Annotated in this window: 47 protein-coding genes and 5 pseudogenes; 27 read left to right on the top strand and 25 right to left on the bottom strand. The window is 69.4% G+C overall.

Annotation, left to right across the window (positions count from 1 at the left end; all coding sequences use genetic code 11):
• A pseudogene (locus ACFVUT_RS29385) lies at positions 1-815 on the bottom strand (hypothetical protein); the annotation flags it as partial.
• 570 nt (positions 816-1,385) lie between these two features.
• On the opposite strand from ACFVUT_RS29385, the gene ACFVUT_RS29390 reads away from it, so the two are divergent.
• From ACFVUT_RS29390 to ACFVUT_RS29450, 13 genes are all read left to right on the top strand, one after another.
• Positions 1,386-2,936, top strand: coding sequence for a phage tail sheath family protein (locus ACFVUT_RS29390; protein WP_389657472.1), 1,551 nt, complete (start codon positions 1,386-1,388; stop codon positions 2,934-2,936).
• 182 nt (positions 2,937-3,118) lie between these two features.
• Positions 3,119-3,562 (top strand): phage tail protein, encoded by a 444-nt coding sequence (locus ACFVUT_RS29395; RefSeq protein WP_389657470.1) that lies wholly within the window; start codon positions 3,119-3,121, stop codon positions 3,560-3,562.
• Positions 3,562-4,032, top strand: coding sequence for a hypothetical protein (locus ACFVUT_RS29400; RefSeq protein WP_389657466.1), 471 nt, complete (start codon positions 3,562-3,564; stop codon positions 4,030-4,032). The genes ACFVUT_RS29395 and ACFVUT_RS29400 overlap by 1 nt, the downstream gene beginning before the upstream one ends.
• Positions 4,029-4,172: a DUF6760 family protein gene (locus tag ACFVUT_RS29405; protein WP_093896703.1), complete on the top strand. Its 144-nt coding sequence runs from the start codon at positions 4,029-4,031 to the stop codon at positions 4,170-4,172. Before ACFVUT_RS29400 ends, ACFVUT_RS29405 begins: the two co-directional genes overlap by 4 nt.
• Positions 4,173-4,201: 29 nt before the next feature.
• The gene (locus ACFVUT_RS29410; protein ID WP_389657463.1) at positions 4,202-6,001 is read left to right on the top strand and encodes a hypothetical protein; all 1,800 of its coding nucleotides are present in this window, start codon (positions 4,202-4,204) and stop codon (positions 5,999-6,001) included.
• A gap of 211 nt (positions 6,002-6,212) precedes the next feature.
• Positions 6,213-6,650, top strand: coding sequence for a phage tail protein (locus ACFVUT_RS29415; protein WP_093549687.1), 438 nt, complete (start codon positions 6,213-6,215; stop codon positions 6,648-6,650).
• Positions 6,651-6,655: 5 nt separating this feature from the next.
• Positions 6,656-7,459, top strand: coding sequence for a peptidase M23 (locus tag ACFVUT_RS29420; RefSeq protein WP_389657459.1), 804 nt, complete (start codon positions 6,656-6,658; stop codon positions 7,457-7,459).
• Positions 7,459-9,528: a VgrG-related protein gene (locus tag ACFVUT_RS29425; RefSeq protein ID WP_389657457.1), complete on the top strand. Its 2,070-nt coding sequence runs from the start codon at positions 7,459-7,461 to the stop codon at positions 9,526-9,528. Before ACFVUT_RS29420 ends, ACFVUT_RS29425 begins: the two co-directional genes overlap by 1 nt.
• Before the next feature lie 36 nt (positions 9,529-9,564).
• Positions 9,565-9,858, top strand: a complete 294-nt coding sequence (locus ACFVUT_RS29430; RefSeq protein ID WP_389657454.1) for a PAAR domain-containing protein — start codon at positions 9,565-9,567, stop codon at positions 9,856-9,858.
• A 6-nt stretch (positions 9,859-9,864) separates the two neighbouring features.
• On the top strand, positions 9,865-10,278 hold the full coding sequence (locus ACFVUT_RS29435) for a GPW/gp25 family protein (RefSeq protein WP_389657451.1): 414 nt from the start codon (positions 9,865-9,867) through the stop codon (positions 10,276-10,278).
• Entirely contained in the window at positions 10,275-12,233 is a 1,959-nt protein-coding gene (locus tag ACFVUT_RS29440) for a putative baseplate assembly protein (protein ID WP_389657448.1), read from the top strand. The genes ACFVUT_RS29435 and ACFVUT_RS29440 overlap by 4 nt, the downstream gene beginning before the upstream one ends.
• Before the next feature lie 5 nt (positions 12,234-12,238).
• The gene (locus ACFVUT_RS29445; protein ID WP_389657445.1) at positions 12,239-12,772 is read left to right on the top strand and encodes a phage tail protein; all 534 of its coding nucleotides are present in this window, start codon (positions 12,239-12,241) and stop codon (positions 12,770-12,772) included.
• 788 nt (positions 12,773-13,560) lie between these two features.
• Positions 13,561-14,082, top strand: a complete 522-nt coding sequence (locus ACFVUT_RS29450) for a discoidin domain-containing protein (protein WP_389671073.1) — start codon at positions 13,561-13,563, stop codon at positions 14,080-14,082.
• Positions 14,083-14,204: 122 nt separating this feature from the next.
• Here the strand turns inward: ACFVUT_RS29450 and ACFVUT_RS29455 are convergent, their stop codons facing one another.
• From ACFVUT_RS29455 to ACFVUT_RS29510, 12 genes and pseudogenes are all read right to left on the bottom strand, one after another.
• Positions 14,205-15,581: a diaminopimelate decarboxylase gene (locus tag ACFVUT_RS29455; protein ID WP_389657439.1), complete on the bottom strand. Its 1,377-nt coding sequence runs from the start codon at positions 15,579-15,581 to the stop codon at positions 14,205-14,207.
• A gap of 213 nt (positions 15,582-15,794) precedes the next feature.
• The gene (locus ACFVUT_RS29460; protein WP_389657436.1) at positions 15,795-17,477 is read right to left on the bottom strand and encodes a PucR family transcriptional regulator; all 1,683 of its coding nucleotides are present in this window, start codon (positions 17,475-17,477) and stop codon (positions 15,795-15,797) included.
• Positions 17,478-17,533: 56 nt separating this feature from the next.
• Complete coding sequence (locus ACFVUT_RS29465) at positions 17,534-18,769, bottom strand: cytochrome P450 (RefSeq protein ID WP_389657433.1); 1,236 nt, start codon at positions 18,767-18,769, stop codon at positions 17,534-17,536.
• A 112-nt stretch (positions 18,770-18,881) separates the two neighbouring features.
• Positions 18,882-20,276 carry an NAD(P)/FAD-dependent oxidoreductase gene (locus tag ACFVUT_RS29470; protein WP_389657430.1) on the bottom strand — a complete coding sequence of 465 codons (1,395 nt, stop codon included), beginning with the start codon at positions 20,274-20,276 and terminating at the stop codon, positions 18,882-18,884.
• A 163-nt stretch (positions 20,277-20,439) separates the two neighbouring features.
• Positions 20,440-20,622 (bottom strand): annotated as a pseudogene (locus tag ACFVUT_RS29475) (ferredoxin); the annotation flags it as partial.
• A 114-nt stretch (positions 20,623-20,736) separates the two neighbouring features.
• Positions 20,737-21,756, bottom strand: coding sequence for an LLM class flavin-dependent oxidoreductase (locus tag ACFVUT_RS29480; protein WP_389657427.1), 1,020 nt, complete (start codon positions 21,754-21,756; stop codon positions 20,737-20,739).
• 453 nt (positions 21,757-22,209) lie between these two features.
• Positions 22,210-26,160 (bottom strand): type VII secretion system-associated protein, encoded by a 3,951-nt coding sequence (locus ACFVUT_RS29485; RefSeq protein WP_389657424.1) that lies wholly within the window; start codon positions 26,158-26,160, stop codon positions 22,210-22,212.
• Positions 26,157-26,564 carry a hypothetical protein gene (locus ACFVUT_RS29490; RefSeq protein ID WP_389657421.1) on the bottom strand — a complete coding sequence of 136 codons (408 nt, stop codon included), beginning with the start codon at positions 26,562-26,564 and terminating at the stop codon, positions 26,157-26,159. Before ACFVUT_RS29490 ends, ACFVUT_RS29485 begins: the two co-directional genes overlap by 4 nt.
• A 317-nt stretch (positions 26,565-26,881) precedes the next feature.
• Entirely contained in the window at positions 26,882-28,021 is a 1,140-nt protein-coding gene (locus tag ACFVUT_RS29495) for a hypothetical protein (protein ID WP_389657419.1), read from the bottom strand.
• Between the two features lie 343 nt (positions 28,022-28,364).
• Entirely contained in the window at positions 28,365-28,508 is a 144-nt protein-coding gene (locus tag ACFVUT_RS29500) for a hypothetical protein (RefSeq protein WP_389657416.1), read from the bottom strand.
• A 396-nt stretch (positions 28,509-28,904) separates the two neighbouring features.
• Positions 28,905-31,433, bottom strand: a complete 2,529-nt coding sequence (locus ACFVUT_RS29505) for an ABC transporter permease (RefSeq protein ID WP_389657413.1) — start codon at positions 31,431-31,433, stop codon at positions 28,905-28,907.
• A complete protein-coding gene (locus tag ACFVUT_RS29510; RefSeq protein ID WP_389657410.1) occupies positions 31,430-32,224 on the bottom strand; it encodes an ArsR/SmtB family transcription factor in 795 nt (264 codons plus the stop codon). Before ACFVUT_RS29510 ends, ACFVUT_RS29505 begins: the two co-directional genes overlap by 4 nt.
• Before the next feature lie 388 nt (positions 32,225-32,612).
• Here ACFVUT_RS29510 and ACFVUT_RS29515 point away from each other — a divergent pair, with 388 nt between their 5' ends.
• Positions 32,613-33,380 (top strand): hypothetical protein, encoded by a 768-nt coding sequence (locus tag ACFVUT_RS29515; protein WP_389657407.1) that lies wholly within the window; start codon positions 32,613-32,615, stop codon positions 33,378-33,380.
• A gap of 407 nt (positions 33,381-33,787) precedes the next feature.
• On the opposite strand, the gene ACFVUT_RS29520 is transcribed toward ACFVUT_RS29515, so the two are convergent.
• The 3 genes from ACFVUT_RS29520 to ACFVUT_RS29530 form a co-directional block, all read right to left on the bottom strand.
• Positions 33,788-34,564 (bottom strand): SDR family NAD(P)-dependent oxidoreductase, encoded by a 777-nt coding sequence (locus tag ACFVUT_RS29520; protein ID WP_389657404.1) that lies wholly within the window; start codon positions 34,562-34,564, stop codon positions 33,788-33,790.
• Positions 34,565-35,324: 760 nt separating this feature from the next.
• A complete protein-coding gene (locus tag ACFVUT_RS29525) occupies positions 35,325-35,540 on the bottom strand; it encodes a hypothetical protein (RefSeq protein ID WP_389657401.1) in 216 nt (71 codons plus the stop codon).
• A gap of 446 nt (positions 35,541-35,986) precedes the next feature.
• Positions 35,987-36,211 (bottom strand): cold shock domain-containing protein, encoded by a 225-nt coding sequence (locus ACFVUT_RS29530; protein ID WP_389657398.1) that lies wholly within the window; start codon positions 36,209-36,211, stop codon positions 35,987-35,989.
• Positions 36,212-36,389: 178 nt separating this feature from the next.
• Between ACFVUT_RS29530 and ACFVUT_RS29535 the strand changes: the two are divergent.
• The 5 genes and pseudogenes from ACFVUT_RS29535 to ACFVUT_RS29555 form a co-directional block, all read left to right on the top strand.
• Positions 36,390-37,015, top strand: a pseudogene (locus tag ACFVUT_RS29535) (site-specific integrase); the annotation flags it as partial.
• Positions 37,016-37,765 (top strand): annotated as a pseudogene (locus tag ACFVUT_RS29540) (hypothetical protein); the annotation flags it as partial. It lies immediately after the preceding pseudogene.
• A gap of 14 nt (positions 37,766-37,779) precedes the next feature.
• Positions 37,780-38,448, top strand: coding sequence for a YdcF family protein (locus ACFVUT_RS29545; protein ID WP_389657395.1), 669 nt, complete (start codon positions 37,780-37,782; stop codon positions 38,446-38,448).
• A 19-nt stretch (positions 38,449-38,467) separates the two neighbouring features.
• Positions 38,468-38,632 (top strand): annotated as a pseudogene (locus ACFVUT_RS29550) (WbqC family protein); the annotation flags it as partial.
• 531 nt (positions 38,633-39,163) lie between these two features.
• Positions 39,164-40,426, top strand: a complete 1,263-nt coding sequence (locus ACFVUT_RS29555) for a hypothetical protein (RefSeq protein WP_389657393.1) — start codon at positions 39,164-39,166, stop codon at positions 40,424-40,426.
• A 260-nt stretch (positions 40,427-40,686) separates the two neighbouring features.
• Here the strand turns inward: ACFVUT_RS29555 and ACFVUT_RS29560 are convergent, their stop codons facing one another.
• Both ACFVUT_RS29560 and ACFVUT_RS29565 read right to left on the bottom strand, forming a co-directional pair.
• The gene (locus ACFVUT_RS29560; protein WP_389657390.1) at positions 40,687-41,109 is read right to left on the bottom strand and encodes a PIN domain nuclease; all 423 of its coding nucleotides are present in this window, start codon (positions 41,107-41,109) and stop codon (positions 40,687-40,689) included.
• Positions 41,106-41,321, bottom strand: coding sequence for a type II toxin-antitoxin system VapB family antitoxin (locus ACFVUT_RS29565; protein WP_389657387.1), 216 nt, complete (start codon positions 41,319-41,321; stop codon positions 41,106-41,108). Before ACFVUT_RS29565 ends, ACFVUT_RS29560 begins: the two co-directional genes overlap by 4 nt.
• Positions 41,322-41,677: 356 nt before the next feature.
• Here ACFVUT_RS29565 and ACFVUT_RS29570 point away from each other — a divergent pair, with 356 nt between their 5' ends.
• Positions 41,678-44,101: an N-6 DNA methylase gene (locus ACFVUT_RS29570; protein ID WP_389657383.1), complete on the top strand. Its 2,424-nt coding sequence runs from the start codon at positions 41,678-41,680 to the stop codon at positions 44,099-44,101.
• On the top strand, positions 44,098-44,298 hold the full coding sequence (locus ACFVUT_RS29575) for a hypothetical protein (protein ID WP_389657380.1): 201 nt from the start codon (positions 44,098-44,100) through the stop codon (positions 44,296-44,298). Before ACFVUT_RS29570 ends, ACFVUT_RS29575 begins: the two co-directional genes overlap by 4 nt.
• A 295-nt stretch (positions 44,299-44,593) precedes the next feature.
• Here ACFVUT_RS29575 and ACFVUT_RS29580 read toward each other — a convergent pair whose 3' ends face one another.
• The 3 genes from ACFVUT_RS29580 to ACFVUT_RS29590 form a co-directional block, all read right to left on the bottom strand.
• The gene (locus ACFVUT_RS29580) at positions 44,594-46,714 is read right to left on the bottom strand and encodes a PaeR7I family type II restriction endonuclease (protein WP_389657377.1); all 2,121 of its coding nucleotides are present in this window, start codon (positions 46,712-46,714) and stop codon (positions 44,594-44,596) included.
• A gap of 354 nt (positions 46,715-47,068) precedes the next feature.
• The gene (locus ACFVUT_RS29585) at positions 47,069-48,355 is read right to left on the bottom strand and encodes a hypothetical protein (RefSeq protein ID WP_389657374.1); all 1,287 of its coding nucleotides are present in this window, start codon (positions 48,353-48,355) and stop codon (positions 47,069-47,071) included.
• The gene (locus tag ACFVUT_RS29590) at positions 48,352-49,146 is read right to left on the bottom strand and encodes a hypothetical protein (protein ID WP_389657371.1); all 795 of its coding nucleotides are present in this window, start codon (positions 49,144-49,146) and stop codon (positions 48,352-48,354) included. The genes ACFVUT_RS29585 and ACFVUT_RS29590 overlap by 4 nt, the downstream gene beginning before the upstream one ends.
• Positions 49,147-49,429: 283 nt before the next feature.
• Here ACFVUT_RS29590 and ACFVUT_RS29595 point away from each other — a divergent pair, with 283 nt between their 5' ends.
• On the top strand, positions 49,430-49,993 hold the full coding sequence (locus ACFVUT_RS29595; RefSeq protein WP_389657369.1) for an HD domain-containing protein: 564 nt from the start codon (positions 49,430-49,432) through the stop codon (positions 49,991-49,993).
• Here the strand turns inward: ACFVUT_RS29595 and ACFVUT_RS29600 are convergent.
• Both ACFVUT_RS29600 and ACFVUT_RS29605 read right to left on the bottom strand, forming a co-directional pair.
• Positions 49,981-50,448, bottom strand: a complete 468-nt coding sequence (locus ACFVUT_RS29600) for an NUDIX hydrolase (protein ID WP_389657366.1) — start codon at positions 50,446-50,448, stop codon at positions 49,981-49,983. The genes ACFVUT_RS29595 and ACFVUT_RS29600 overlap by 13 nt on opposite strands.
• Positions 50,435-51,208 carry an XRE family transcriptional regulator gene (locus tag ACFVUT_RS29605; protein WP_389657363.1) on the bottom strand — a complete coding sequence of 258 codons (774 nt, stop codon included), beginning with the start codon at positions 51,206-51,208 and terminating at the stop codon, positions 50,435-50,437. Before ACFVUT_RS29605 ends, ACFVUT_RS29600 begins: the two co-directional genes overlap by 14 nt.
• A 98-nt stretch (positions 51,209-51,306) precedes the next feature.
• Between ACFVUT_RS29605 and ACFVUT_RS29610 the strand changes: the two genes are divergently transcribed.
• The 5 genes from ACFVUT_RS29610 (at position 51,307) to ACFVUT_RS29630 (ending at position 54,822) form a co-directional block, all read left to right on the top strand.
• Positions 51,307-51,999, top strand: a complete 693-nt coding sequence (locus ACFVUT_RS29610) for an HAD family hydrolase (RefSeq protein ID WP_389657360.1) — start codon at positions 51,307-51,309, stop codon at positions 51,997-51,999.
• A gap of 107 nt (positions 52,000-52,106) precedes the next feature.
• The gene (locus ACFVUT_RS29615; RefSeq protein WP_389657357.1) at positions 52,107-53,009 is read left to right on the top strand and encodes a radical SAM protein; all 903 of its coding nucleotides are present in this window, start codon (positions 52,107-52,109) and stop codon (positions 53,007-53,009) included.
• Positions 53,010-53,070: 61 nt separating this feature from the next.
• Positions 53,071-53,643 (top strand): hypothetical protein, encoded by a 573-nt coding sequence (locus tag ACFVUT_RS29620; RefSeq protein WP_389657353.1) that lies wholly within the window; start codon positions 53,071-53,073, stop codon positions 53,641-53,643.
• A complete protein-coding gene (locus tag ACFVUT_RS29625; RefSeq protein WP_389657350.1) occupies positions 53,561-54,214 on the top strand; it encodes an SAM-dependent methyltransferase in 654 nt (217 codons plus the stop codon). The genes ACFVUT_RS29620 and ACFVUT_RS29625 overlap by 83 nt, the downstream gene beginning before the upstream one ends.
• A gap of 20 nt (positions 54,215-54,234) precedes the next feature.
• Entirely contained in the window at positions 54,235-54,822 is a 588-nt protein-coding gene (locus ACFVUT_RS29630; protein ID WP_389657347.1) for a class IV adenylate cyclase, read from the top strand.
• 549 nt (positions 54,823-55,371) lie between these two features.
• On the opposite strand, the gene ACFVUT_RS29635 is transcribed toward ACFVUT_RS29630, so the two are convergent.
• The gene (locus ACFVUT_RS29635; protein ID WP_389657344.1) at positions 55,372-57,105 is read right to left on the bottom strand and encodes a relaxase/mobilization nuclease domain-containing protein; all 1,734 of its coding nucleotides are present in this window, start codon (positions 57,103-57,105) and stop codon (positions 55,372-55,374) included.
• Entirely contained in the window at positions 57,102-57,662 is a 561-nt protein-coding gene (locus ACFVUT_RS29640; RefSeq protein WP_389657341.1) for a MobC family plasmid mobilization relaxosome protein, read from the bottom strand. Before ACFVUT_RS29640 ends, ACFVUT_RS29635 begins: the two co-directional genes overlap by 4 nt.
• Between the last annotated feature and the right edge of the window lie 9 nt (positions 57,663-57,671).

Genomic DNA, 57,671 nt, shown 5'->3' on the forward strand with positions numbered 1-57,671 from the left:
CCGTCGTAGACCTTCTGGAGCTTCGCGGTGACCTCGGCCCGCCGCTTCTCGTCCTTCGACTTCGTCTCGCCCTTCCCGCCGTCGACCTGCTTGCCGGCCGAAGCACGCGTCGCGGTCAGGGCGTTCATGGCCTGGGCTCCGGACGCCGCCGCACCCGCCTTCGCCGAGGCCAGCTGCTGACTCTCGGCCGCCCTGCCCTTGGCGGGGGCCTTCGCCGAATCGCTCTCGGCGGTCTTCTTCGCGGACAGGGCCTGGTCGAACTCCGGCTCGTTGCCCTTGGCGAGCTGTTCCTCGGTGACCTCCGCGTCCGCCATCGCCTGGTCGTTCTCGGCGGGGCCCTGGGAGAAGTCTGTTACGGAGGCGGGCTGCTTCTCCGGGATGGCGTCCGTGGCGGAAGGGGCGCCCGGGTTGGGCGGCGGCTGGTCGGGGGTCATCGGGGTGACGGGTTTGTCCTTGGCCGCCGACGTGTCCGGCGGCGCCTTGGTCGCCGTGTCGATGTCCTTGGACGAGGACTCCTTGCCGTCGGTGACCTTCCCGTCGACCTCGTCCTTGATCTTGTCGGCCTTGCCGGACTTGGAGAACTTGTCCGCCTGATCGAGGTTCTTCGGCGCCTGCGCGTCGATCGCCTTGTTCACCGCGTCGATGAACGCCTGCTTGTTGAACTCGCCCGGCTTCGCCGCGTTCATCTTCTCCGCGTTGGCCGCCTTGCCCTGCGCCTCCCTGTCATCGGGAGGTGCGACCGCCGCATCCTGCGCCGACTTCGACTCCGCGGCGGCCGGGGCATGGTGGGCCAGGCGAAGCTTCTTCGCCGCCACATCCGCCTTCACCTTCCGAAACCCCGGCGCCTGCGCCGCAGCAGGCTTCACCGGAGCCGTATACCGCTGCGCGACCAGACGCGACACCGCCGCATTCCCCGCCGCCCGCTGCAACCGCTGCAGACCCCGCCGATCAGGACCCGGACGATCACCCGCCGGACGCACATCCCCCCGCTGCTGCGACGAAGGCTCACGCGAACGAGACACATCGAGCCCGCCCGCCACGTCATCACGACGAGGTGTGTCTCCACGGCCGGGCGCGGAGGCAGCGTCCTTCTCCGGAACCGCCTTCATCCGCCCTCCCGGCCCACCACTTCTCCGGAGAGCCGGCCCGCGACACTCGACATTCGACGCGCATGGCTCTGCCGCCGTCCCAGAGTGCGGCGGCGGAGGATCGCGCACGCAGCGCGCCGGGACGCGACCGTGGGCAGCGTCCCCTGGGTCGTACGGCGTGACGGCGTTGCCTGATCGGGCAGCGGCCGGTGCACGGCAGGGCGGCCGTGCGTCCGTTCCCGGTGATCGCGGCTGTCGCGAGAATTGCGGGCGTTCCCCGGCCAAGGAGAGACTCACATGCCGTCGTATCTGTCCCCGGGCGTCTACGTCGAAGAGATCGAGTCCGGATCCCGGCCGATCGAAGGGGTGGGCACCTCGGTCGCCGCCTTCGTCGGCTTCGCCCAGAAGGGCCCGTTCGACGAGCCGACGCTGATCACGAACTGGAGCCAGTTCGTCAGCACGTTCGGCGACTTCGTCGACGGCACGTATCTCGCCTCCGCCGTCTACGGGTTCTTCTCCAACGGCGGCGGTGTCTGCTACGTGGTGCGCATCGGAGACGGCACCGAGGACCCTGCCGAGGACGGGAGCGGCGGGACCGCCGGGCAGCTGCCCGCCGGATCGGAGACGCAGCTCGGGCCGTACGCGGTGAAGCCCCGCCCCGGTGCGGCCGGCGAGATCACCGTCGAAGTGGCCGAGGTGGATGGGGACGATCCGCCTTCCGACGTCTTCCAGTTGATCGTGAAGCGGGACGGGAAGGTCGCGGAGACGTACCCGAGCGTCACGACCAAACGCAGTAAGGAGAACGTCGCCACCCGGGTCAACGCCACGTCGGAACTCATCGAGATTCGGGAATCCGGGCGCGGTGCCGCACCCGCCAGGCCCGGTCCGCAGTCCGTGACCCTGGCCCCCGCGGCACCTGCCGCACCCGGAGCCGGGGCGCTGACCTCCGAGGTGTACGTCGGCGACGCCGACCGCCGGACCGGTCTCGGCGGGCTCGAAGCCGTCGAAGAGGTCACCACGATCGCCGTGCCGGACCTGATGAGCGCGTACGAACGGGGGCTGTTGGACCTGGAGTCGGTCGTCGCCGTGCAGCAGGGGCTGATCACCCACTGCGAGCTGATGGGCGACCGCGTCGCCATCCTCGACCCGCCGCCCGGACTCAGCCCGCAGCAGATCCGCGCCTGGCGCACCGGCCGGGCCAACTTCGACTCCAAGTACGCCACGCTCTACTACCCCTGGATCCGGGTCGCCGACCCGTCGTCCGGGCGCGCGCAACTGGTCCCGCCGAGCGGCCACATCGCCGGGGTCTGGGCCCGCAACGACGAGTCGCGCGGTGTGCACAAGGCGCCCGCCAACGAGGTCGTACGAGGGGCGGTCGCCCTCCAGACCCAGCTGACCAAGGGCGAGCACGATCTGCTCAACCCGATCGGGCTGAACTGCATCCGGTCCTTCCCCGGGCGCGGCATCCGGATCTGGGGGGCGCGCACGCTGGCATCGGACCCGGCCTGGCGCTATCTGAACGTCCGGCGCCTCTTCAACTACCTGGAGGAGTCGATCCTCGCCGGTACGCAGTGGGTCGTCTTCGAACCGAACGACGACGCCCTGTGGGCCCGTATCCGGCGCACGGTCTCGGCGTTCCTGGTCAACGAGTGGCGCAAGGGGGCACTGTTCGGGCTCACTCCGGAAGAGGCGTTCTACGTCAAGTGCGACCGTGAGACCAACCCGCCGGAAAGCATCGACGCAGGTCAGGTCATCTGCGAGATCGGGGTGGCACCGGTCAAACCGGCCGAGTTCGTGGTCTTCCGCCTCTCCCAGCTGACCGGGGGCACCGGCGGCGTCGACGAATAGCCCGCCCGCGGGGGACCGGGGCCGAGCAGTTCTCCGGACGTCCCGCGGGCCTCTGACCGGCAGGGCCGGCAGGGCCGGCAGGGCCGGCAAGACCGGCAGGGCCGGTAAGGGCGGTAAGGGCGGTAAGAGCGGCAAAACCGGTAAGGGCGGCCAAAGCGGCAAGAGCAGTAAAGGAGCCTGTTGTGCCACTTCCCGATCTCGACAGCATCATCGGGGCCACCTTCGGCCTCGAATTCGACAGCGTCCTCATCAAGCAGATCACCGAGGTCAGTGGTCTGAAGATGGAGCAGGACGTCATCGAGTTGAAGCAGAACACCGCCGACGGCCGCTACGCCATCAAGAAGCTCCCGGGCCGTCCGAAGGCCGGTGAGGTGACCGTGACCCGGGGTCTCACCGAGGACAACAGCTTCGAGCGGTGGATCAAGGACTCCCGGTTCGGCCGGATGACCGCGGCGCGCCGCAACGGTGCCGTCATCGTGTACGACCACGAGGGCGTCGCCATCAAGCGCTACAAGCTCATCAACGCCTGGCCGAAGTCGCTCGAAATCGGCACGCTCAAGGCCGGTGACACCTCGGTCCTGACGGAAAAGCTCGCGATCACCTACGAGAGCATGGAAGTCGACTGATGCGACGCACGGCACAGGCCCCGGCGCCCGTCGCGGATCCCCCGCGGCCGGAGGGACGGACGGCGGCCGGTGAAGGCGGGGCAGCGGTCCAACGGGACACCCTGCGCACCGAGTTCACCTTCGATCTGCCGCGCGGGTACGTCGACGACGCGGGCGTCGTGCACCGTACGGGAGTCATGCGGCTCGCGACGGCCCGCGACGAACTCGTGCCGTTGCGGGACGACCGGGTGCGCGAGAACTCCGCGTACCTCTCGGTCGTACTCATCGCCAGGGTTGTCACCCGGATCGGCACGATCGACGACATCCACCCCGGCATCATCGAGGACCTGTTCGCTTCCGACCTCGCCTTTCTGCAGGACTTCTACCGGCGGATCAACGCCGAGGGCCACACCCGCGCCGCCGTCACCTGCCCGTCCTGCCAGGAGGAGTTCGCGGTGAACCTCGCCGGTGGCCGCCTGGGGGAATCGTGACGTACGCGGCCGACCTGCTCTACGAGGAGGTCGCGTACCTGGCCTACCACTTCCACTGGCCGCTCGATGAGCTGCTGGACCTGGAACACCCGGAACGACTGAGGTTCGTCGCACAGATCGCTCGCCTCAACGGGCAGTAGCGAAGAGCGCGGAAGGGGCGGGAGAATCCATGGGCTTGATGTCCTGGCTGCGCGGCGGCGGGCGTACGGAGACGGGCACGGGCGCGGAGACCGCCACGGCAGCCGAGGCTCCGCACGCCGCCCGGCGCGAGCGGGTCGATCCGGCGGAACTGCCGCCCATACAGCGGGTGTTGGGCAGTCAGGACCTGGTCATCGATCCCACAGGGTTCCAGGGATCGCTCTCCACCCGGCAGGACACCGCACTCGGCACACCCCTTGGGCATCTGGTCAGCCCGGACGCACCCACCGGGCTCGTGCACGGGATCACCGACCCGGCACCGGTGGATCGGACGCCTCCGGTGCAGCGGTCCGCGGAGCGAACGGTGGACATGCCGGTACGGGGCAGGGCCCTACCCCTGTCCGCGACTGCGGTGGGGTCCGTTCCCGTGCAGCGTGGGACCGGAGGCGTGCCCGTGATGACCTCGGCCGGTGAGTCGGCCGGCGTGGCGGAGTTGCCGGTACGCCATCTGGTGGGCGAGCAGACCTTCGTACCGGCCTCGGTTCCGCAGCAGGAGCAAGAGCAACAGCAACAGCCGCCGGCGGCAACGGCACCGTCCACGCCCGCGTCCTTTGACGTTCAGCGCGCGGTGACGCCTCCGGCCTCCGAGCGGGCCCGGCGGATGCCCGGTCTCGGCGCGCCCCTGCCCGCGCTGCCGCCGACGGCACAGCGGCAGGCCGCCTCCGCCGTCCCGAAGACGCTGACGGAGCCGGCGGCAGGAGGGGATCCGGCCGGTTGGGGCGCGGAGGACGGTGGGGCAGACGGAACACCCGGGGCCTCTGAGTCGACTGAGGCCCAGGAGGCGGCCGTGGCGCCGGAGCCGTTTCCCGCCGAGGACGTGCCCACAGCGCCGCTGCTCGGTGACGATCCGCTGCTCCCGCCGTCGTCGGAGCCCGCGTCCACGCACCCGTCTGCGGACTCGTCCATGTCCGCGCCCTCGTCCGCGTCTTCGTCCGGCGCCCCGGCTGTCCAGCGGACCGGGCCCGCGCCCATCCCCGCGCCGCCGGCCACGCACGCCGCTGCTCCGGTCGTGCCGCTGCTCGCCGACCGGCCGTTGACGCTCCAGTCGACGGAGAGCCACGGGACGGGCGAGGCGGCGGGCACGGCAGCCGACGTACAGCGTTCCGCCGTGGGGCATGGGCCCGAGCCCGATGCCGTTCCCGTGCGCTGGGTCTCCGCCGCGGGAGCGCCGTCCGCGACGGCGGCACCTCCCGCGCCGTGGGCGCTGCAGCGTACCGTCGCGCCCTCGGGGGAGGGGCCGGGCGGGCTTCCGGCGCCGCCTCCCGCCCTGCAACGGCAGGCAGTCGGCGGGCCGCCGGTGCCCCGTTCGCTGTCGGGTTCCGGTAGCCGTACGCCACCCTCTGTGTCTTCCGTCCCCTCCGCACCCGGTGTTCCCTCCTACGCCACGGCCGGTTCGGTCGCCGTGGCCGCGGGGGTGGCTCAGCGGATGGCGGACGGCAGTGTGGTGTTCGGCTCGCCTTCTCCGGCACACGCGTCACCCGTCGTCCAGCGGGAGGAGCAGACCGAGGAGCCGCCGCCTCCGGAGCCGCCACCCCAGGAACCCGGAGCCGAGCCGGAACCGGACCCCGGGCCCGCGGCCGAGGACCACGGACCGGCCGCCGCCGCGCCCGGTGGGCCGCCCGGCCAGGGTGGCGGTCCCGGGGGTGGCGCGGCGCCCGTCGTCACCGACGAGCTGGTACGTGCCCTCTACCCACCGCTCAGCAGGCTCTTCAAAGCGGACCTGCGGCTGGAACGCGAACGAGCGGGATTCCTCATCAACACCCGGCACTGACGAAAGCACCCGGTACTGACCAGAACCCGGTACTGACCAGAACCCGGTACTGACCAGAACCCGGTACTGACCAGAACCCGGTACGAGACACCCGGTACTGACCAGAACCCGGTACGAGACACCCGGCACTGACGAAAGCCCCCGGCACTGACCGGAGCACCCGGTACTGACGAACGGCAGCGACAACACAGGGAAGTGAGAGGTACGCGCCATGGCCACCGCCCAGGACAACGACCCCGCCGTCAGCGTCTGCTTCGTCGTCACGATCGACGACATCGAACTCGGGTCGTTCAACACATGTGACGGGCTGGGCTGCGAAGTGGTGCTCGAAACACGTGAGGAGGGCGGCAACAACGGGCATCTGTGGCAGCTGCCGACCCGCCTGAAGTACTCGAACGTGAAGCTGTCCAGGCCGCTGACCAAGGAGACCGAGAAGGTGGCCCGCTGGTTCGCCACCATGACGACCGGGTTCAGTCGCAAGACGGCGCACATCGAGGCGCGCACCGGGGACGGGCAGAAGGTGGCCCAGTGGGGGCTGCTGGAGGTCGTGCCCGTCCGCTGGACCGGCCCGTCCTTCACCCCCGAATCGCCCAAGGTCGCGATGGAGACGATCGAGATCGCCCATCACGGCTATGTGATGGAGGGCTGAGAGCCGTGAGTGGTGCGGGTCCTATCGCGTTCAGTGCGGCCGGCACCTCCGGCGCGTCCGCGGCGAAGGCGGGCCGGGGCGCTTCGGCCAGGCCCAAGCTGGAGCACGCCTATCTGGAACTGCGGACACCGCCGACCGGCGGCGGCCTCACACCCGGTGGCCCGTGCGGACGGATCGACTTCCAGTTCAATCCCAAGGAGCTGAGCCTCACCAAGGCCGCGTCCTGGAAGCGGAGTCCGGCCAAGGGCGCCAAGAGCTCGGGGCCGCCGGAGTATCAGGGCCCGCAGCCCAGCAAGCTCACGGTGGAGATGTTCTTCGACGCCAGCGACACCCAGGACACCCGGGTGGTGACCTCGGTGGAGCAGCTGTTCGCGTGCTGCGTGCCGACGAACGAGACCCGTCAGCAGCAGCGTTCGTCGCCGCCGTGGGTGGTCTTCCACTGGGGCGGGCTGACCGGATTCCCCGGCTATGTGAGCCAGGTGCAGGCGAAGTACACCCTGTTCACCACATCCGGTGTGCCGATCCGGGCCGTCTGCCAGGTCACGATGGAGGAGATCAGCGGCGACACCCCGGGGCAGAACCCCACCTCGGGCGCTCTCGCGGCCCGCCGGGTGCACCGGCTGGACGCCGGCGACTCGCTGCCGTCACTCGCCCAGCGGGAGTACGGCGATCCGGCGGCCTGGCGCGTGATCGCGGAGGCGAACGGGATCGACGACCCGATGCGGCTGGCCCCCGGGCGGCAGCTTCTGCTCCCCGCGCTCGACGAGCTGAACCGGCTCGAAGAGGAGCGGGGCGGGGGACGGTCCTGATGGCGCAGCCGGGCGTCGCGACGGCGCTGGTGGTGGAGTTCGGCGGCCGGCCGTTGCCGCCCAGGTTCGTGAACACGCTCGTCGAGGGGTACGTCGACGACAGCCGGACGCTTCCCGACCTGTTCTTTCTGCGGTTCCGCGATCCGGACAGGGTGCTGCTGGAGCAGACCGGGCTGAAGATCGGCAGCGAGGCCCGGCTACTGGCCCGCGCGGGCGGTGACACGGCGCCGAAGCCGCTGCTGAAGGGAGTGGTCACGGCCCTGGAGGTGGAGCTCGACGACACCGGCACGTTCACCGTCGTGCGCGGGCTCGACGAGTCGCACCGGCTGTTCCGGGGGCGCCGGGTGGCCAGCTACCAGAACATGACGCTCGCGGACATCTGCGCCCAGGTGGCCCAGCGCGCCGGACTGAAACCGGGGACGGTGGACGTGGCCGGCCCGGTGCTCGAACACATCGCCCAGCCCAACGTCACGGACTGGGAGTTCGTGCGCGACCTCGCGGAGGAGGCGGGCGCGCAGGCGTACGTCCTCGACGGGCAGTTGCACATCACCAGGCCCGCGGAGGCGAGCGGTGCGCCCGACGGCTCGGCGCGGGCCGAACGGGATCCCCTGGTCCTGGAGATGGGCAGCAATCTGCTCCGCTGCAGGGCCGGGGTGTCGTCCGCGGAGCAGGTCTCCGAGGTCGAGGTGCGCGGCTGGGACGTCAAGACGAAGCAGCCGATCGTGGGGCGGGCACCCGCGGGGAAGTCGGTGACGCTGGAGCTGGGGGTGAGCGCGGCCGAGGTGTCCGCACCCTTCGGCGAGGCGCGTTTCGTGGTCACGGACGCGGCGTACGGGGCGCAGGCACAGGTGGACCAGGCGGCGAAGGCCCTGGCGGAGCGGATCGCGGGATCGTTCGCGGAGCTGGAGGCGGTGATCCGGGGCAACCCGGAGGTGCGGGCAGGCAGCGCGGTGGCGCTCAACGCGGTGGGCGCGCCGTTCGAGGGGCGGTACACGGTCACGTCGTCGCGGCACGTCTTCGACCCGGTGCGCGGGTACGAGACCTGGCTCACCGTCTCCGGACAGCAGGAGCGTTCGCTGTTCGGACTGACCGGCGGAGGGCCGGGGTCCGGGGGGTCCGGAGCGGGGGCCGGCGGCGGTTCGCGCTGCGTGGGCCTGGTCAACGGGACGGTCACGGACACCCACGACCCGGAAGGCTCGGGCCGGGTCAAGGTGCGGTTCCCGTGGCTGTCGGACGAGTACGCGAGCGACTGGGCGCGCACGGCGCAGTCGGGCGGGACGAGTGGCGGCGAGGCGTTCATCCCGGAGGTCGGGGACGAGGTCCTGGTGGGATTCGAGCACGGGCACCTGGACCGGCCGTACGTCCTCGCCGGTCTGTACAACGGGAAGGACCGGCCGTCCCAGGGCAGCGGTGGCGGCGGCAGCGGTGGTGGCAGCGGTGGTGCGGGTGCGGGTGCGGGGGCCGGTGGCGCTTCCGATCCCGGAGCCGGTCCCGGTCCCGGAGTCGGAGCCGGTCCCGGAGCCGGTGCGTCCGTGGGTGCGCCGGCCGGTGGGCCCGGTGCGGCGGCGCCCGCGGCGGCGTCCGGTGCGGAACCCGCTCAGGGAGGTGAGCTGGTCGACCCGACCACCGGGGCGGTCAACCGGCGTTCGATCGCCTCCAAGAGCGGAAACCAACTGGAACTGCTGGACGGCGCCAACGGGCCGCAGGGCGTACGTCTCCTCACGGGCGACGGAAAACTGAAGATCGATCTCGACCGCAGGGGCACCGTGATCGTGATCAACAGCGACGGCAGCGTGAACATCGAGGCCAAGCAGCAGGTGTCCATCAAGGCGGCCAACGGTGTCGCGCTGGACGGCGGGCAGGGAACGCTCGAACTGAGCGGCGACAGCGTCACGTTGACGTCCCGCAGCGGAGTGCGGGTCGACGGCGGGAACGGCGAGGTCAAGCTCTCCACCGGCGGCACGGTCAACGTCCAGGGAGCCCAGGTCACGGTCGACGGAACGCAGCGGACGGACATCAAGGGCGGCAGCTCACTGGCCATCAACGCACCTCTGGTGCGCATCAACTGACGGCGCGGACGCGCCGAGCGAGAGGAACGGAGTCCCATGCCAGCAACCGCGGCGCCGGCCGCACGGGTCGGCGACCCCACCGGACACCCCGGCACGGTCGGGCCGCCCGGTGTCCCGACCGTGCTCATCGGCGGCCTCCCCGCCGCCACCGTCGGCACCCCGCACCTGTGCGCGATGCCGCCGCCCGCGGTCCACCCGCCGTCCGCGATCGTGCCGCCCGGCAGCACCACGGTGCTGATCGGCGGGCAGCCCGCCGCACGCGTCGGGGACATGGCAGCCTGCGGCGCACCCATCGTGTCCGGTTGCCCGACGGTGCTGATCGGAGGCTGAACATCCATGGCGCAGCAGTTCATCGGTGCGGGCTGGGCGTTCCCCCCGCGTACGGATGCCACCGGTTCCATCGCCCTGGTGCGCGGCGAGCACGAGCTGGAGGAGTCGATCCGGCTGATCCTGGCGACGTCGCCGGGCGAGCGGCCCATGCGACCGGAGTTCGGCTGCGCGATCAACGACTACGTGTTCGCCCCGGCGGACGCGGGCACGGCCGGGCAGCTCGCGTACGAGGTACGTCTGGCCCTGGACCGGTGGGAGCCGCGGATCGAGGTCACCGAGGTGGCGGTCCGGTTCGACGAGGTCGACAACGGGGTTCTGTACATCGACATCGGCTACACCGTCCTGGGCGCCAACGACCCCCGGAACCTGGTCTTCCCGTTCTATGTGATCCCGCAGCACGAGGAGGTGGACGGCGCGTGACGCTGCCCAGCCCGCATCTGGACGACCGCCGCTTCCAGGGCCTGGTCGACGAGGCCAAACGGCTCGTCCAGCAGCGCTGCCCCGAGTGGACCGACCACAACGTGTCGGACCCCGGCGTGACCCTCATCGAAGCCTTCGCGACCATGGTCGACCAGCTCGTCTACCGGGTGAACCGGGTTCCGGAGAAGAGCTACCTGACCTTCCTCGACCTGATCGGGGTGCGGCTCCACCCGCCCACGGCGGCCCACACCGACGTGACGTTCCGGCTGTCCGCTCCGCAGCCCGAACCGGTGCGGGTGAAGGCCGGTACGGAGGTGGCGACCGTCCGTACGGAGACCGAGGAGGCGGTGGTGTTCACGACCGGCCGCGAACTGGCCGTCGTGCCCTGCGAGTTCGCCCATCTCGCCGCCTGGCCGGCGTCCGGCGACGCCGTCGACCGTACCGAGGAACTCGCGCTCGGCCGGCCCGTCCCCTGCTTCGACACCGCGCCCGCGCCCGGCGACGCCCTCTACGTCGGGCTGTCGGCCGCGGTGCCCTCGGGCGTCGTCGTGCTGCGGCTGGACTGCGCGGTCGAGGGCGTCGGTGTCGACCCGTTGCGACCGCCGCTGCTCTGGGAGGCGTGGGACGGCAGCGCCTGGACGGCCTGCGAGGTCGAGAAGGACGACACGGGCGGCTTCAACCGGTCGGGAGAGCTGATCCTGCACCTTCCGGAGGGGCACACCCCGGCCGTCGTCGTGCGCCGGACCGGCGGCTGGCTGCGCTGCCGCCTGGTGGAGGCAGCTCCCGGGCAGCCCACCTACATGGCGTCCCCGGTGGTGCGCCGGATCACGGCGTTCACCATCGGTGCCACCGTCGGTGCCGTGCACGCCGAGACCGTGACCGACGAGGTGCTCGGCGCGGCCGAGGGCGTGCCCGGGCAGACCCTCACGGTGAGCCGTCCGCCCGTCGTGCCGGGCGACTTCGTCGTCGAGGTCGCGGATCCGGCGGGCGGCCCGCACAGCACGGAGTGGACCCGGGTCGACGACTTCGCGCACTCCGGCCCCGACGACCGGCACATCACGCTCGACCCCAACTCGGGCCGGGTCGAGTTCGGCCCGGCGGTACGGGAGCGGGACGGCTCCATCCGCTACTACGGGGCGGTTCCACCGAAGGGCGCCGCCGTGCGTGTGCGCGCGTACCGCACGGGGGGCGGGCTGCGCGGCAATGTCGCCCGCTCCACGCTCAAGGTACTGCGCAGCGCGATCCCGTACGTGGCCCGGGTGGAGAACCGGCGCCCCGCGCTCGGCGGAGTCGACGGCGAGACGGTGGACAGCGCACGCGTACGCGGACCGATGACGCTGCGGACCCTGCACCGGGCCGTCGTCCCGCACGACTACGAACTGCTGGCCCGCGAGGTCGCACCCGACGCGTCCCGGGTGCAGTGCATCCCGGCCGGCGGGGACTCGGACGTCGAGGCGGGCGGGGTGCGGCTGCTCGTCGTACCGGCGGGACGCAGCGACGAACAGGGCCGGATCCAGTTCGACGAACTCATCCCGCCGCAGCACACCCTCGCGCTGATCGCCGGCCATCTCGACGAACGGCGGCCCATCGGCGCCCGGTTGGTGGTCGAACCGCCCTACTACCAGGGTGTCACCGTGGTCGCCTCGGTGCAGGCCCGCAGGGGTGCCGTGCTGGAACGGGTGCGGGAGGAGGCCCTGGAGGCCCTTTACCGCTACTTCAACCCGCTGAGCGGCGGGCCCGGGGGCGAGGGCTGGCCGTTCGGCCGGCCGATCCAGTCGGGCGAGGCGTTCGCCGTGCTGCAGCAGGTGCCGGGGCTGGATCTGGTGGAGGACGTACGTCTCTTCCCCGCGGACCCGGTGACCGGGGAGCGCGGCGAACCCACCACCAAGATCGCACTGGACCGGCACGCACTGGTCTTCAGCTACGAGCACCAGCTCCGGGTACGGGAGGCCTGACCGCCATGCGTACAGCCGTGACCGGCCTGCCGACACCGCACCCGCTGATCGAACAGCTCCCGGCGGTCTATCTGGAGCAGGACTTCCTGCGACGGTTCCTCGCGGCGCTCGACGACGTGCTCGCACCGGTCCTGCTCTCCATCGACAATCTGCCCGCCCATCTCGACCCCCGCAGCGCGCCGGAGGACTTCCTGGCCTGGCTGGCCGAGTGGGTGGCCGTCGACACCCGCGCGGACCATCCGGTCGCGCAGCGGCGTGCGACGGTACGGGGGGCGGTCGAGCGGCACAGCAGACGTGGCACCCGGCGCGGCCTGGCGGAGGCGGTGTTCCTGGAGACGGGGATCGAGCCGGACATCGTCGAGAGCGGCGGCACGGCGTGGTCGTCGACGCCGCACACACAGTTCCCGGGCAGCCCGAGGCCGTGGGTGACGGTCCGGGTCCGGGCCTCGCAGCCGTACCAGGTGGACCGGGTGCGGCTGGAGGAGCTGATCCGTACCGAGATCCCCGCACATGTGGGCTTCGACCTGGAGGTCTCGTGACCTGTGAGACGTGCGGGCAGACCAACGCGCCGGGGACACGGTTCTGTACGTCGTGCCAGGCGTTCCTGGACTGGGAGGAGGGCGACGGCGGTTCCCCGGCGCCCCCTGCCACCACGGCCGCCCCGCCGCGGCCCCAGCCGTCCCCGCAACCCCCGCCGCCGCAGCCTCACCCGTCATCCCCGCAGCCCTCGCCGCATCCTTCGCTCCAGCCGTCTCCGCAGCCGCAGTTGTCCCCACCACCGCAACCGCAGCCGTTCCCCGCGCCGCAGCCCTACGTGTCCCCGCAACCCCAGCCGCAACCACATCTGCACCCGCAACCGAACCCTCACCCGCAACCGAACCCTCACCCGCAACCGAACCCCCAGCCGCAACCGAACCCTCAGCCGCAACCGAACCCCCACCTGCAACCCCAGCAACCACAGCCCCACCCGCAACCCCCGCCCCCCGTCGCCACGGCCGCTCCCCGTCGCCCCGGTGACGGGCCGGACGAGTCGGTGCCGGGCCCCGAGGCACTGCCCGACGTACCGCAGGCTCCCCCGCAGCCCGCTCCCGGGCCGCCGTCCGCCCCGCCCGTCCGCTGCCCCAACTGCCGGACGCAGAACGCCCCGGACCGCACCCGGTGCGTCCACTGCGCTCTGCTCCTGGATCCGGGGCCACCGCCCGAGGTGCGGCCTCCCTGGTGGCGGCGGATTCTCCGTCGGCGACCGCGGCAGGCGCCCGTCGCGGGCGCCCGGCCGAGGCGTCGGCTGTGGCGCCGGCCCGGACTGGCGCTTCCGATCGTGCTGGTCGTGGTGGCGTGCGCCGTGTGGTTCGCCCTTCCGCACGTGCCGGGCTGGTTCGGCTTCGCCAAGGACGAGACGGGGACGCCGGAGGCGGTGCCACCGACCCGGTTCCGGGCGTCGAGCGTGGCCCCCGGCCACCCGGCCGGTGCGGCGTTCGACGGTTTCAACAACCGCTACTGGTCGCCTTCGGAGGCCGGTCCCGACACCGGTGTGGGCCAGTACCTGGAGTGCGACTTCGAGCAACCGGTACGGGTGCTGAAGCTCGTCGTCTTCTCCGGTTCGTCGACCAAGAAGGACGAGTTCCTGGCCCAGGCCCGCCCGGCCAGGATCACCATCACGCTCACCGCCGCAGACGGCGGCCGGACCAGCAAGGTGATCAGGGTCAAGGACCAGCCGGGCCAGCAGACCTTCGACGTGCGCGGTGCGCAGGTCGTCCGGGCGCGCCTGACGACCGACAGCACCTACGGCGCGGGCTCCGGCCGCCGACTCGCCCTCGCCGAGGTGGAGTTCTACGGCCGTCGGGCCTGACCCGGAACGGCATGGTCAGCGGGTGGACAACACGTCCGCCCCGGGATCGTCCGTGACAGCGCTGTCCGCCGGGGAGACCGCACCGGTCGCCCCTTCCCTGTCGGCGGACATCAAGAGACGTGTCACTCCGCCGCCTCCTCCGACCGTTCGACCGGGCTGCCCGAGCGCAGCGCCACCAGGGCGTCCGCCTGGGAGAGTCCGCTCTCCTCGACCACACCGCGCACGCTCTGGGCCTCGCGTACGAGCGCGAATCGGACCTGTCCGCAGGAATCCGTTCGATAACCGTACACAGCAGGCCGTGGCAGGGAATTGTAGGAGAAGTGCGAAGAGAAGTAGTACGCCCCGGTGTCGTACAGCGCCACCACGTCGCCCGGCTCGACGGCCGGGAGTTCGCGTCCGGTCGCGGTCAGATCGCCGGCGAAGCAGCACGGGCCCGCGATGTCGACGACCTCGGTCGGGCCCTGCTTGGGGCGCCCGGCCGCGTCGAACACCCCGACGCGCAGCGGCCAGGCGTCCGGCATGAAGACCGTGCGCGTCGCCACCTGGGCTCCCGCGTGCGTGACCGCGATCCGCCGGCCGCCGGCCGCCTTGGTGTATTCGACGACCGTGCCGATGGTGCCGCTCTTGGCGAGCAGGGAACGGCCGAATTCGGTGACCAGGGCGTAGCGGCCGTCGAAGAGCCCGGGTGCGGCAGCACGGAGTTCGGCGACGTAGTCGGCGTACGTCGGCCGGTCGTCCTCGCTGTCGAAGTTGACGGGCAGGCCGCCGCCGATGTCGATCCCGGTGATCCGGGCGCGGCCCAGCTCCGAGTTGATGCGCTCGGCCAGTTCGTACGCGGCTCGCACTCCTTGGGCGATGAGCGGCAGCGGGCAGCCCTGGGAACCGACGTGGGCGTGCAGCCGGTTGAGCCACGGGCGGCGCGCGAAGGCCTCGATCACCGCGTCGACGGCCCCCGGATCGCGCAGCGCGACGCCGAACTTCGAGGTCGCGGTCGCGGTGCTCATCGCACCGATGGCCCCCGCGCCCACCTGCGGGTTCACCCGAAGCCCGATCGGCCCGGCGGCTTCCCGGCCGGCGAGCAGGCGGTCGACGCGAGCCATCTCCTGGAAGTTGTCCAGATTGATCGCGATGCCGTGGGTCAGGGCGAACTCCAGCTCCTCGACCGTCTTCGCGGGGCTGTCGAAGACCAGCCGGTCGTAGGTGAATCCGGCCGCCAGCGCCTGCTCCAGCTCCCCCGGCGAGGCCACTTCGCAGCCCATCCCCGCGTCCGCGAGCAGCCGCAGCACGGGCACCAGGCCGCACGCCTTCGCCGCGAACGTGTGGTGCACGGCGGCCGGTCCCTCGAACGCCTCGTTCAGCGCGTCGACCGCGGCGAGCACACCGTCGACGTCGAGGAGACCGATGAGGGGTGCCTGCGGACCCAGCAGCCCGTTCTCGACGGCACGTGCCAGCGCGGCCTCACGGGCGCCGGCGCGCCGAGGGGAAGAACCGGAAGCCACATCAACCACACTCCAGACGCGTCGGTCGTGCACGGCGCTCGTCGAGCGGCCGGCCGTTGTGCACAGCTTCGGTGCGCGGCACCCGTTACGTCTTCATCCCGCACCACCATGGATGTGTGAGCACGCTGTGTGGCGCGACAGGAAAATGATCAAGCCTTCCAGGTCCCGCGGGTCCGCGGCCGACGGTCTCGCCGTGTCCCGCGCCGACGGCCCTCACCGCGTGCGCCGCGCCAGCCGCAGTCCGATGTCCGCCAGGAGCCGTACGGTGGGATCGGCCAGGTCGACGCCGAACAGCTCCCGGGCCCGCCGCAGCCGGTACCGCAAGGTGTTCGGATGCACGTTCAGGCGCTGAGCGGCCGTGGTCGTGTCGCCGAACGCGTCCATGTGGGCGGCGACCGACGCGCCGTACTCCGAGCCGTGCGCGCGGTCGTGCTCCACCATCGAGTGCACGGGACCGGACAGGGACTCCCACAACGGCTCGATCCGGTCGAGCACCCGCAGCGCCGACGTCTCGGCAACCAGTTCGCCGGACGCCGCCCCCGCGGAGACCACGTCCGCGGCCGGCAGCCGCGCGGCCCGCTCCCGCAGCACCCGCACCACCAGCTCCGCGGCCTCGCGCGACGCGGGCAGCCCCGACAGGTCCGCCACCACCGGGCCGACGCCCGCGAACACCACACGGTGCGGAACCGAGCGGGCCGTGGCCGGCAGGGCACGGACCAGGTCCGTCTCGCCGTCCCCCGCCGGGAGCAGGACGTACAGCCGCCGCCCCGACCGCGCGGTCACGCAGCCCGGCCGGTACGCCGCGGCCCGCAGCGCGAGCACGTCCAGCACGCGCTGCTCGGCGGCGCCCCCTGCTGCCGGCGAGGACGCGGCCCCCAGGTCCCGGCTGTCGTACGCCTCCGCCACCATCACCGCGTGCGGCCGGTCGGCCGCGACCCCGGCCTCGTGCGCGGTCCGCGCCGCGTGCGCGGCCCCGTCGAGGAGGGCGTGCACCACACCCTCCCGCGCCCGGGCCGCGGCCCGGCCCCACGTCTGGTGGTGGGACAGGTGCGGTACGGCGGCCCGGGCGGCCGTGTGCAGCGCCGCCGCCGCGTCCTCGGCCAGCGGTCGGCCGTCGGCGGCGGCCCAGAGCGATCCGAGGATCTCCGACCCGTGGCGCACCGCGACGGCCAGCCGCTCGGCGTACCGGTCGTCGGCGGGCAGGCGCACGACGCCGTCGGTGCTCCACAGGGCCTGGAAGAAGCCGCTCTCGCGCAGTTCGTCGACCCGCCAGCGAGGGACTTCCTGCCCGAGGATCGTCAGCCTGCGCATGGGGTCCGGCTCGTGGGCCATCCGCGAGTAGGCCAGCACGCGTGACTGCGGATCCTCGATCGTGATCGCGCCGCCGACCAGGTCCGCCACCGTGTTGGCGAGCCCCGGCAGGTCACCGAGCCGCAGCCCCTCCACCCCGGTCGTACCGGTCGGGGCGCTGTGTGCCAGGGCGGTGCGCAACTGACCGAGCACCTCCGTCCACCCCTGCCCCGGCCGTCGGGTGAGCAGCGCCGTACGCCCCCGGCCCGCCGCCTCCAGCAGCGCCGCCCGCGGGCCCCGAGAACCCCGCCGCAGGACCACGGCCGCGGCTCCGGCCCGGTCGGCGCCGCGCAGCACGTCGATCGCCTCGGGCGAGGCGACCTCCACGCCGACCGCGAGCAGGATCAGTCCGGACGCCGCCCACGTGTCCTCGTCCCGCTCCTCCCCGGGGTCGTGCAGCACCACGTCCGCCACCGGCACACCGGTGCCGCGCGGTGCCACGACGACATCGACCATTCCGGGGGCGATCAGCCGGAGGATCCGCTCCAGCGACGGCCCGGCGTCATGCCGTTCCGGATCGTGCCGTTCCGATTCGTGTGTGGCCATGCGTCCATCATGGTCGGCCGCCCCGGGAAGAGGGCCACGGCCCGTATCGCCTCCGGTCAGCGCACCAGGCCCTCGAACGCGACGTCCAGGTGGCGCGGCCCGCGCAGTACCGCGTTCCGGCGATACGGAGGGGGATCTTCCACCAGGCGGGGGCTGTTGAGCCTGCGGGCGAGCTCCGTCAGGGCGATCTGTGCCTCCAGACGGGCGAGGGGCGCACCGAAACACGTGTGGATGCCGCTGCCGAATCCGAGGTGCTGGTTGTCCTTCCGGTCGGGGTCGAACCGGTCCGGGTCGGGGAACCGCCGCGGATCCCGGTTGCCGGAGGCCAGGACGAGCCACACGGAGGCGCCCTTGGGGATGGTGACGCCGCAGATGTCGATGTCCGCGAGGGTGGTGCGCTGCGGAAGCAACTGCACAGGAGGCTCGAAGCGCAGGAGTTCCTCCACGATCGGGAGAGCGAGACCGGGGTCGTTCCGCAGCCGCTCCAGGACGTCGGGGTTGCGCAGCAGGGTGAGCATCCCGTTGGTGATGAGATTGACCGTGGTCTCGTGACCGGCGATCAGGAGCAGGGCGGCCGTGCTGAGCACTTCCATCCGCGTCATCCGCCCGTCCGGGCCGTGCTGGGTGACCAGTGCGGAGAGCATGTCGTCACGGGGTGCGCCGCCGCGTTCGTCGATGAGCCCGGCGAGATACTTCCCCAGTTCGGCGCGGGCCTGCTGGGTGACGCGGCGCCGCTCGCCGGGGTCCTGGCCCGGGTCCGGGTCGAGTCCCGCGGCGATGGTGTCGGCCCAGGAGTGGAAGAGCGCCTCGTCCTCGCGCGGCACCCCGAGCAGTCGGCAGATCACGGTGACGGGAAAGGGGTACGAGAAGTCGTCGACGAGGTCGACCTGGTTCCGGTCCCCGAAACCGTCGATGAGACCGGCCACGATCCGGGTCAGTTCACCGCGCATGTCGTGGACGCGCCGAGGGGTTTCCGGCGGCCCGAACGGGCGCATCGTCATACGGCGCAACCGGTCGTGCTCGGGAGGGTCGAGCCGCAGGAAGGCGGGCGGCAGGGGCGACGCCTCCTCCTCCTGGAGGAGCGTGCCCGCGGCACTCGGGGAGAGGTTGCGCGCGTCCGAACTGATCCGTGGATCGTGCAGCAGGCTCTTGATCTCCCAGTACGTACTGACGACGAACAGATCGTCCCCCTCCTGAAGCACCGGCGTCCTGCGGAGCTCGGCGTACAGGGGGTAGGGGTCGGCGCGGCTGGAGTAGTCGGTGATCTGCCGCAGGAGGGTGGCGTGCGTCATGTCGGGTCCTCGATGGCGTCCTGGTGGGCGTCCTGGTGGGCGTGGGACAGCAGGTTCTCCGGGCTGGGAGCGGGCTCGTGCGCGGACCACGGTGATCCGCCGGGGGCCGGGATCAGGGCCGCGCGGGGACGAACGTGATCCGCTGGTCGGTCGGTGAGTAGCCGCTCACGGTGACGGACGGCCCGTGGGTGGGGAGGGAGGGATCCGGGAAGTCGGCCGGGACCGGGCGCAGCCCTTCGGGGCGGCGGTCCACGGACGCGTAGTCGGGCGGGAACGGCGCGGCCGACTCGATCTGCCGCTGGTAGAACTCCAGCCACTTCGTCTGGTCGAAGGTGACCGCGGCGATGACGCGGCCCTGGTATCCGTACACGCACGTGAAGCGGTGGTCGGCGAGAGAACCCTGGGCGACGACGAGTTCCTCGCCCAGGGACGGGACGCCGACCGACTTGATGTTGACCCCGAACTGGGCGGACCAGAAGGCCGGAACCCACAGGTGCGGGCGGCGCTCCGCGCTGCTGCTGATCATGTTGTGCGCCGCCGTCTCGGCCTGTGCGACGGCATTGCCCCAGTGTTCGAGGGACAGGAACTGGTACCCGAAGAGCGCGTGCGGGGACCGTGCCACGTCACCGGCGACGAAGACGTCGTCGGTCACGATGCCCCGGATGTCGAAGGCCCGGCATCCGGCGTCGCAGGCGATTCCGCGCGGGCCGGCGCCGAGCCCGGACCCGGCCAGCCACGCGGTGTTCCGTGTCGCGCCGAGCGAGACCACCGCGACGTCCGTGTCGAGGGTGGTGCCGTCGGACAGATGGGCGCGCCGCAGGCGTCCCGCCGCATCGCCCTCCAGGGCCGTGACCATGATTCCGCAGCGCAGGTCCACGCCGTGCTCACGGTGCAGCTCCGCAGCCGCCCGGCCGACCACCCCGCCGAGCGCGCCCACGAGCGGTGCCGCACCCCGCTCGGCGACGGTCACCGGCAGCCCGCGCTCACGGCAGGCCGAAGCGATCTCCGAACCGGTGAAACCGGCGCCGATGACGAGCACCCGGCGGGGCGACGCCGCCAGCCGCCGCCGCAGCCGGGCCGCGTCGTCACGCGTACGCAGGACGAAGACCCCGTCCAGCTCTGCTTCGGCCTCGTGCGGCCAGGGCCGGGCGTGCACACCGGTGGTGATCAGCAGCCGGTCGTACTCCACTTCGTCCCCGTCGGCCAGTCGCACCCGCTTCGCCGCCATGTCCAGCCCGGTGGCGGCCACACCGAGCCGCCACCGCGCGTCGAGCGCGATGCGCCGGGGCAGCGTGGTGCGATCGGCGGTCGCGTGGTCCAGCAGGACCTGCTTGGAGAGCGGGGGCCGGTCGTACGGTTCATGGGGCTCGTCACCGATCAGCGTGAGCGCACCGGTGAAGCCCTCCTTCCGCAAGGTCTCCGCGGCCCGGAGACCGGCCAGCGAGGCGCCGACGATCACGATCCGTCCCTCGCGCCTCAGCCATGCCAGGGCATCGTCACCGGACACCGGACGCTCCTTCTCGCACCGTGCCGTCCCCCGCCGTGGCTTCTCGCACCGTGCCGTCCCCCGCCGTGGCTTCTCGCACCGTGCCGTCCCCCGCCGTGGCTTCTCGCACCGTGCCGTCCCCCGCCGTGCCTTCTCCCGCCGCGTTCGACGCGTCACCCAGGTCGTCCACCAGGATCGCCTGCACCGGACACGCGGTGGCGGCGCGCGTCACCTGCTCCCGCTGCGCCTCGTCGGCGTGCGGGTTGTACAGCAGCGCCTCCTCGCCGTGCATGGCGAAGACATCGGGTGCGAGGAAGGCGCACTGCGCGTAGCCCTGGCACCGGTTGAGATCGACAACAAGCCTCATCGGGGGCCGCCCTTCCCGTAGTACCCCGCCTCAGCCTGCGAGTGCCGCCGCGGTTGTGCGAGCCGCGGCGGACCAATGGAGTCATCGGTGCGCGTCCGTCCGGGCGGGCGGCGTTCAGCCGGCGGGCGGCCAGCCGAGAGCCGGGGCGAGCCCGGTGGCGATATCGGTGAGGATCTGCACGTAGTCGTCGTGCTCGAAGGAGAAGGGCAGCGCGAACGCGACCTCGTCGACCTCCCGGAACGCGGCGTGGGCCCGGAGCCGGTCGGCGATCTCGGCGGAGCTTCCGACGAGATCGGGTGCGAACATCATGCGTGCCGGCCCCTGCGGCGCCGTGGTGCGCGGCAGCCGCTCCCGGGCGTACGCCTCGTACTTCGCGCGCTGTGCCGCCGAGGCGGAGTCGGTGGGGATGACGACCAGCCCGTGCGAGACGCGGGCCGCCTCGCCGTCGGGGTGACGGGCGCGGAAGGCCCGGATGTGCGAGAGCTGGATCTCGGCGAAGTCCTCGGACTCCTCCGCCTTGACGACGCTGCTGGTCAGGTAGTTCAGGCCCTGCTCACCCGCCCAGCGGGCCGACCGCAGACTGCCGCCGCCGTACCACATACGGTCGGCCAGACCGGGGGAGTGCGGCTGGACGCGGTCCGAGTACGCCTCGATGCCCTCCGTACCCCTGAAGTCCGTGGCCGGCTCCCCGCGTACGAACGACAGGAGGCGGCGCGCACGCGCGTATCCGAAGTCCTCGGTGTCGGCGGTGTCGGGATGCAGCGCGTGCCTCACCCGGTCGTAGTGCATCGGCGGACCGACGCTCACCCCCGGATTGAGGCGGCCCCCGGACAGGACGTCGAGAGTCGCCAGGTCCTCGGCGAGCCGCAGCGGATTCTCCCAGCCCAACGGGGTGACCGCCGTACCCAGATGGATGCGGCTGGTGCGCTGGGAAGCCGCAGCCAGAACGACGAGAGGGGACGAGATGCCGTACTGGAGATGCCGATGCCGCACCCACGCGCTGTCGAAGCCCAGTCGTTCGCCCAGTTCGATGATCGAGAGCGTCGACTCGTGGCCCGCCCGGGGGTCGGCCTCGTCGAACAGCCCGATGGTCAGAAAGCCCAGCTTCCGCAACGGCTTCGCGGTCGGCGGCACAGTGATCCTCCATCGTCCACGGCATGCTCTGCCGTACACCAGTGGTGCCCCGATTGTCGCCGGTGACCGCCCGTGGGCGCCGCCCGCCCCGGGCTCTGAGCGGGCAGCGACGCCCCGGATACGAACTTCTCTCGCAAATGGGTGCGAAACCCCTTGACTCATGAGAAATGCGGAGGAGAATTTTCTTTACACCAGAAAACCGGAGTGAGCCGCACCGTTGACGAAGACGTTCGCCGACACGCGTGACCCTCTCGTTGGCTCTGGCCAGGCCCCCGGCAGATCCTCTCGATCCCGGAGCTTTTGACGACGGTCGAAAACTCGTGGAACCGGAGAAGGACTACCGGGGACTGCATGTGCGCACAGGGGACGGAACAGGTGGAAGGGCCCTTGCGGTGGGGCCCTTCCACCTGTGGTCGGAGACCCGAGGTCAGGCATGGGCCGGCAGGGCCGAGGTCAGCCACGGGCCAGCAGGGCCGAGGCGGCAATCTGCAAGGCATGAGGACCCTCGTTGTTGACCACGACATACGTCGCAGGCGGAATTTCCCTCAGAACGTCGGCCATCGTCCCTTCGGCCAACCGGGCCCCCGGATCAAAACTCAGCACTTTGGTCGAGGCGTACGCGCGCGAACTGTAGACGAAGACGGCGAAGCGCCCTTCGTACATCTGCGCGACGCTGGGGTGACGAGAGCCGCCGCCCGAGGTGATGTACCAGACGCGGCTTCTGCGCAGTTCGGCCGCGAGCAGATCGAGCACCGGCTCACCGCGGGCACATCGGGCGCACAGCCGGGCGACTTCGTCCTCCGGAACGACAAGCCGGGCAGCGGCAGGGGCAGCGGCATCGGGATCGGCATCGGGAGCGGAAGGACCTGGGGGCCGAGGAGGGGTATCCGGTGGGGCAGGGGACGCCGCAGGAGGGGGGACGGGCGCGGAGGGGACGGGCGCGTCCGCGCGGGGCCGGTCCGGTTTCTCCGTGCCTGCCGTCGCGTCTTCCACCGCATCTGTCGTCACGCCTTCCACTGCGTCTGCCGTCACGCCTTCCACCGCGTCTGCTTGAGCGTCTTCTGTCGCGTCTTCCGTGCCACGGGGGACCACCTGGAACCGGTAGGCGACCGGTGAGGCCGGGTTGATGTGGATCGCGGTTCCCACGGGGAGCGACGCCAGCAGTTCCGCGCCGGAGATCCGGGTGGTCGCGATGCCGTCGGGAAGGTGGCCCGGCGAGGTGAACACCGCTGTCTCCCGGTCCGCCGCCGCGGAAGAGACCGCGGGGGCCACGTCGACGGTGGCCGACCTGAGCGCATTCCTCAGCGCCGACTCGGACCCGTAGCCGGTCAGGGCCAGCTGAGCGGCTTCGTCCACAGGATCCGTGGGCACCGGGAAGTCCAACGCGACGGGAGAGGGACGATAGCGTTCGTTGGCCTCGAATCCGGTGATCTCGCCCTGGGGACTGACCCGGAACGCGCCCTGGATCCCGTGCCCCGGCACCCTGCCCTGCGGATCGAAGGCGGGGTCGATGATGTAGAGATGGCCGCCGGTCATGCGCCGTGCCGCAGCCCTGAGCGCGTCCGTCACAGGCGGGACGTGGGCCTTGACCTCAGCCGCGGTCCGCACGGCCGGAAGCGGTGGGCCGTCCTCCTGGGAGCCGATGAAACGGGCGTGCACCGCTTGAGCCCGTGCTTCGTCTCCCAGCCGGCTCAGTGCTCGCGCAAGGTTGCGTGCCGTGGTTCTGAGGCTGTCGCCCGTCCCGCCGAGGCGCGCGTCCCGGGTCTCCTCAAGGGCCAACGCTTCTTCGAGAAGGCGGACTGCGCGTTCCTGATCGCCGCACTCACCGTACAGAGCCCCGAGGTTGGCCAGCGCGTTCGGCAGCTCCTCCGTCGCGCGCGCGTTGCCGCGCATGCCCCGCAGCATGCTGACGGCCTCCTCCATGGGACGGCGCCCCGCCTCCTCGGAGCCGGTCTCGGCGAGGGCCACCCCCAGCTGAACGAGCGCGGCGGCGAGATCCACGGTGGAGTCGGGGTCGTGCGGCGCGAGCGCGCGCTGCAGTTCCACCGCCTCTTCGACAGGGGGGAGCACCTGATCTGTCCGTCCGAGATCACGCAGGACCACTCCGTAGGTGAGCAGTACCAGTGCCAGGGCGTGACGGGTGCCCGGCCGGTCGTCGGCCGCGAGGTGCCGCCGGTAGGCGGCGAGAGCCGCGGCGAGATGGGACTCCGCCTGCTGCGGACGGTGCGCCGCCTGCAGCATCCTGCCGTAGTCGGCGTGTGCGCCTGTCACCTCCAGCTGGTAGCGGCCGGGGCTCTGCGCCGCCGCTTCGTTGTACAGGGACAACGACTCCGACGAGTACGCGGCGGCCTCGTGCGTCTGCCGAAGGGCGTACAGCCGCTGGGAGTGCCTGCGCAGGATCGCCGCACGACCCGCGATGTCCAGAGGGTCGGGAGAGGACAGCGACGACCACGCGCTCTCCACGGCGACGCCGGACAGTTCGAGCGCCGCTTCGTTCATTCCGGCCGCGGCGAGTTCGCCACTCGCTCGTGAAATCCGCTCCGCGATACGCCCGTTGACCATCGCGTCACCGGACTCCCGCATCCGGCGCGTCAGCTCCACCGCCTCGCTTGCCACGAGGGAGGCACGCCGCAGGTCACCGGTCCGCTGGAGCCCGCGCGCGTACCGAACGAGTCTCTGCAGACGGTCGCCCGCCTGCCAGGGCCGGGAGACGCCCTGCCAGGCCTCCTGCGCCGCGTCGCTGAGTCGGCCGGAGACCGCGACGGCGATCCTGGCCCGGCTGTCGCTGCCGGCTGAGAAGTCGAGGAGGAGGTCCAGTGCCTCAAGTTCCCTGACGCCCAGTCGGGACGCGGGAGCAGCCCCGCCGTGCCCGGCGACCGCTGCGAGGATCTGCTGCTCGAACCGGTCCGCGGCCGTCTCCAGCGCGGCGGGCACGTAGCCCAGGGGATGGTCGAGGACCAAAGCGCCCACGGCTCCGCCGACCCGTCTGGAGACCGTCGCCGAAGCCGCGGATTCCTCGTCCGCCGTCCCCAGCGCTCTGAGCAGGACGCGGGCGCAGTCTCTCCCCTCGAACCAGTCGTCTGTCGCGCACAGGGTGCGGAACAGACGCTCGGCCCCGGCATCCGACCGGCTCTCTGCCGCCAGTGCGTGCAGGACCGAGTCGGCGAGGCGGTCCGGTCCGGGGGCCCGCCACAGCGATCGGCCCCCGCCTGGGTACAGCGTCTGTAACTGTCTGGCCTTCCTGACGAGATCGCCGTCCGCCGCGGTCACCTCGACGCGCCGCAGCACCCGCAGCGCGGCTTGCTCGTCCGGTGGGGCGTACAAGCAGACCAGTGCGAGGAACAGACGCGCGCGGTCATGGCTGATGGGCAGTCCGGCAGCGGTGAACATGCCTGCCACATAGCGCTGTTCATGTTCCACCAGCCCGGTGATCGGGTGCTCCCGGTGATCCAGCGAGGCGGCCCGGCCCTTCGCGGCGTCGAGGACACGCAGGAGCGCCGCGGCGTACAGATGGAGTGTGGTGCGGACGGCGGTGGGGCAGTCCTCGGTGATCGAGCGCGTTGATCCGGGGGCAAGGCTCATGCCCGCCCGCTCCGCGGCCTGCGCGAACCCCGCGGTCGCGTCCCGCCACACCTCGCCCGTCTCGGCCGCGGTCATTCCCTCCGTGACGGGGGCCAACCGCATGACCCGCCGCTCGATCCAGTGATGGCGGCGGCTGCCGACGGAGAGTTCCTCCCACCATTCCCCGGTGTCCCGGGCGAGCAGGAGCAGTTTCACCGGGGAAACGCCGTGCGCGGCGGGGAGTTCGGTGACCGTCCGGAGCAGTTCCTCGATCCTCGACCGGTGAACCTCGGCGGAGTCGACCACGAGCAGGGCCCGGCCGGACAGCCGCGGGAGGGCCGCGACGGCCGAGAGCTGACGGTCCCAGCGCCGCAGCGACCTGGCGAGTGACCCGGCTACCGCTTCCCCGCCGCCCGCGTACGGGGCGGGGGACTGCTCGATGTCGAGGACACCGGCTGTCCAGCCCAGGTCCCGGAGCCTGGCACAGACCCGCAGGGCCAGGGTGGTCTTGCCCTGGCCCGAGGGGGCGCAGACGAGCCGTAACGCGGTTCCCCGGCCGTCGCGCGCCCACTCGACCAGGTGCGACTCCTCAGGTCGGCTCACCAGGGGATGCAGTCCGGCTTCCGGGGTGAGCCAGGTCCACGGTCGGTCCGTCGGGACGGTCGGCTCCGGCCCGAACAGCAGGCGCTCGGCGTCGGCGCGCGAGGCGGGAGCGGCGGGCTCGACGTGGTGGCCGTCGGCGTAGTAGATGACGATGTTGCCGTCACCGGTGACGACGACGGAGTCGATGATGTGCTCCGCTGCCACCCAGCGGTCGCCCGAGTGGGAGGCGTCGGACGTCACCCGCCGATCCGGTTGCGATCGCCGGTGACGATGGTGCCGTCCGCCATGTGCCCGACGTTCACGGCGCGTTCGCCCAGTGCTGTGACGTGGGCGTCCGACTGGGCCAGCAGCGCGCCGAGTTCGGCTGTCAGCTCTGGATCCTGTTCGAGGATGCGGCGCAGCCGTCCGCGCAACGCCGCCTGGAAGTCGCTGTCTTCCGGATCATCCGCCAGATCGCGCACGGCGGAATCGAGCTCCTGCCGATGCCGGTTCCGCCGCGCGAAGCGCTCCAGGATGTCCCGCCCGAGCGCAACGGTGGCGTCCGCTGCCTGGTCCCTGGCACGCGTGAGGACCGCGGCCCCGTAGGTGCCGATCGCGGTCACTACGTACGGTGTGATCTCCGCTGCGGTCAGACTGGCGTCCATGTACGACCCCTGATCCACTCGTCGGCGTCACCCCGAGGGAGCGCACGTCGGTTCTCCTGGGTCAACGGTAACGGCGGCCGCACCGTGAGGAGATGCGATTGCCGGGTTTCGCCCGCCCCCTCCCGTGCCGCGGTCAGGGCAGCGGGACACGGGAGGGCCGGGATGTCAGGCTCGGACGGGGGCTGGGATGTTGGGCTGGGACGGGGGCTGGGATGTCGGGCTGGGACGGGGGCTGGGATGTCGGGCTGGGACGGGAGCTGGGATGTCGGGCCGGGATGCCGGGCCCTCCAGGCTCCTGGAGGGCCCGGCCGGGCGCCTCAGCGGCCGGTCGCCGTCCCGTCCGTCACGGAGGGCGTCGCGGACCGTTCGATCAGGCCGTTGACCGTCCGGTCGCCGTTCGCGTCCATGGGCGTGGAGTAGTCGCCGACGGCCCAGTAGTCGCCGGAGTCACCGACCGGCGCCAGATCGTAGAAGGAGTACGACGGCCACTGGGTGTCGCCGTCGGGTGCCGTCGCGCCGGCCTCCTTCGTCCAGGTGGTGCCGTCGAAGTGCCAGAAGACCGGCTCCGCGTGGGCCGGTTCGGCCTGGTCGTTACCGGTGACCCACAGCCCGCCGCGGCCGTCGGGAACGATCGCGTGAAGGTAGAGATCGGCGAGCGCTCCGGTGACGTCCTCCCAGGCGGTGCCGTTCCAGTGAGTGACGCTCGGCACGGGCGCGTCGGCGTCCGGTCCGTCGGCCCACCCGGCGACGTAGACGCTCTCCGGTGACACGGCGGCGATCTTGGCGGTGTCCGTGCCGGTGCGCACGGGGGGCTCGTCCATCAGCGTCCAGGTGGTGCCGTCCCAGTGGTACGTCACCGGATGGCCCCCGTCCACCGGGTACTGCATACCGGTGGCGTACGCGTCGTTCGCGGAGAGGGCGTCGATGTCCCGGATGTCGACGAGACGGGGCAGCTTGAAGGTCTGCCACGTGCCGCCGGAGTAGGTGTAGAGCGCGTTGCCGCCCTTGAAGAGCCGTCCCGGAACGGCGTCGATCGGCACCTCGGGCCAGGAGTCGTCGGCGGGGCCGGCCGCGGGAACGCTGCTCCAGCGTTCGCCGTCGTAGTGCACGAGTGCCTGGTCCCTGCCCACCGTCCCGTAGGCCCAGACATCGTCCGCGGACACGGCGCTGACTGCCGACCACTGCCAGACGTCAGGCAGGCCCGGGGAGGTGTCCTCGGCCCATGTCTCGCCGTCCCAGCGCATGATGACGCCTTGTCCGCCCCTTCTTCCGACCGCCCACGCGAGATCGTCATCGACGGAGGACACGGACATCAGGGAGTGGTCGGCGGCCCTGTTCCCGGAGAGGGAGACCTCCCAGCCCGATGCCGCGGCCGCGTCGGCTCCGCCGGCGGTGAGCAGGGTGGAGGCGAGAGCCAGAGAGGCCGCCGCCGTGCGCAGAAGGTGCCGTGCATGCATCAGTGAGCGTTCCTTTGCGGTGAGAGAAAGCTTCCCGGGCGCCGTGCGTGACCATGCGGCCACGTGGCCAGACTCGCGACGGCGTCCGATGGTTGCAGGGGCCGGTCACCGGAACGGAGTTCTTCGGGGAGCGCCGGATCGGAGTTCTTCAGGAAGCGCCGGATTGGAGTTCTTCGGGGAGCGGCACACGCCGTGCGTGGGCGCGGCGTGTGCCGCTCCCCTTCGTCGGCGTCCCGGTGCGGGTGCGGGCGGTCGTGGCCTGTGGTGGTGTTCCGCGCGGGACGGGATCAGCCGGCCGCTCGGCGGGAGCGACGGACGGGCCTCCCGCCGAGCGGCCCGCGCCTCAGCGCTTCTTGGCCTTCTTCCTCTGCGGCGGGGTCCACGTGCCTCGGTGCAACTGGCAGCGGGAGTAGCCGATCATCGCGGGTTTCCGGCACCGCTTGCCGGTCTTGGTCTCGGTCGACCCGCACGCGACCTGCTTACCCATGCGTCCTCCTCTGTCCGGTCGAACGCGTCCTGTGCCCGACCCATCGTCACCGGCCAGATGAGCGCCTCGCTCTGCGCGCGGCCACATCTGGCCGATTCGGTCTTCTTCGTGCCCGAATAGAGACATTTCGATGTTCGAGTCGATGGTGAACGCAACCAGGGCCGCAACCAGGGGAGTTCAGCCCTCTCATGACCTGGGTCAGGCACTGAGCAGTTCCTCGGGGCCGTATGCCGCCCAGCGGCGTGCGCGCGTGGGCCACGAGCGCCGTGGGCCGTGGACCAAGTCGCCGGCGTCGATGGGACGTCATGCGGGGTACGCCTCGTCAGACCGGAGAGCTCGCAGCGGGGGCCGGAGACCCGGCATCGGGTTCAAGGACGGCGCGTCCCCGTCGGTGCTTCATTCCTTGGCTGTCGCCACCGTGACCGCCCGGACTCTCAGGGCCACGCGTCCGGGCAGGGCGGTCGCGACGAGCGCGAGGAGCCCGGCTCCGGCGACCACCGTGCCGTACACGAGCGGTGGGACAACCGGTGCCGCTCGGCCCGTCATCCCGATGCTGAACGAGTTCAGGACGGCCAGGGCGATGGCGGTGCCGAGGGTGGTGGCGAGGAGGAGCACCGACAGGGCCTCGGTACGCAGCATGCGGAGCACCTGACGGCGGGTTGCCCCCGCGAGACGCAGCAGCGCGAACTCCCGGACGCGCTCGGAGACCGACATGGCGAGTGTGTTGACCACCGCGATGGCCGTGAAGGCCAGCACCAGCCCCATGGCAAGGAAATTGACCTCGGCATGGGCCTGTTGACTCCGCGCCTGGAGCGAGTCCGCAGCGGCCGGGGAGAGAACTCGCAGTCCCGGGAACTCACTGAGCGTAGTCATGAGTTGTGTCTGTGTACGGTCCGTGCTGACGAGGAGGGAGGGAGAGAGCGGGTTGTCGACGTGGCGGGCGAGCAGGTCGTGCGCGAAGGTGAGGTCTCCGAAGCCGAGGCCCCTGGTGTAGACGGCGGCGACGGTGAGCGTGGCGGGTGTGCCGTCGCCGAGCGTGAGCTTCAGGGTGCTTCCGGGCTTCAAGTGGTTTTGTTTTGCGGCCAGTTCGCTGACGGCGACCGTGTGCTCGGTGAGCCTGTGGAGGGATCCGGCGGTGACGTCCGGATCCCAGGTGCGGGTGAGACCGGCCGGGGTGACGCCTTGGGCCGCGTACTTGTCGAGGCCGACCCGCACGGTCGTACGGACCACTTCGGTGACGACGGCGTCATGCGCACGCAGCTGTCGTGCCGCCGCGGACGGGACACCGGGCCCCTGGGAGGCGACCACCCAGTCGGCGCGGATGCCCTCACGGCTCTGGGCGCCGGCCGCGTCGTCGAGGGTGGGCTGCACGAACAGCACCGTGCAGGTCATGCCGATGAGCAGAGTGAGGGGGGTGACGGCGGAGGCCATGCGGGCGGCGTTGCCGTGGAGGTTGGCGCAGGCGAGCCTGCCACCGGGGCCGGCCAGGCTCAGCGGGCCGGTGAGGAGAAGTGCGGCTGCTTTGACCAGGAGCGGCCCGAGCAGGGCGACGGAGGTGGACAGGACGACGACGGCGAGGAACGTGACCGGCGTGGAGGCGGGCTCGGTGTGCAGGATGCTGAGCAGGGCTACGAGGGCGGTGCCGCCGACGAGCAGCAGGAGGCCGGCGAGGATGCGGCCCCAGGCGGGCCGGGTGGCTTCGGTCCGGGCTTCGGTGAGTGCCTCGGCCGGGTGGATCCGGGCGACACGGCGTGAGGCGATCCGCGCGGCGGCCCAGGCGCCGGACAGGGTCACGGCGACGGCGGCAAGCGGGGGCAAGAAGCCGGTGGTGTGCTGCAGCGTGGTGGGCACAGCGCCCAGAGCGGCGAACCTGCCGTGCAACCAACCGCCCAGGGGGAGCCCCACCAGGGCCCCGGCCGTCCCCGCGGCCGCTCCGACGACGAGGGCCTCCCGGCCGAGGAGCGCGCGGATCTGCCCGGAGGTGGCGGCGATGGCACGGAGCAGGGCGAGTTCGCGTTGGCGTTGCTGGACGGAGAGCGCGAAGGTGCCGACGACCACGAGCACGGCCACGAGCAGCGAGGTGCCACCCATCGCACCGCCCATGCTGACCAGCTTGATGCGCGCCGCAGCGGCGTCCAGGAACTCCACCGGACCACGGGCCTCTCCGGCGCTGACCTGGGAACCGGTGCCATGCAGCGCCGTGGCCACGGCGTGCCCCAGCCGACCCGGATCGGTGCCCGCGTCCGGGATCACACCGAACGCGGTGACCTGCCCGGGGCGGGCGGCGAGACGGCGGGCCTCGGCGGTGGAGAAGAACAGGGACGTCTGGTGGCGGACGGTCGCGGCGGGGGCGGCGATACCGGAGACACGGTAGGAGCGCGGGGCCTGCGTCGACTGGACGGTGAGACGGTCACCGGGTTCGAGACGGGCGCGCTCGGCGAGGTAGTGGTCGACGACGACATCGGTGTCGGCCGTGGGGGCGTCACCCGCGGTGAGCCGGTACGGCGTCAGTGCGGCGGACTCCCAGGCGTGCCCGTAGGAGGTCCTGCCGCCGATGCCGTCCGGGATCAACGGCTGGGTCATGAAGGTGAGTTCGGGAACGACGCGAGCGACACCGGGCGTGCCGGCCAGAGTGCGTCCGATGTCGGCCGGGAGCCAGGCGCGTTCGGCGACGGGTTTGGCCTTGTGTTTGACCTTGGTCTTGTCCTTCTTCCGCTTGACGGTGGTCTGGTGGACGTTCTGGTCGGCGGAGACCACGATCGGGGCCGCGGCATAGCGCTCGGTCCGGATGGTGCCGCGCAGCCCCGTCTCCAGGAGCGTGCCGCAGGCGGTGATCAGGGCGGCCGCGCACATCAGGGCGAGGAAGGCGCCGAGGAAGCCCGCCTTGCGTGCGCGGACGGTTTTCAGGGCGTAGCGCAGCATCATGCGGGATCGGCCTCTCCTCTGTTGTTGTTCTGTACGGTGTCGTGCTTCTGGTCGGCACTGGCACTGGCACTGGCACTGGCACTGGCACCGGCACTGGCACCGGCACCGGCTTCGGCACCGGCACTGGCACTGGCACCGGCTTCCGCACCTACTCCGGCTTCGGCTTCGGAGCTTGCGTCGCCCGTCGGCTCGGGGGCGGGGAAGGCGAGGAACCGTGTGAGCAGCGTGCGTGCGCCGGGCGGGGTCTCGGACTCGGGCCGCTTGTAGCGGTTGAGGAGGGCGATGTACTCCTCGAAGAACTCCCTGAGTTCGGGAAGCGTGATCCGGACGGTGCCGTGCGAGTAGGGGAACGCGTTCGCCCAGGGCCCGTTGTCGGCGTCCCGTTGAAGCCGCTCGAAGAGTTCCAGGTCGGCGGCGTACGCATGGTGGTTCAGCTCATCCATGACGTGCCGCATCTCGGGACTTCGGCGGCTGCGTGGCGGGAAGCGGCGGTCGCCGGGAACCACCCGCCACCAGCGCTCCCGGTGCCCGGTCGGCGTCCCGTCCGTCTCCTCGACGAAGCCGTACCGGGCCAGCTCGCGCAGGTGGTAGCTGGTCGCCCCGGTATTCAGCCCGAGCGCCCGGGCGAGCGTTGCCGACGTCGCCGGGCCGTACAGGGCCAGGTGTTGAAACACACGCTGGCGGCGTGGGTGGGCGAGTGCCTTGAGTGCGGCGAGGTTGTCGAGTTCGACAGGCACAACGGAGGGCCGTCGCGCCTCAGGGGGTTCGCCGGCGCCGGGTTCCTGGGACATGCCTACACAGTCGTCTGTGCACAGGTACCTGTGCACTGCGGTGGCCCGGCATCCTCAGAGGGGGGTTATCCCCACCCGAGTACGGCAAGTGGGCGAGGGGGGGCCGGTCCCTGTGCGACATCTGCCGCGAACGGCCAACAGGTGTTCTGTGTCGCTGGGTTCGGCGGTGGTCCGGCCGGTGGGGATCTCAAGCGGGCGCTCGCGGACTGATGCCGACCGGCTGGCGGGGCGACCGCCCATTCTGGCCTCGCCGCTGACTGGATCGCAGCCTTGTCCGTGCCCGCAGGGGCATCTACCATCCGTCTCCACGTCCCGTCTCCGCGTCCTGTGCACTGCGTCCCGTACACCGCGTCCCGTGGACCGCGTCCCGCGACGGAAGGCCGTCTCCGTGAGTGTCGTTACCCTGCTGCCCTTTCTCCTGATTGGGGGCGTGGTGCTCTTCTTCGCCATGGCCTCCCGGAGCAGGCGCCGTACGGCCGAAGCACGTGCCCAGCGCGAACGCGCCTTCCGAGCGGCACTACCGCCCCTGACGATTGCGCCGGAGCGCCAGGACGCGCTGGCGCTCGAAGCCCTGGACCAGGTGTGCGCCCTGAGCGGCAGCACCCCGGGGGTCTTCGTGGACATGACGGGCTACTTCACCTGGCGTGGCTGGAACGACGGCGACGTGTACCAGGTCATGAGCCGGCTCTCCGGTCTGGGCCTGGCCCATCAACTGGTGACCGCTGAACACCCCTTCGGCCCGTACCGGTACCAGGCGACACCAGACGGAGTGAGGGAGAACATGGCGAACTCGGGCCGTAGGGCCAACGCCTCGAACATCAGCATCACCCAGAACACCGAACAGGGCGACAACACCGTCAACGGGGTCTTCGGTGGCACCGGCAACGCCTCGATGCACCAGGCCCGCCAGGGTGAGGTCCGGGACCTCCACCAGCAGTTGGCACAGCGACTGCGGGAGGAGGCCGCCCAGGCCGCGCCGGCTGAGGCGGACACCGCCGAGAGCCACGCGGCGAGCCTGGAATCAGCCCTCGCCGCCGGGGACGACGAAGCCCGCGATGCGGCGCTGGGCCGCATCCACCGATTCCTCCTGACGGTGAGCAGCGGATTCCAGGCCAGCCAGCAACTGCTCACCCTCCTCGGCCTACCCGGCTCCTGAAGGACGGCAGAACTGCGCAACGTCAACTCATGAGGCACTCCGGATAGGGCACACCGGATAGGGCATAGAGATCAATCTGCCCCTGCCCGACCTCAGCCACCCGGGACTGTCCCGATCTGCTGCGGGAGCGGGTGGCCAAAGACCGGACGGTTTCCGTGCTCGACTTGACGGGCGACAGCCCACGCGTCGAAGGAACGATCGCCCGGGGGCGCGCGGACATACGAGAACGTCCTGACCTGCGGTGCAGCAGGGACGGGTGGGGCTATTGAACGGTGCTGTGCGCCGGTGAACGCAACCACGACGGCAACCACGGGCCCCGGCCTCTGCTTACGTCGTGCGCCAGGCGCTCAGCAGTTCCTCGGTGGCCATGGCCTCTCCAGTGAGGCCCGGGTCGCCTTCCTGCCCGGCTATTCCGGGAATGGGCCGCGGACCGAGACTCCGCCGTCCAGCACGATCTGCTGACCGGTGATGTAGCGCGCCTCGTCCGAGGCCAGGTAGACGGCCGCAGCAGCCATCTCCTCCGACGTGCCGTAGCGGCCTGCCGGGATCTCCGGAACCCACTCGTCGGAGGGACCGGTGTTGACAGCAGTGCTGATCGCCCCACCTGCGACGACGTTCATCCGGATGCCGTCGGCCGCGTACTCGGCAGCGACGGTCCGCGCCAGGCTGTAGAGGCCGGCCTTGGCAGCGCCGTAACCGGCCTGCTTCGGAGCGGCCATGAATCCGGTGACCGAGCCGATGCTGACGATGTTCCCGCCGGTGCCCTGTTCCAGGAACAGCCGCAGCACGCGCCGCACCGCGCGAGCCACGTAGCGCAGATTTACGTCGTAGACGGTGTCCCAGTCCTCGTCGGTCATCTCGTGCAGCTTGACCGCGGGTACGAACGCGACTTGCCCGCCGACCACCGTGATCAGGATGTCCAGCCCGCCGAGCCGTTCGGCCGCGCCGACGATCAGGTCTTCGAGTTGCTCGCTGGAGCGGACGTCGCCGCTCAGCGCATGCGAGACGTGCCCGGCCGCACGCAACTCGTCCGCCGCCTCGGTTGCCCGTGCAGCGTCCACGTCGGCCACCGCGACTGTCGCCCCGGCGGCTGCACAGGAACGGACGATGGTTCGGCCGATTCCGCCCCCGCCACCACCGATCACCAGAGTCCGTTTGCCGTCGAGCCTGTTCATTCCGGCCATGTGCCCTCCACCCTCGTCAAGTTGACCAAAGTTAGTCGCGACGAGGCTGACAAGGAAACGAGAAAGAGCTGAAGGAGTCGCGGAGGTGGCGGAAGTCGGGGGCGGCCGGCTGATCGATTGGATCAGGACCGCCGTTGGCGATCGCCGCGACGCCTACCGCCCGGGCTTCGTGCCCGCTCACGCTCGATGCCAGGCGCTGAGCAGTTCCTCGGGGCCGTACACCTCGGATGAGGGATCGGCTCGGTACACGCACGTGACCGGTTCCATGCTGCAGAACGTCGTACAGCAGGTTGATGACGCGCTCTGGGGCGCTGCCTCGGAGGCCGACGCAGCAGAGGACGAAGGCTTGGAAGGCGGCCCCTCAGACCTCGACCGAGACGGAAAACGAGACAGAAGATCGCGGAGAGGACGCAGTCCTGCAGTTCGTGATCCCCGGCTGAGCCGTCTCGGGCCAGGACGCGAAGAGGGCCCTGACCAGTCGAAACCGATCAGGGCCTTCGTCGTATTGCCCGGTGAGAGCAATGGCGGAGGATACGAGATCCGAACGCGTGAGGGTCGCCCCCAAGGCGCTTTCCAACTGTGCGTACGACCGTACGGACAGGTACGTGCGCGTTGACCGGGCAGGTCAGACGGGGTCCGCGTACGACGGTGATCGTTAGTGCACTGGACAATGACCAGGAAAACGAGTGTCCGAGGGATGGTGCTACTTCCGGTCCGGCGCGGTGGTGTTGCAGCCCCCCACCCGCGGTTGTCCGCGATGTCAGTTACGGACGTCGGCGACCCCGGCCCCGTGCTGCCGACGTCGCCCGACCAGATCCCGCATCAGGTCCCAGGCGGTCCCGGCACCGATCACCAGCCACACCACACGCACCCACGCCGCACTGCTGCTACTGGCAGCTCCCCACACAGCCGCGACGAGCCGCATCACCGTCCAGCCGTTGCTGTCGAGGAAGGACCGATCCCGCCCCTGCGACACCACCTGCTCCCCCCTAAGCCCAGCCGACGGGCGAACCTCTGAAACGGCGTGCGAACGCCAACCGTTGCCCCCCCATCATCCAACACGCCCCTGAATCGCAAGAGGCCCCGGAGTGATCCGGGGCCTCTTGTCTGTGCGCACTCGGCAGGATTCGAACCTCTTGGGTTGGAGCGAGCAGTGCAACTCATCCGCGAACATGGCCGACCCGTGCGCACAGGGCTGATCGATGCTGCCGATCGGACATGGACCACCCTGCTCTTCCTCACCGAGGACGGCAGCGCACCAGTGGCCTGCGCCGGCTGGCCGCTGCCGCTGGTTGCCAGGAAGCCACCGCTTCAGGAGTTCGATCAACCGGGAGCCACTGCATGTCGCGGTGAAGAGTGCGGTGGCGTTGCGGACTGCTGGGGACCGTGGACGTACGCCGTCGTTGATGTCAGCTGTGGAAGTCAGGCAGTCCGAGGCACGATGCTCACCGCGCGGTAGTCGTACCCGTCCTGCTTGAAGCCGGGGGCTTCCCATGTGAGTTCGACCTGCTGGCCGGCCGACAGCGTGCGGAAGCCGGTCGCCCGGATGTCGGCGTAGTGGCCGAAGCAGCCGCCGGGGGTCTCGGGTGAGTCAAGAACACCCCACCCTTCCTCGTCGTCCCACTCGCGGACAGTCGCAGTCACCATGGACGGAACCCTACGGCTTCCGCTGTGCAGACGCGTCTGGCACCTCGCTCGGGGGTTTTGGAGTCCTTGATGATCGGCCGACTCCGCCGGGTGCCTGCCGACGCCCCGGCCGCGTATATCGCGCGCCGCCGCGCTGGGGGCTTCGCAGCCTGAACTGCTCAACGCCGGAGCGCCGCGGACTGCACAGCAGCCCGGCAAGCTGTGGACAGTTGAGAAGTGGCTCTGGCACTGGGCCGAGAACATCGCCAAGGACGTCGTAAGCGAAAACGCCTACGACGGGTACGAGGTCGCGGTTCGCGTGCACCTTGTACCCGACATCGGTAAGCACCGCATCGACCGCCTGGAGCCGGAGCACCTGGAGAGCCTGTATCGCCGTATGCAGAAGAACGGCAGCAAGGCCGCCACAGCCCATCAGGCGCATCGCACCGCTCGTACCGCACTCGGTGAGGCCGTACGACGTGGCCACGCCGCGAAGAACGCCGCCGCGCTTGCTAAGCCGCCACGAGGGGAGGAGCCGGAGGAGGAGATCGAGCCCTACTCGGTTGAAGGGGTGCAGAGACTGCTGATCGAGGTCAGCAACGCCGCAACAGTGCACGTTGGATCCTGGCGCTGGCGCTGGTGCTCGGACTGCGACAGGGAGAGACGCTGGGGCTGCGTTGGTCCGACGTTGACCTGCATCACGAGCACCTGAAGCTGCGCCGGAATCGACTGCGCCCGAAATACGAGCACGGGTGTAAGGAGGCAGACCCGTGCGGCCGAAAGGCCGGGTACTGCCCGGAGCGCAAGCAGGTGCGGCGCGAGACGAACTTCGCCTTCGCCGACAGCCTGCTCGGCCGCTGGTTGGTGCGGTTCAACGCCCGGGAACTGGACGAGAAGGGCCTGTACCTCTTCGCTCGCTCGACCGCGCTGCTCGGTGACCTCAAACGGGACCAAGGCTCTGTGCTCGGCCCGCTCTCCGCCCAGCACTCCTACGCCGGGGCTCGCGCGGTCTTCGTCCAGCTCGACATTCCGCGGCGTGTCGCCCAGCTCGACCTCTCCCTCGCGGTGGTCACGGAAATGTCCGGCAAGCTGGAGGTTGCCGCCCGTCACTACGAAACCCTCGCCGTCGATGACCGGCTATCCCGTCGCGACCGTGCCAGGGCCCGCCTGTGGGTGGGTACGGCGCTCAGCAAGAACGGTCGCCACGACTACGCGACCCGCGTCATGCAAGCCGCGACCCGTGACTTCGAGGACCTCACCGAACCCGACGACTGGTCGGTCGCCCACCAGAAACTCGCCCTCGCCCGCCGTGGTGCCGGCGACCTCACCCAGGCCCTGCACTTCATCGACATTGCCCGCAGCAGTGGGGCCGCGGACTCTCCGATGCAACACGTCCGGCTGGACACCGCTCATGGCCACATCCTGCTCTCGGACGCGGCGACCCGGGATGATGGAATCCTCGTCCTCGATCAGGTCACCCGTACAGCCGCGCAGTACGGGCTCGTGCACCAACTGCGCTGCATCGAGGGCATCAAGGCCATGAGAGAGGGGCCGGTCGGCCCCCGGCGAAGGTGACCAGGGAGAGACGCGTGAGCGAGAACCAGCAGGCCATCACCGAGGATCAGTGGCACCGGGCCGTGCTGATCTGGGAGTACCACCAGATGCACCACCAGCTGCGGCCCGTCGACGTGGCGATCGGCCTGGGCAGCCACGACCTGGGCGTCGCGACCCACTCCGTGGAGCTGTACCGCGCCGGGCTGTTCCCGACCCTGGTTTTCACCGGCGGCAACAGTCCCACCACCGCCAAGGTCTTCCCGCGCGGCGAGGCCGTCCACTTCCGCGAGCACGCCATCGACCTCGGCGTTCCCGCCGAGGCGATCCTGCTCGAACCGGATGCCGGTAATACCGGGCAGAACATCACTCTGTCCCGTGAGGTCCTCGCCGGCGCTGGTATCACCCCGAGCACGGTGCTGCTGGTGTCCAAGCCCTACATGGAACGGCGGTCGTTCGCGACCGCCCGCAAACTGTGGCCCGACGTCGAGATCCTCTGCGCGTCGGAGCCGCTGGCGTTCGACGACTACGTGAAGTCCATCGGCGATGAGAACCTCGTCCTGGACATGCTCGTCGGCGATCTCCAGCGGGTCATCGAGTATCCGAAGCTCGGATTCGCCATCGAGCAGGAGGTCCCGGAGGACGTGCATGCAGCGTACGAATCCCTCATCCGTGACGGCTTCACCAGCCGTCTCATCGCTTCCTGACCTGCCGGAGCCGGGCGGGCTGTGCGCCATCCACCAGCCCAATCTGTTTCCGAGACTGACCACACTGGCCAAACTGTTCGCGGCGGACTACTGGATCGTCCTGGACGATGTGCAGTTCGCCCGCCGCGACTGCCAGCACCGAGCCCGGCTCGGGGCCCTCGACGAACCGGGTCGTCGGCAGTGGGGCGAGGACTGGCCGGACCACACCGCGGAGGTTGAGGAGTGGGACCGGGGGCGCTGGGAGCATGAGAGTCCTGGTGGCATCCGCGCCATCCGCGCCATCCGCGAAAGGATGCCCGAGCGTGCCGTGGTCTTCCATTTCCGCGCCGTGTTTCTTCCTGGCGGTCAGCGGTAGGCGGCTGCCCTTCCTGAGGAGTGGTCAGTGCCGGCCTGGGAGTTCGAGACAGACTCCTACACCGACCGGCCGGCGGCTTGGCGAACGGTCCGCCGCCCAGGGCCGGTGCAGGAGGTCGAGGCCCACGTTCGCGGCACCAATAGGGAGGCCGTCGAGGTCGCCTTCGCCGAGGCTTGTGCACAGGCTGTGGATCGTGCGCAGAATCCGGGGAAGTGCGGCGACACCGACGAGTGGTAGCCGCTGAATCCACAGCACGAAGCCGTGCGACGGGGATCCGTCGCACGGCTTCGTGCTGTTGTCGCCCATCTCCCCCTGGGAGACGCCCTGTTGAGTGTCAGTGGTCGCTTCTATGGTAGAGAGATGGCAAATGGGGTGTGGCACACCGGATATGGCCTAGAGATCAATCTGTCGCTGCATGACCTCGGTCACCCGGGGCGTCCCGATCTGTTGCGGGAGATCACCGCCAGGGTCTCCGACCGCGACGCGCAGCTGCTCGAATGCCTCGCACACCACGAGGGGCGGGAATGTCTGTCGGAGACCGGCGGGAAGTCCCCGTGGATGTTCATCCGCCGAGGCAGGGTTGGGGGTCGACGACCTCTCGTGGCCTCGCACCTGCCGATCACGCACAAGGCGACCCCGGCGGAGAGCGCCCAGCACAAGGCCACCAAGGAGCGGATCGTCGAGACCGCCGCGATCTACGGTCTGGACGCCGAGGCCGAGGTTCCCATGGCGAACCGGCGGAGTGTCTCGGACGCCGTTGTCACCGGGCCTGGTGGTCTCAGGATCGGCTGGGAGATCCAGTACCACCACCTCAGCCCCAGCAGCGTGCACCGGCGTTCGGTCAACGCCGTGGAGCATGGCATCACCCCGCTGTGGGTGGCGAAGGACCGGACGGCTTCCCTGATCGACCGCGCTCCCTGGGCGCGCGTCGACGACATGCCGTGGAAGGACATTGTTGACCGCAAGGAGATGGTGATCCGCGGCGGCTACCGGCACCTCGAAGTCTGGAAGTGCGTACCGAGCAGCGAGCGCCACTGCCTCCTCAGCGAGGGCGCCGGTCATTGTGGCGCGATTCACGCGGACTGGTTTGTGCCGGCGCTGTGCCTCCCGGAGAAGATGCCGGTCCGCATCGAGGACTTGGTTCTACAGAGCGCGACGGGGGAGAGCGTCCCGGTCTACGTGCCGAGCCGGGGGAGTGGCCGGGCTGGGCGGCACATGTGGGTGTCGGCGGCCGATCGTGCGCTGTGGGAGGAGATCGTCGACGAGAAGACGCCCCTGCCCGCAGTCCCGGCCGAAGAAGACGACGACGTGATCACCTTCGCTGAGCAGGAGGTCGACCGCACCTGCCGGGCAGGCGAAGACAGCTGGTTCATCAGTGACGCCCGGCCTCTTCGCGATCTCGATCAACCGACGGGCGGCTTCACCCTCCCCCGTCTGCCGGCCCAACGCTCCAGCGACCCGACGCGGATCACTCCCGTCGAGCGGGCAGCAGCCTCCGCAGCGCTGGGCTGCCCACCATGGGAGCTCGGGCTGTGCACCGGCTGCAGCCAGATGATGCGGCGGTACGGGCAGAACGCGGCCGTGTACTGCAACGTGTGCCGGGCAGTCCTCAACGGGCGGTAGCCGGGAACTGCAACCACCCACGTTGAAGGCCCCCGCAGCGAGCTGCGGGGGCCTTCAACGTATTGCCCGGTGAGAGCAATGGCGGAGGATACGAGATTCGAACTCGTGAGGGGTTGCCCCCAACACGCTTTCCAAGTCGTCGTCCGGCGGTTCAGGCACAGTCACGGGCGTCTGGACCCGTGGCTGAGCCGGCGGCTACAGGCTCGGTGAACTGTGGTGAACACCTGAGAATGAGACCGGAACTGAGACCGGGCGCTCGTTCATTTACCGGACACCGGGCCGTACCACTGCATAGCTTGACCGGTGATTGCGGCGATACATTCGAAGTCGTGGTCGCGGTGCAGGAGGGTCAGTCCCTGGAGTTCGGCTGTGGCGGCGACGACGAGGTCAACAGCTCCCGCACTGCGGTGCTGGCCGCGTTGGGTCAGCAGCTCCTGAACCTGCCAGGCGCGGTCGTACGCGCGGTCGTCGACGGGCACCCAGCCGAAGAGCAGCTGCATGTCCTCAATGCCGCGCGCACGGTCTGCGGCGGATCGGGCGCTGTAGAAGAACTCCAGCTCGGTGACAGGGCAGGTCGCGATGAGGCCAGCCGCGGCGGCCTGGTCCCATCCGTACTGTTCGGCGTCGCTGTGGAGGAACCGGGCGAGCGCACTGGTGTCGATCAGGAACTGCGCCGCGCTCACCGCCGGTAGTCCCTCTTGTCCTCGAAGAGATCCAGATCGAAGCCGCCTTCGCCCGCTGCGGCCCGCAGCCGCGTGAGGGCGAGAGCTCGGCGGCGGTTCTCGAGCACCTCGCGTAGAGCAGTGTTGACCGTCTCCTTCTTGGTGCCGGTCCCCAGCGCCTGAGCCACGTCGGCCAGCAGCTCGTCGTCGAGATCGATCACTGTACGACTCATCGATGACCTCCTGAGATATCAACTATGTCATCGAGTATATCGCAGATGAGGTATCGCTGGGTGATGTCAGCTTGAGGGTGCGCAGACCGAGTAGTGACGGATCTGTGTGGATGGGTTTCACACGATGAATCACAGGTGCGGGATATGCGAGGTGCGTTTCGAGGCTGTTATATGAGCTAATTTAGGGACGAACTGGGATGATCCGCCGATGCTTTCCGCGCTGGGCTGCATCTGCGGGGGCGCAGCGCCCTAGGTGAGCACTGCAATGCGCAGTTGCCGCCACATGACTGTCGTCCCTAGCATCACAGCCATCGGATCCGCTGAAGCGGCGGTTCGCGCGGTTGAAACGGGGCGGCATGAAGATCACGGAACACCAGAAGCAGCAGTTGGTGTCGAGGTCAGCTATCGCAGAAATGGCCGGCGTGCAGCGCTCGGCGATCACCAATTGGGAGCGCAGGTACACGGACTTCCCGAGCCCTACGAGGGCCGGTGGCACCGACTACTACCACCTCTCCGAGGTGCTCAGCTGGCTGAAGGGCCGCGCGGTTCCGCCGAGGGCGCGGCGGGATGATGAGCGGGCGGATGCCACGTACGCCGACCGGGCTCGGACGGCTCTTATCGCGGCGTCGGAGGCCGAAGCCGTAGAGGACCTCGAAGCGGAGGGCTTTCCGGCTGCCCGAGGTACCGCAGGTGATGAGACCGAAGGCGAGCACCTGAGTTCGGCCGACATCCTGTTCCGTGAGCAGGACGAGGGGCACTGGGGCTCAGGGGCGCGAGTCAGCTTCCTGTATCTGCTGTTTTCCCTCATCTACCTGAGGTGGGCCCAGCCGAGGAGATGGGCAGCGGTGCGGCGGGCCGCCGCACAAGGTCAGGCGGGAACGCACATCCACAGGTTCCTGCCCGCAGTCGCGCAGCAGGTCGAACAGACTCTCGCGGCGCAAGGTGTGACCAGTGCCATGGCAGTAAGGCTCGAGGACCTCACCCCCCGTAGCACCCAAACCATTGTCCGCCTTCTGGACAGGATCGAAAGTCTGGGGCGCGGAAGTTTTACAGAGCTGTTGGGCCACCACGCGCTTGAGGCCGGGCTGGGAAGTCGTGATGCCTTCACCCCGCCAGGTGTCGCGCGTCTCCTGGCAGCGCTGCTCGGGGAGAGCTCTTCGGCTCAAAGCCTGTACGACCCGAACGGCCGGGGCGGCGAACTCCTGTCAGCCGTATTGGCCGCCAGGCCGGAGCCGGGGAACGAGGTCGGTGGAGGGATCCCGGCTGTCACGATCGGAAGTGCCCATCCGGAGACGCGCGACCTCGCGGCCATGAACCTCATGGTGCACGGTGCTCGTCCGGAGTGGCTGAACCATACAGGCGCAACCCGCCCCTGGACGGAGGGGCCGCGACGTCGCCGGGCGGATCTCGTTCTCACTAATCCACCGTTCAATGTTTCTGCGGTGCCGGTTGATGCCGACTGGTGGGCCTACGGAGAACCGCCGGCGTCCAACGCCAACCTGGCGTGGCCTCAGTACGCGGTCATGTCACTCAACGAGGGTGGCCGGGCAGCCGTCCTCATGCCCAACAGTGCTGCCACCTCCTCCAATCTCAAGGAGCAGCGCATTCGGCACGCCTTGGTGGATCGCGGAGCCGTGGAATGCGTCATCGCGCTGCCGGCCAAGATGCTCAGCGCAACCACGATCTCTGTCAATGTCTGGATCCTGAAACCAGAAGCGCAGGAACGGAGTTCGGGAGAGGTTCTGTTCATCGACGCCTCCGGCCTGGCGACCAAGGTATCCAGGAAGCTGTCCGTTCTGGAGGCTGACGACTGTGCGCTTATCGCGGCTGCCTACCACTCGTGGCGTGGGACGGGCGGAAGCGACGCAGTCCTCCCGGATTCCCGGCTTCCTTGCGCGACAGTCCGGAGCGACGTCATCAACGCAGCCGGCTCCTCGCTGCGCCCTGCCGACTACGCGCGGCCAGCAGAGCGGTCGAACGTAGACGCAGAAGAGCCGACCAATCCCTACGGCGCTCTGTTGAGGTCCCGGGAGGAGGCTGCGCGGGCCGATGGCCTGGCCGACTCCCGAGTTGCCGGGATCCGGCAAGTCGACGGCGGGCTCGGTGTGCTGATCGATACCGCACCAGACGACTGGGAATTGCGGAGCCTCGGCGAGTTGTGCGAGCTCCAAGCCGGTCCCTCCCCGTCACTGTTGCCGAAGGATGCCTACGTGCCCGGCGGTGTGGTGCCGGTTGTCCAGCCAAAGCATCTGCGCGATCGCCGGATCGCCGATGTGCGCGGTACGGCTGTTCCATACGACAAAGCGCAGAGGTTGCGGCGCTTCGCTCTGCAGGAGGGAGACATCCTGTGCGCTCGAACGGGCACGGTGGGGCCTGTGGCGCACGTGCGGGCGGGTCAGGTGGGCTGGTTGTTCGGCAGCAATCTGATCCGTCTTCACCGGTTCGCGCCCGAGGTCTGCCCCGCTTACCTGCTGGCTTACCTCTCGCTCTCTCGGACCACCGAGTGGATCAAGAGCCGCTCCGAGAAAACCACAGTCCCTTCAATCAGCAAAGCCGACCTCCAGGCGCTGCCGGTGCATCTGCCCACATGGTCCGAGCAGAAGCACATCGCTGGGGTACTTGGGGCGCTCGACGAGCAGATCGCCAGGCACTTGGAGGTCGCGAGGGCAGCAACCCAGGTGCACAAGGATCTGGCCGAGCAACTGGTCGGACTTGTCGCCCTCCAAGGCCCGGCTGTGCCTGCCACAGCAGACACCTTCCCCGGAAGGACCTCCCGATGAGTGGTCTGCCCCCCGCCGCGAGGGTCGCGTGGCTCCTGGTTGTCCTGCTGTTCTCTGTCGTCGTCGCGTTAGCGGCCTTCATCTTGAAGACGCGAACCGGAACACGAGCAGCCGACGCCGCCCTCGTGGCAGGCTCGGCGTTCGCAGGCAGCGTGATCCTGAGTCTTGGCCTGATCGCTGCGGCCATCGGCGTGTGACCACCAACGTCGAAGGCCCCCGCAGCAAGCTGCGGGGGCCTTCGACGTATTGCCCGGTGAGAGCAATGGCGGAGGATACGAGATTCGAACTCGTGAGGGGTTGCCCCCAACACGCTTTCCAAATGTTCGTTCGGGGATTCGGTAGAGGCCACGCCTGTCCTGACCTGCGGTGGAGTCGGCGAACCACCTCTGTCCGAACAGTCTCGGACAGAGGTGAATGAGACCAGGACTGAGACCACAGAAGCGGACCACTGTGCGGATGCGGCCCGCATCGAGCTACGGCCGACCCGGCTGGTCACGCTTTGCGACGCGTTCCAGCGGCGGTCCGGATGGCCTGCCTTATGCCCAGGTCGACTTCCTGCTCGTCAGCAAGCCCTGCGAAGTGGCCTGCTGACTCCGGATGGTCTCGGAACGCGGACGCCACGATGCTTGCGGCGTCTCTGTCGAGCGAGCGCAACCAAGGTCGGATCGCACCCTGGGGGTCCCACTGATTCCAGGACTCATCCCACGTGCACATCGTACGAACGGCCTCATCTAGCAGGTCCCATTCGCTCCGCTCGGCTGCGTGTGCAGATACAGCGTGAAGCCAGGAGACAGCACGCGCTGCCTCTCCGAACTGCACCAGCCGCGTGCCGTCTCCACCCACATGTTCAGCGAATGCGTGCATAAGTGCGTTGGCTTGCTGGGGCGCGCGGGACAGGGGCGGCGCCGCGAGCGCGGGAGGGAGCTGGGTCAGGACGTTCAGATACAGGTCGTAGTCGTCGGGATAGTCCGAGATGAGCACGAGAAATGCGTCGATGGAGGCGGAGTCGCCTGTACTGGCGGAGGCCAACAGCGGTGCCGCCTGTTCGACGGGTGGGCCCTGAGGCACGCTGAATTCCCGTGCGATCAGAGTGAGTAGTTGTTCGATGCTCTGGGGCCTCTGTGCGGGGTCAGGCTGCGTGGTAGCCCTGACGATGCTGCGCCATGGGCCGGCGGGTGGGAGCAGGACCACGTTCGCCTGGGGCGTCTTGCCGGTGAGCGCCCAAGCGATCACGCGCCCAAGGCTATAGATGTCGCTGGCATGAGTGGTGGTGTTATGAGGGTCCACGGACAGTTCAGGTGCAGCGAATCCCTCGGTACCGATGTAGTGCCCTGTCCGACCAGGCATAGTTGTCTGCCCCCGAGGTCTGCGCCCGATTCCCCAGTCGGCGAGGACCCACCGCTCCTGGAGAAGGAGGATATTGGAGGGCTTTATGTCGCGGTGCACCCAGTCCCGTTTGTGTGCCTCAGCTAGCACGGATGTCATGGAATGCACTAGGTTGCGGAGCTGATCAGGGTCTCGGAGCTGGTCGTGACGGTCTTCTGCAGTCGCATCAGCCACGGGCATTACAAACCAGGCGCCATCCGCCTCGGCGTCGAGAACTGGCATAGCGTGCGGATGGGTGCTCAGTAGGCGAGATATCTCAATCTCGCGCTGCATTCGAGCAACAGCAAGGTCTCGCTTGGATCGGCGACGCTTGAAGGCTACCTCCGTCTTTGAATGCTTGTGAACGGCGCGAAATACTTGAGCCTGGCCCCCCTCTCCCATCGGCAGGCGATCGAGCGCGTATGCGTTCCGATCTCCGGACGCAGTTAGGAGAATTTCCTTGTAGCGGCTGAGGTCATCCGGGAAGGGCGCTGACGGTGTGGAAGGTGTGTGTGTCGCGGTAGTGCTCGTGGTCGAGCCTGCCGCGGACAGTGCCGCAGAGTACGAGAGTACTCGCGTGCTCAGACCGTCGACGAAGCCCTTAACTGACATGTCTGGACGGGGCTCTTCAAACGAAGGGTCTTCGCCTTTGCTCGCAGACACGTAGGCGACGCCATCGTAAAGGCCGTCGCTATGAAACTGGGCGAATGTTTCACCCAGTCGCTCCTTGTAGGAGATTCCCTGGGGTATCCGTAGGGGGGTATTTGCGCCTTTTCCCTCTTCGAGAAGGAAGAAGATGCCGAGGTATGGGCGAAATCTCTCGATGCTCTGACCGTCGTGCTGCCTGACTGCGAAAGCGTTTGATGTCAGCTCTTGGATGCGATTGTTGAAGTTATTTCCGTAGCCGGGGCCGCCGAGCGTTTTAATGGTGATGGCAGCGAGGGGGATGTCATCCCTAAATATAGCTACGTCCCATGCCGAACGGCCGAGACCGTAAGAGCCTGGGAATTCGGCAGCCCGACCGACCCGAATCCATGATTGGTCGATTCCGTGCTCAGTAAGGGCGCCGATCAAAGCTGTCACCAGGTCATCGAACCTGCCGCCTGTTCTTATCGCTGAGATCCCATTGGCAGAGGCGTCCCCGCGAATGGCTCCTTGCATGCGCCTCTCGCGCGCAGCCCAATAGAATCGAGCTGCTTCCTTCACGAGCTCGGCCATGGCACCCCGTTCAGCGTTGATCGCGACCATCAACCAGGCTACAGACCGGGTCTGACACCAGGATGAGCCGTGTGACTGCGTCGGTTGGCCGCGTCGCAAGCACCGCGGACGGCCGAGGCCGTAGCAGCCCTGAGCTCAGGTAGGTGCCAAATATGGCAGCGGACACCCACCTTCACCGAGCAGGAGATCGAGAAGAACTGCCCTGCCCGTGGGTCGGGTTGGTTTGTCAGCAGCGCACGGCCCATCCGCGACCTGGAGCAGCCGACCTCACCTCACCCGTCGGCGCCCCCCTGGTGGCGAGCAAGGATTACGCCGCGTGGAAGCAGTTGCTCACCGACGCGATGGTGATCACGAAGGCTAGGCAGTCCGGGATCGGCGCCAGCATCAAGTCTTGCCCCCGATCTCCCGCAATTCCGACAGCTCCTCGCGCCCCCGCTTGATAACGGCCAGCGTGGCTTGCGGATCTGCCTCCGGAGGGAGCGGGGTGTCGGCTATCAGGTCTCGTAGGGAGTAGGAGGCGTCGAGCCAGCTCAGCAACGCGTGCCAGTGTTCTGCTTGGTCCCAGCTGAGACGCGGATCCCAGGGGTCGGAGTCGTACGGAGTCTGGTCCATGCCGAGTAGGCCCGCGCGGCGTACCAGGCAGGGGTAGCAAAGACCGCAGTTGGCGAGGCCGGAGCTATGCGGGTGTTGCTTGGGAGGGGTGCCGCAGCTCAGGGTGTCGGCGAGGTCGGCGGGGGTGAGGCCGGCGGCGAGTGCGGAGTGGCAGACCTGGCGCTTAGTGAGGTTGGCGAGCGGGTTTTGGAGGCGTACGACTGGACCGTCGGCGACGGCGCCGATTAGCCGGTTCAGCAGGTGCAGCGTCCAGGGGTGGACGGATCGCGTGGAGCAGGCGGCGGCACGGGCGGGGGTCAGGGGCGGATTGATGGAGAGCTGGCCGTTCTCGGGGATGTGCGCGAAGGGGGCGCCCTCGGCGGCTGCTGCGCGGACGGCGGTGGTCGCGTAGAGGAAGCCACGAGAGCGGGTGGTGCGCTCCGGGTCCGGGTCCCCCTGGTCCTTGTCCTGGATGCGTACGTTCTGGCTCAGGGTGATGCGGCGGACCGGGCGGGCCCGGCGCTGGTAGATGCCGTCGTATACGGAGTCCTGGAGGTGCCCGAAGTTCTGTTCACCGAAGGAGACGAGGAGCAGCTCCTCGGATGTACGGACAGAGGCGCGCTGGCCCGCCCAGCTCAGGGAGTCCAGACCTCCGGAGAACAGGGCGACCTCTCCGGCCCTGGAGTCCGGGTCGAAGGTGAAGGGCACGTTGGTGGCCAAGTCGGCTTCACGGAATTCCACATCCCACCGGTCGGCGGTCATGGTTCGCAGCAGGGAAGTGAGAAGCGGTCGGACGGACTGCCAGCGTTCGTATGCGGCGACGGGTATGGAGAGGCGCATGCGGCGGGTCCAGCGGTCGAAGGAGGCATCACGGCGGGAGTGTTTGTCTGCGGCGAAGACCGCACGGCCGACTCGGTGCAGGTCGTCCGCCCAGGAAGGAGCAGAGCCCAGGAAGGACTGCCATTGCGGGGCACGGGACCTTGCCTCCCAGTAGTTGTGGTCGCTCAGGGGCTGCCATCCGGCGGGTGACTTTGCCCCGCCGGGCTCGATCCAGAAGTAGGGGCGATGGGGAGCCGTCATACGGATGCCTCCTGGGCGCCTTCCTGGTGTTCCCGTACGTCCTCGACGACCAGACCCAGCAGTTTGCCCACCGTGCCGGGGACCAGGCTCCGGGCGATGTTGGGTAGGGAGCCGACAGGGTCTGCGATCACTGTCTCCGCGGACTCGGCCTCCTCCGCCAGCTCGGCCGCCTCCTCGCAAAGATTCGGTACCAGCGAGACGACCTTGTCGGCGGCCCAGTCGGCCACGTGATCACCAGGGTCGAGAAAGTGCAGGACAGGCACGACGAGCTTGACCTTCTCCGCGATGACCGACCGTAGGAACTCGGTCACGATGTCCGCAAAGAACCACTGGTACAACAGGCACAGCAGATCCCCGGCGAGACGTCCGCCCGCTGCCTCCCCTCCGTTGGTTTTTGCGTTCTGTCGCTCCAAAAGCCGCTCGGCACTGTCCGTCGCGGCCCGACGTATCGCTGCGTCGGTGATCGTGCTGCCGCTCCCGCCTACTTCGTCGGTGAATCGGGCCAGGAAGTCGTCCGCGGAAGCCTTTGGGCCGTCTTGAGTCATCGCGGCCATGACGTCGGCAAGGCGGTAGCCGGCCTCGGTCGCCGCGTCGACGAGGCCGAAGGCGGACTGGTCTTCGCGCATGGTTCGGTGCAGTACATCCAGATAGTCATCGAGGATCTTGTCGAGAAGCCGTTCGGCCTGCGGTCCTTCGCTGTTCCATCTGGACAGCCGACTGCTTATGGCGCTCCACTCGGCTGCCGTACCTGACCGGCCCCCCGGACCCAGCCAGCGTGTGGATGTGCCCATGCCAGCTACCCCCTCGGCTTGATGGTGTCCCCTTGCTATGGGAGCAGGAACACAAGGGCGCAGATAGAACGCAACTCAGCCATACTCGTTGCCAGTTCAGGGGGCTCATCCTGGTCGACTGCCCTGGGCTACAGAGCTCAGGATTCCTCGGCCGCGTCGCCGCGGCCTCGGGAGCCCATCCGTACAGGGCGTTGCGCGGAGCATTACCCTGCCGAGCATGATTCGCGCTGTGGTGTTCGATGCCGGTGACTGATCTTGGCCCTTGCTGGGCATCGAACGGGCCATGGACGAAACGATGCTGGAGTGGGCGACGCAGGTAGCTGAGAAAGAGCTCTGTGACGCGCTTCCCCGACGCTGGGCCCATTCGCAGGGTGTGGCGGCGCGCGCCGCAGGGCTCGGTCCGGCCCTGGCAGGGAACGTTGAGCTGCTGATTGCTGGGGCGGTGCTGCACGACGTGGGCTACGCACCGCGGCTGGCCGAGACGGGTTTCCATCCGCTCGACGGGGCCCGGTTTCTCCGCGACGAGCACGGTGCTGATGAGCGGTTGGTCCGATTGGTGGCGAACCATTCGTTTGCGCTGTTGGAAGCCGAGGAGCGGGGGCTGATGGAGGTACTGGTACGCGAGTTCCCCTTGCTGGATGAGGGGCTACTTGTGGACGCGCTCGTGTACTGCGACATGACAACGACGCCCGATGGCGAGAGAACCACTGCAGCTGAGCGGGTGGCGGAGATCGTGAGCCGCTACGGGGTGGACAGCCTCGTGGGGCGGTTCATTCGCAGGGCGGAGCCGGACATCCGTGTAGCCGTCGGCCGGGTGGAAGCGGCATTGGCCGCTCAGCCCAGGTAGGGGTACGTGCCGGCAAGGTAGTCGCCGATCTGCTGGCGCATGCTGGGGTGGATGTCGTACTGGTCCAGGTCGCTCGGCTGGACGTAGCGGACGCCGTCGGCTTCGTCGTTGATCGTGGGTTCGCCGCCTACGGGGCGGCCGATGTAGGTGTTCTCGTACTGCTGGCGGATCTCGCCGTCGGTGTAGGCCACGATGTGGTTCGGGTTCGTGTAGATCCCCAAGAATCCGGTGATCTCGGCGATGATCCCGGTCTCTTCCAGGCATTCACGGACGGCGCACTGGGCGGCGGTCTCGCCGATGTCCTGGGCTCCTCCGGGCAGGGCCCATTGGCCGGTGTCCCGGCGGCGCTGGAGGAGTATGGCGCCGTTGTCGTCGACGACGAGCAGGTTGTTGGCGGGGATGAGCGTGTTCGCCTTGGGGGCCTTGGGGTCGTTGTAGTACTCAGTCCTGCCCATGCGGCGAGGGCCCCTCCTGGTCTGGTGTCCAGGGCCGTGCGGTGGCCCAGACAGCTTCGAAACTCTGAGCGTAGTTGTCGAACCAGCCCGCCGTGTCTGCTCTGCGGAGATGGAGGAGGGGGTTGGCGCTGGCCGGCTGGCCCCAGACGTGCGGGTTGATCAGAAGGTCATCGTCGTACCGGAACATGGAGGTGTAGAGCGTGGTGTCGTGCAGCCTCACCTCACAGCCGGTCTCGGACAACAAGGGCCGGTAGTAGGTCAGGGAGGCACGGATCTTGGCGGCGAGTGTGTCGCCGATTCCCTCTTCTTGGCCTCGGATTGCTGCGGCCTGGCCCTTCGAGTCGCCGAAGCAGAGCCGTACTCGTACTCCGGTTGATGCGCGTTCGGCGAGCATCTTGGCGACGTGCGGGTTTGACTGGGCGAAGAAGGTGCCGGAGAAGACGAGGACGCTGATCTGCTCCTGGGCGCCCTTGAGCAGCGACAGCCACGTGTCGCGCGGGACGCTCGCCCGGTTCTGGTAGGTCCCGACCAGCTCCGGCCCTGAACCTGCGAGCTGCTGCGGCGTGCTCGGGGCGGGTGTCGGCCAGAGGAACAGTTCCTCGACCCGTAAGTGCTTGGCGACGCGGAAGCGATGGCGAGGATGGGGAACGCGTCCACCGAGCCACCGGCCAACGGTCTTGGGGTCCACCTCGCAGACTTCGGCGAGTGACTCAGGTGGGATTCCGCGCTGGGTGAGCACGGAGTGCAATCGCTCGTTCACAGGTGCCATACAAGCCGAGACGGTCAGGAGCGGCAAGGACGTTTCGGGACGTTCCTCAGAAGGGAGGGGGCCATGACCGCTGTATTTACGCTGGGTGCATGGAGCTCATCGTCCTGTGGGACATCGACCACACCCTCATCGAGAACGCCGGGGTCAGCAAGGAGATCTACGCCGCCGCTTTCACGGCCTTGGCAGGAAGGGCGCCCGCCGGGCCGGCGCGAACGGAAGGGCGTACGGACAGGCTGATCATGCGCGACATGTTCCAACGGAACGGCCTGGCCGAGCCGGACTGGACCGCTATCGAGCGGGCGCTGTCTCGCGCAGGGGAGGCGCGTCTCAACGATCTCGGCCGACGGGGGACAGCCCTGCCCGGCGTGCGGGAAGTCTTGAAGGAGGTCTCCGTGCGCAGCAGTTGGGTGTCGTCGGTGCTCACCGGCAATATTGCGGACAACGCCCGCGTGAAGGTCGCGGCCTTCGGCCTTGATCCTCTTCTCGACCTGCCGGTTGGCGCTTACGGGGCCGATTCCCTTCAACGCCCCGACCTGGTCGCTGTCGCCCGGGAGCGTGCCCAGCGGCTGCGGGGCGCCCCGGATGGCGTGCCGGTCGTGCTTGTCGGAGACACCCCGAGGGATGTGGAGGCCGCACTCGCTACGGGCTCCGAGATCATCGCGGTTGCCTCCGGCGTACACAGCACCGAAGAACTGGCAGACGCCGGTGCCCGCACGGTTCTGCCCGATTTGATGGACACCGGCCGTGTACTCGGGATTCTGGACGCGCTCTCCGCCCGCTGAAAACGTCCCAGGACGTCCTCGGAGCGTCCCGATACGCGGTGACGAGGTCCGTATCCACCCCGCCAATATCAGGTCTCCCACCAGGCAAGCGCCCGAAGGAGACCCTCGTGATCAGCGAAGTCACCGGGATCCGTAGGATCCGGATGCTGTACCTGCAGCTGCTCTACCGCTGCAACTTTGAATGCCTGCACTGCTTCCACGGCAAGCGGCTCCAGCACGCCGACGCCTTCACCTCGGACGAGGCGGTCAACCTCCTCACGCTGATGCGTGACGAGTACGGCACTGAGGCGGTCACCCTGCTGGGCGGCGAGCCGTTCGTCTACCGAGACCTCGCCCAGGTAGTCCGGTACGCCAAGCGGGACCTGGGTATGCGAGTCGAGATCTGCACCAACGGCTACCGGATCGAGCGCCGGCTCACCGAAATTGCTCCCGACCTGGACCTGCTCCGGGTATCGCTGGAGGGCATCGGCACGACCAACGACAAGATCCGCAAGTTCGGAAGCTACCGAAGCGCCCTGAGCGCCCTCGAAATCGCTCAGCAACTCGGCGTCCGGGCCGGCGCGACCATGACGGTCACGTCACGCAACATCGACGAGGTCCTGCCGCTCGCCCGCACGTTGCAGCACCACGGGGTGGAGCAGCTGAAACTCCATTGCCTTCGGCCTGTTGGCAACGCAGCGGATCACCCCGAGCTCCTCGTGAACGACGCCACGGCCTACACCCGTCTGCGGGAGGGCCTGGCCTCGGCCGAGCTGGACATCGAGGTGATCCTCGACGAGGACCTGTCCGAGCTGGGTGCGCCGGATGCCTGCCTCCCTGCCGGGGGCCCTGTGGAGATCGAGCGGATCGAGGCCGACCCGCGCGGCGCGCTCACCATGTCCTGCAAGGCTGTCGGCAAGGACTCGCACGCCTTCTGGTACGACAAGCTCGCCGACCACATCGCCCACCGGCCTTCCGCCACTGACGAACTCACCCTCGCGGTGCCGGACGTGGTGTACGGACGTGTCTGACCCGGCGTCGTTCGAGAGCGTTGAAGGGCTCCGCGGCACAGGAAAATCCACCCTCGCCCCCATGCTCGCGGCCGCCCGTGGCGCGGTGCTGGTCCCGACGGTGCCGCCCACCTATCAGGTACTGCGGCAGGAGGTCGACCGGCTGGCAAATGTAGAGGCCCGCATGTGCTTCTACCTCTCGGCCGTGCTCACCGCGGCCGATCAGATCCAGCGGTACCTGTCCGCCGGCATCCCGGTCGTCGTCGAAAGCTACTTCGCGCGGTGCCTGGCCAACCACCGCGCTTTCGGAGCCAACCTCTCCGTGTCCCTGCCGCCGGGACTCCCTCGTCCCGTCACCTATCACCTCGTCTGCGCAGAGGACGAGCGTCAGCGCCGACTCGCCAGGCGCGACAAGCCCGTATCACGGTGGGACGCCCTCGCCGAGATCACCGCAGACAAGATCACCGACGCCTACGCCTCGTTCCCGATGCACCGCGTGAATACCACCGGTCTCTCCCCTGACGAGGTACTCCGAGCCGTCTTGAGCACCGACCCGCAAGGAGAGCAAGCCAGTGCAGACACCCAGCATGTGGCGGCACACCCTCACCTTCTTCCCTCAGTTCCTGGCCGCGCTGGAGGAGCGTACGGAGCCTGACTCCACCGTGTCGGTCATCGGCGCGAGCGACGGCAGACTCGTCGTTCCACTGGCGGCGGCCGGCTACCGCGTCATCGCCATCGAGCGCGACCCGCTCGCCCTCCACGGCGGCGAGGTCCAACTTCCGGGTGGCAGAACCGGTCACGCGATGGGCGTGATCGAGCGCCTGAAACAGGAAGGGCTTCACGACCGTGTCCGAGTCGTGGAGGAGGACTTCCTCGCCTCCGAGCCCGATGCTGCTCCCTGTGACGCTGTCTGGACGAGCTGCTCGTGGCATTACAGTGCCAACCACCACCGGCCGTTGGGCGAGTTCGTCGACCGCATGCAGCGCCTGGTCCGGCCCGGCGGTCTGTTCGGCGCGGAGTTCATGATGCCCATCACGCAACGCCACCACGCGCTGGAGCACTACACATCCCCCGAGAAGCTCCGGCGTTACTTCATCGGGGACTGGAACGTCCTGCTCACCCTGCGGACCAACGAGTTCACGGAGCAGGCGCACGTCGGACAGCTGCAGGACCACAACCACCGCATGGGCCTTCTCCTCGCCGCCCGTGCCTCCACCCCCTCCTAGAGCTACGGGAAGAAGGACCTATGAAGCACGAGTACGAAGCCAAGTTCCTCGCCGTCGACGTCGACGACCTCCAGGCCAAACTGACGGCACTCGGAGCCGTCCAGGCGTTTCCGCGCACCCTGCTCACCCGGAAGATCTTCGAGAACGACGCCCTCGAAGGCGGCGCCTGGGTCCGCCTGAGGGACGAGGCCACGCGTTCCACTCTCACGCTGAAGCAGGTCACCGATTCCACGACGATCGACGGCACCACCGAGATCGAGACCGAGGTGTCCGACCTGCACGCCATGGCAGAGATCCTCCGCAACATCGGCCTGCGCGAAGTCCGCTACCAGGAGAACTACCGGGAGGAGTGGCGCCTGGGCGAAGTCGCCTTCGACTTCGACACCTGGCCGGACCTCCCCACCTTCGTCGAGATCGAAGGACCCGACGAGGCATCGGTCCGACAGGCTGCAGATCTGCTCGACCTCGACTACGCACAGGCCCGGTTCGGCAGCGTCGACGAGATCTACAAGAGCGAGTCCAGCCGGGACATCCTCGCCGAACCAACCCTCCTCTTCGCCGACGCCGACAAGCAGGAGCAGGCCGGGGCGGCTGCACCGGGCGAGTGATCTTGAGGACCGAGCGTGTTTATGGAACTGGCCGTGACGCCGCGGGTCATACCCGGCGTCGCCGAGTTCGCCCGCGGCGGTCTGCCCGCAGCGGCGGACACCGACGACGGCAACACCTGGACCGATGGGTACTGCTGGCTCTACTGCGGTCAGCGCTGGACCCGTGTTCTGTGGATCGGCCCCGTCAGCGTGGCCGGCGCCCAGGCCGCCATGTACGCCTGCGGACCATGCATCCGCGCCCTGCAGGAGCAGGTCTGGCAGTCCATACTTCTGCACGATGAACCAACCCGACCGGCGCCTCTGAGTAAGCCCGCAGTATCCGAGCAGTCTGTCGGACGCCGCGTGGGGAGGCACCGGGCGCGGAGCGGTCTGCTGCGTCGTGGATGAGGCCGGCGGCGAAACCCCATGAGCCTGTGAAGGGTCTTCGCAGTAAAGCTCCGCTGTAAGCGTCCAACGGCTGCTGGGCCGGTCACCACGGGTGGTGGCCGGCCCAGCAGCCGATATTCCTTCGGCGCCTTCGCCTCGGCGTCTCTGAACCTCTTTGTGGGCTCAGCGGCGCGGGCGGCTCGGCTGGTTCGGGGGAGCTGCCATCCCGGTGGGCGGCTGGATACCAAGCGGCGAAGCGTGGAAGGCCGATGCGGTGGTGCTTCGCAGGCGGGCTGCTTCGGCGCGACGGTTGGGCGCGGGGTTGCGGCTGGTGTGCTGGATGCGGGTGATCAGGACACGGGCCGGTTGGCGGGCGGTGGTCAGCTCACGTTGGGCTGCGGCTTCCTTCAGGAGCTGGTGGGGCTCGTGGCCACCGGCTTCGGCGTCGGCAAGGACGGTGGCGAGGGCGGACCAGCCAGGGTCGGCGAGGATCCGCTCGGCGTGCTCGGGAACGGCTGCGCGTACGTCGTGGGCAAGAGTGCGGTGTGTCCCTTCGCCAGGGCGCCGGGCTTCGAGTTCGGTGAGTGTCGGCGCGAGCGAGTTGTCGGCTGCTGACTGGAGATGCTGGACGGCTCGGCGGGCGGCGTCGGCCTGCTGGGCGTGGCCCTTGGCCTCGTGCCAGCGGGCAGCGAGGATGGCGGCCCAGAGCAGTGCGGCGGTCAGGGCTGCGAGTGCGCTGCCGTCTGGGCCGGTGGCGGTGTGCGCGATGTCGCGGGCTGCGGTCCGCAGGGAGTGGGCAACGCGGTCTTCGGCCCGGATCTGCGACCGCTGGGCACGGGCGAATCGCGCACTGGCTGAGCGCAGTTGAGCACGATGGTTGGCGGGTGCCTTCTGGGCGGTGGCTTCGATCAGTTCGCCTAGGGCGGTGATATGCGCCTGTGCCCGCGCGTCTCCGGTGCCATCGGTGCTTGTGCTGGTGATCTCTGCGTGGAGGGTGTCGAGGGCTTCGGTGGCCTGATGCCAAGGCGTCGAGAGTCGGTTGCGCCGTGCGGTGGGGTGCTCCTCCGGTGTGCTGGTTTCCAGGCGGGCCTTGAGCTTGGGCAGGGACAGGTCGGGGGCGATCTTCCCGCCGGGGTGGAAGATCTGCTCACCGTCCTTGTTCAGGTCGCCGGGCCGGCCGACGGCGTAGCCGAGGAGGTCCCCGGAGGGGCCGTGTCGGGGTTTGACCAGGATGTCGTCGGCTTCGAGGTAGGCGAGGAGTTCCTCGGCGCTGGTGGCGTGCGGGATGGCGGCGCGGATGCGGTCCTGGAGCCACTCGCGGCTGGTCTGCTCCCAGCCGAGGCGCTCGGCTTTGTGTATCTCGGCCTGGGTGGGGCGCCGGGTGCCGGTGCGGTCGCCCTTCTTCAGGCGGCGCAGCCCGTAATCCCTCTCGATCGTCCGGCACTCGTCGCCGACGCGGATGCCGCTGTCATGCAGCTTGGGGCGGCGGCCGTCTTCGCGGACCGTGGTCGCGAGGATGTGGATGTGGTCGTCTGCGTGGCGTACGGCGATCCAGCGGCAGGCCAGATCGTCGCCTTCGGGGGCGATGCCGGCTGCCTGGACGATGCGCTGGGCGATCTCGCCCCACTCGGTGTCGGATAGGTAGCGGTCTTCTGGTGCGGCGCGGACGGGGCAGTGCCAGACGTGGTCGGTGACGAGCTTGCCGAACTCGCTGTTGCGCAAGCGCACGGGCTCGTCGAGGTAGCGGCCGAGTTCGGTCAGGGTGGCATTCTCGTCACGGCCGGGGTCGGGCATACCGAGCATGGCGAAGCCAGTCACGAGGTGCGGGTCAAGGTGCTCGTCGTGCCGACCGGGGCCGTAGAGGTAGGCGAGCAGACCGCGGGTGTTGGAGCCTGCGGCCTTGATGGCGGCGATCACGCGGACCGCTCCTCCCTCGGGTCGGTGGGCTGGCGCAGGGCCTCGGCGATCAGGGCGAGGAGGTGGTGGAGTTCGTCGAGGCGCTGGCGGATGTCGGGCGGGGTGTAGTCGCTGTTGAGGGCGCGGGCGATCTGGTTGACGTTGACGCCGGTGCGGCTGAGGGCCCGCAGGACCTGGGCACGGAATACGTGGGTGCGTCGTCGGTCCTCGGACAGAGGGAGGTTCGCGGTGAAGCGGCCGTCGATGAAGGCGAGGGCGATGTCGGCGGCGAGGCCGGATTCACCTTTGTAGCCATGCTCGGCTGCGGCCTCGCGCAGGCGGGTGCGCTCGTCGTCGGTGAAGCGCAAGGGGCCGACGCGCTTAAGGCGCGCGTCGCCGGTGAACCGGCGGATCGTTGGCTGGACGCTCTGCACAGAGGGTTCGCCGACGGCGGAGGCGTCGGTGCGCGCCGGGCGGAGGATCGCTTGCTGGGCGGCGTGAAGCGTGTCCGGGTCGGGGCCGTTCTCGGCCACAGCCACCTGGTCCGGCGCCCCCTGGCGCTGGGCCGTCTCCGCCACCCCCGGGGC

The sequence above is a fragment of the Streptomyces sp. NPDC058051 genome, assembly GCF_042885475.1.
Lineage (GTDB): Bacteria > Actinomycetota > Actinomycetes > Streptomycetales > Streptomycetaceae > Streptomyces.

What these genes read in the sequence shown, in the direction of transcription:
- ACFVUT_RS29570 (WP_389657383.1), top strand. Translation starts at nt 41,678, where the DNA reads ATGAAGATCACGGAACACCAGAAGCAGCAGTTGGTGTCGAGGTCAGCT.
- ACFVUT_RS29520 (WP_389657404.1), bottom strand. Translation starts at nt 34,564, where the DNA reads ATGGCCGGAATGAACAGGCTCGACGGCAAACGGACTCTGGTGATCGGT.
- ACFVUT_RS29565 (WP_389657387.1), bottom strand. Translation starts at nt 41,321, where the DNA reads ATGAGTCGTACAGTGATCGATCTCGACGACGAGCTGCTGGCCGACGTG.
- ACFVUT_RS29490 (WP_389657421.1), bottom strand. Translation starts at nt 26,564, where the DNA reads ATGGACGCCAGTCTGACCGCAGCGGAGATCACACCGTACGTAGTGACC.
- ACFVUT_RS29575 (WP_389657380.1), top strand. Translation starts at nt 44,098, where the DNA reads ATGAGTGGTCTGCCCCCCGCCGCGAGGGTCGCGTGGCTCCTGGTTGTC.
- ACFVUT_RS29585 (WP_389657374.1), bottom strand. Translation starts at nt 48,355, where the DNA reads ATGACGGCTCCCCATCGCCCCTACTTCTGGATCGAGCCCGGCGGGGCA.
- ACFVUT_RS29445 (WP_389657445.1), top strand. Translation starts at nt 12,239, where the DNA reads ATGCGTACAGCCGTGACCGGCCTGCCGACACCGCACCCGCTGATCGAA.
- ACFVUT_RS29600 (WP_389657366.1), bottom strand. Translation starts at nt 50,448, where the DNA reads ATGGGCAGGACTGAGTACTACAACGACCCCAAGGCCCCCAAGGCGAAC.
- ACFVUT_RS29425 (WP_389657457.1), top strand. Translation starts at nt 7,459, where the DNA reads ATGGCGCAGCCGGGCGTCGCGACGGCGCTGGTGGTGGAGTTCGGCGGC.
- ACFVUT_RS29410 (WP_389657463.1), top strand. Translation starts at nt 4,202, where the DNA reads ATGGGCTTGATGTCCTGGCTGCGCGGCGGCGGGCGTACGGAGACGGGC.
- ACFVUT_RS29400 (WP_389657466.1), top strand. Translation starts at nt 3,562, where the DNA reads ATGCGACGCACGGCACAGGCCCCGGCGCCCGTCGCGGATCCCCCGCGG.
- ACFVUT_RS29430 (WP_389657454.1), top strand. Translation starts at nt 9,565, where the DNA reads ATGCCAGCAACCGCGGCGCCGGCCGCACGGGTCGGCGACCCCACCGGA.
- ACFVUT_RS29435 (WP_389657451.1), top strand. Translation starts at nt 9,865, where the DNA reads ATGGCGCAGCAGTTCATCGGTGCGGGCTGGGCGTTCCCCCCGCGTACG.
- ACFVUT_RS29495 (WP_389657419.1), bottom strand. Translation starts at nt 28,021, where the DNA reads ATGCATGCACGGCACCTTCTGCGCACGGCGGCGGCCTCTCTGGCTCTC.
- ACFVUT_RS29415 (WP_093549687.1), top strand. Translation starts at nt 6,213, where the DNA reads ATGGCCACCGCCCAGGACAACGACCCCGCCGTCAGCGTCTGCTTCGTC.
- ACFVUT_RS29595 (WP_389657369.1), top strand. Translation starts at nt 49,430, where the DNA reads ATGGACGAAACGATGCTGGAGTGGGCGACGCAGGTAGCTGAGAAAGAG.
- ACFVUT_RS29610 (WP_389657360.1), top strand. Translation starts at nt 51,307, where the DNA reads ATGGAGCTCATCGTCCTGTGGGACATCGACCACACCCTCATCGAGAAC.
- ACFVUT_RS29630 (WP_389657347.1), top strand. Translation starts at nt 54,235, where the DNA reads ATGAAGCACGAGTACGAAGCCAAGTTCCTCGCCGTCGACGTCGACGAC.
- ACFVUT_RS29620 (WP_389657353.1), top strand. Translation starts at nt 53,071, where the DNA reads ATGCTCGCGGCCGCCCGTGGCGCGGTGCTGGTCCCGACGGTGCCGCCC.
- ACFVUT_RS29510 (WP_389657410.1), bottom strand. Translation starts at nt 32,224, where the DNA reads ATGTCCCAGGAACCCGGCGCCGGCGAACCCCCTGAGGCGCGACGGCCC.
- ACFVUT_RS29390 (WP_389657472.1), top strand. Translation starts at nt 1,386, where the DNA reads ATGCCGTCGTATCTGTCCCCGGGCGTCTACGTCGAAGAGATCGAGTCC.
- ACFVUT_RS29505 (WP_389657413.1), bottom strand. Translation starts at nt 31,433, where the DNA reads ATGATGCTGCGCTACGCCCTGAAAACCGTCCGCGCACGCAAGGCGGGC.
- ACFVUT_RS29465 (WP_389657433.1), bottom strand. Translation starts at nt 18,769, where the DNA reads ATGACGCACGCCACCCTCCTGCGGCAGATCACCGACTACTCCAGCCGC.
- ACFVUT_RS29590 (WP_389657371.1), bottom strand. Translation starts at nt 49,146, where the DNA reads ATGGGCACATCCACACGCTGGCTGGGTCCGGGGGGCCGGTCAGGTACG.
- ACFVUT_RS29500 (WP_389657416.1), bottom strand. Translation starts at nt 28,508, where the DNA reads ATGGGTAAGCAGGTCGCGTGCGGGTCGACCGAGACCAAGACCGGCAAG.
- ACFVUT_RS29580 (WP_389657377.1), bottom strand. Translation starts at nt 46,714, where the DNA reads ATGGTCGCGATCAACGCTGAACGGGGTGCCATGGCCGAGCTCGTGAAG.
- ACFVUT_RS29555 (WP_389657393.1), top strand. Translation starts at nt 39,164, where the DNA reads ATGGCAAATGGGGTGTGGCACACCGGATATGGCCTAGAGATCAATCTG.
- ACFVUT_RS29460 (WP_389657436.1), bottom strand. Translation starts at nt 17,477, where the DNA reads ATGGCCACACACGAATCGGAACGGCACGATCCGGAACGGCATGACGCC.
- ACFVUT_RS29530 (WP_389657398.1), bottom strand. Translation starts at nt 36,211, where the DNA reads ATGGTGACTGCGACTGTCCGCGAGTGGGACGACGAGGAAGGGTGGGGT.